General features: G+C 68.2%; 48 protein-coding genes and 7 pseudogenes (1 of these 55 running past the window's edge). 28 read left to right on the top strand and 27 right to left on the bottom strand.

The window, feature by feature from the left end; all coding sequences use genetic code 11:
* Together ABZS71_RS28430 and ABZS71_RS28425 are read right to left on the bottom strand one after the other, a co-directional pair.
* Positions 1-4,116: the 5' portion of a tetratricopeptide repeat protein gene (locus ABZS71_RS28430; protein ID WP_356214672.1), read on the bottom strand. 45 nt of this gene lie to the left of the window's left edge; 4,116 of the gene's 4,161 nt are visible here — the first part of the coding sequence; its start codon is at positions 4,114-4,116; the stop codon falls past the left edge of the window.
* Positions 4,113-4,556 carry a hypothetical protein gene (locus ABZS71_RS28425; protein WP_356214670.1) on the bottom strand — a complete coding sequence of 148 codons (444 nt, stop codon included), beginning with the start codon at positions 4,554-4,556 and terminating at the stop codon, positions 4,113-4,115. Before ABZS71_RS28425 ends, ABZS71_RS28430 begins: the two co-directional genes overlap by 4 nt.
* 762 nt (positions 4,557-5,318) lie before the next feature.
* On the opposite strand from ABZS71_RS28425, the pseudogene ABZS71_RS28420 reads away from it, so the two are divergent.
* The 6 genes and pseudogenes from ABZS71_RS28420 to ABZS71_RS28395 all read left to right on the top strand — a co-directional run bounded on the left by ABZS71_RS28420 (position 5,319) and on the right by ABZS71_RS28395 (position 10,793).
* Positions 5,319-6,511: pseudogene (locus ABZS71_RS28420) on the top strand (IS3 family transposase).
* A 64-nt stretch (positions 6,512-6,575) separates the two neighbouring features.
* A pseudogene (locus ABZS71_RS28415) lies at positions 6,576-6,908 on the top strand (integrase core domain-containing protein); the annotation flags it as partial.
* 315 nt (positions 6,909-7,223) lie between these two features.
* Positions 7,224-8,492 (top strand): hypothetical protein, encoded by a 1,269-nt coding sequence (locus ABZS71_RS28410; RefSeq protein WP_356214668.1) that lies wholly within the window; start codon positions 7,224-7,226, stop codon positions 8,490-8,492.
* Positions 8,493-8,839: 347 nt separating this feature from the next.
* The gene (locus ABZS71_RS28405; protein ID WP_356214666.1) at positions 8,840-9,604 is read left to right on the top strand and encodes an AraC family transcriptional regulator; all 765 of its coding nucleotides are present in this window, start codon (positions 8,840-8,842) and stop codon (positions 9,602-9,604) included.
* Positions 9,519-9,836, top strand: a complete 318-nt coding sequence (locus ABZS71_RS28400) for a helix-turn-helix domain-containing protein (protein WP_356214679.1) — start codon at positions 9,519-9,521, stop codon at positions 9,834-9,836. The genes ABZS71_RS28405 and ABZS71_RS28400 overlap by 86 nt, the downstream gene beginning before the upstream one ends.
* Positions 9,837-10,628: 792 nt before the next feature.
* Entirely contained in the window at positions 10,629-10,793 is a 165-nt protein-coding gene (locus tag ABZS71_RS28395) for a hypothetical protein (protein ID WP_356214664.1), read from the top strand.
* A 12-nt stretch (positions 10,794-10,805) separates the two neighbouring features.
* Here the strand turns inward: ABZS71_RS28395 and ABZS71_RS28390 are convergent.
* The 6 genes and pseudogenes from ABZS71_RS28390 to ABZS71_RS28365 form a co-directional block, all read right to left on the bottom strand.
* Positions 10,806-11,285: pseudogene (locus tag ABZS71_RS28390) on the bottom strand (ISAs1 family transposase); the annotation flags it as partial.
* Between the two features lie 117 nt (positions 11,286-11,402).
* Complete coding sequence (locus ABZS71_RS28385) at positions 11,403-13,175, bottom strand: reverse transcriptase/maturase family protein (RefSeq protein ID WP_356214662.1); 1,773 nt, start codon at positions 13,173-13,175, stop codon at positions 11,403-11,405.
* The gene (locus tag ABZS71_RS28380; protein ID WP_356214660.1) at positions 13,142-14,242 is read right to left on the bottom strand and encodes an ISAs1 family transposase; all 1,101 of its coding nucleotides are present in this window, start codon (positions 14,240-14,242) and stop codon (positions 13,142-13,144) included. Before ABZS71_RS28380 ends, ABZS71_RS28385 begins: the two co-directional genes overlap by 34 nt.
* 158 nt (positions 14,243-14,400) lie before the next feature.
* Complete coding sequence (locus ABZS71_RS28375; RefSeq protein ID WP_054237256.1) at positions 14,401-14,622, bottom strand: helix-turn-helix transcriptional regulator; 222 nt, start codon at positions 14,620-14,622, stop codon at positions 14,401-14,403.
* Positions 14,622-15,113 carry a DUF2975 domain-containing protein gene (locus ABZS71_RS28370; RefSeq protein WP_356214658.1) on the bottom strand — a complete coding sequence of 164 codons (492 nt, stop codon included), beginning with the start codon at positions 15,111-15,113 and terminating at the stop codon, positions 14,622-14,624. The genes ABZS71_RS28375 and ABZS71_RS28370 overlap by 1 nt, the downstream gene beginning before the upstream one ends.
* A gap of 265 nt (positions 15,114-15,378) precedes the next feature.
* Positions 15,379-15,748, bottom strand: a pseudogene (locus ABZS71_RS28365) (transposase); the annotation flags it as partial.
* 81 nt (positions 15,749-15,829) lie between these two features.
* Between ABZS71_RS28365 and ABZS71_RS28360 the strand changes: the two are divergent.
* A pseudogene (locus tag ABZS71_RS28360) lies at positions 15,830-16,439 on the top strand (HNH endonuclease family protein).
* A 275-nt stretch (positions 16,440-16,714) separates the two neighbouring features.
* Here the strand turns inward: ABZS71_RS28360 and ABZS71_RS28355 are convergent.
* The 3 genes from ABZS71_RS28355 to ABZS71_RS28345 all read right to left on the bottom strand — a co-directional run bounded on the left by ABZS71_RS28355 (position 16,715) and on the right by ABZS71_RS28345 (position 18,666).
* Complete coding sequence (locus ABZS71_RS28355) at positions 16,715-17,221, bottom strand: hypothetical protein (RefSeq protein WP_356214656.1); 507 nt, start codon at positions 17,219-17,221, stop codon at positions 16,715-16,717.
* Positions 17,222-17,419: 198 nt separating this feature from the next.
* Positions 17,420-17,968, bottom strand: a complete 549-nt coding sequence (locus ABZS71_RS28350) for a hypothetical protein (protein ID WP_356214654.1) — start codon at positions 17,966-17,968, stop codon at positions 17,420-17,422.
* Between the two features lie 38 nt (positions 17,969-18,006).
* Positions 18,007-18,666, bottom strand: coding sequence for a hypothetical protein (locus ABZS71_RS28345; RefSeq protein WP_356214652.1), 660 nt, complete (start codon positions 18,664-18,666; stop codon positions 18,007-18,009).
* 360 nt (positions 18,667-19,026) lie between these two features.
* On the opposite strand from ABZS71_RS28345, the gene ABZS71_RS28340 reads away from it, so the two are divergent.
* From ABZS71_RS28340 to ABZS71_RS28325, 4 genes are all read left to right on the top strand, one after another.
* Complete coding sequence (locus tag ABZS71_RS28340) at positions 19,027-19,644, top strand: helix-turn-helix domain-containing protein (RefSeq protein WP_356214650.1); 618 nt, start codon at positions 19,027-19,029, stop codon at positions 19,642-19,644.
* Positions 19,644-21,755 (top strand): hypothetical protein, encoded by a 2,112-nt coding sequence (locus ABZS71_RS28335; RefSeq protein ID WP_356214648.1) that lies wholly within the window; start codon positions 19,644-19,646, stop codon positions 21,753-21,755. The genes ABZS71_RS28340 and ABZS71_RS28335 overlap by 1 nt, the downstream gene beginning before the upstream one ends.
* Complete coding sequence (locus ABZS71_RS28330; RefSeq protein ID WP_356214646.1) at positions 21,755-22,468, top strand: helix-turn-helix domain containing protein; 714 nt, start codon at positions 21,755-21,757, stop codon at positions 22,466-22,468. The genes ABZS71_RS28335 and ABZS71_RS28330 overlap by 1 nt, the downstream gene beginning before the upstream one ends.
* A gap of 293 nt (positions 22,469-22,761) precedes the next feature.
* The gene (locus ABZS71_RS28325) at positions 22,762-23,256 is read left to right on the top strand and encodes a hypothetical protein (protein WP_356214644.1); all 495 of its coding nucleotides are present in this window, start codon (positions 22,762-22,764) and stop codon (positions 23,254-23,256) included.
* On the opposite strand, the pseudogene ABZS71_RS28320 reads toward ABZS71_RS28325, so the two are convergent.
* Positions 23,231-23,461: pseudogene (locus tag ABZS71_RS28320) on the bottom strand (transposase); the annotation flags it as partial. The gene ABZS71_RS28325 and the pseudogene ABZS71_RS28320 sit on opposite strands and share 26 nt — an antisense overlap.
* A gap of 102 nt (positions 23,462-23,563) precedes the next feature.
* Between ABZS71_RS28320 and ABZS71_RS28315 the strand changes: the two are divergent.
* On the top strand, positions 23,564-24,394 hold the full coding sequence (locus ABZS71_RS28315) for an IS5 family transposase (protein ID WP_356214642.1): 831 nt from the start codon (positions 23,564-23,566) through the stop codon (positions 24,392-24,394).
* Entirely contained in the window at positions 24,391-24,825 is a 435-nt protein-coding gene (locus ABZS71_RS28310; protein WP_356214640.1) for a hypothetical protein, read from the top strand. Before ABZS71_RS28315 ends, ABZS71_RS28310 begins: the two co-directional genes overlap by 4 nt.
* A gap of 80 nt (positions 24,826-24,905) precedes the next feature.
* Here ABZS71_RS28310 and ABZS71_RS28305 read toward each other — a convergent pair.
* A pseudogene (locus ABZS71_RS28305) lies at positions 24,906-25,079 on the bottom strand (transposase); the annotation flags it as partial.
* A gap of 252 nt (positions 25,080-25,331) precedes the next feature.
* Here ABZS71_RS28305 and ABZS71_RS28300 point away from each other — a divergent pair.
* Entirely contained in the window at positions 25,332-26,768 is a 1,437-nt protein-coding gene (locus ABZS71_RS28300) for an MFS transporter (RefSeq protein WP_356214638.1), read from the top strand.
* Positions 26,769-26,899: 131 nt separating this feature from the next.
* Entirely contained in the window at positions 26,900-27,763 is an 864-nt protein-coding gene (locus ABZS71_RS28295; RefSeq protein WP_356214636.1) for a helix-turn-helix transcriptional regulator, read from the top strand.
* Between the two features lie 66 nt (positions 27,764-27,829).
* Here the strand turns inward: ABZS71_RS28295 and ABZS71_RS28290 are convergent, their stop codons facing one another.
* The 10 genes from ABZS71_RS28290 to ABZS71_RS28245 form a co-directional block, all read right to left on the bottom strand.
* The gene (locus ABZS71_RS28290) at positions 27,830-28,777 is read right to left on the bottom strand and encodes a 3-oxoacyl-[acyl-carrier-protein] synthase III C-terminal domain-containing protein (protein WP_356214634.1); all 948 of its coding nucleotides are present in this window, start codon (positions 28,775-28,777) and stop codon (positions 27,830-27,832) included.
* Between the two features lie 22 nt (positions 28,778-28,799).
* Positions 28,800-29,780, bottom strand: a complete 981-nt coding sequence (locus tag ABZS71_RS28285; RefSeq protein WP_356214632.1) for an aldo/keto reductase — start codon at positions 29,778-29,780, stop codon at positions 28,800-28,802.
* Positions 29,781-29,876: 96 nt separating this feature from the next.
* Positions 29,877-30,440 carry a carboxymuconolactone decarboxylase family protein gene (locus tag ABZS71_RS28280; protein ID WP_356214630.1) on the bottom strand — a complete coding sequence of 188 codons (564 nt, stop codon included), beginning with the start codon at positions 30,438-30,440 and terminating at the stop codon, positions 29,877-29,879.
* Between the two features lie 51 nt (positions 30,441-30,491).
* Positions 30,492-32,072 carry an FAD-dependent monooxygenase gene (locus ABZS71_RS28275; RefSeq protein WP_356214628.1) on the bottom strand — a complete coding sequence of 527 codons (1,581 nt, stop codon included), beginning with the start codon at positions 32,070-32,072 and terminating at the stop codon, positions 30,492-30,494.
* Positions 32,073-32,095: 23 nt separating this feature from the next.
* Entirely contained in the window at positions 32,096-32,389 is a 294-nt protein-coding gene (locus tag ABZS71_RS28270) for a putative quinol monooxygenase (protein WP_356214626.1), read from the bottom strand.
* Positions 32,386-33,096 carry a histidine phosphatase family protein gene (locus ABZS71_RS28265; RefSeq protein ID WP_356214624.1) on the bottom strand — a complete coding sequence of 237 codons (711 nt, stop codon included), beginning with the start codon at positions 33,094-33,096 and terminating at the stop codon, positions 32,386-32,388. The genes ABZS71_RS28270 and ABZS71_RS28265 overlap by 4 nt, the downstream gene beginning before the upstream one ends.
* Positions 33,097-33,118: 22 nt before the next feature.
* Positions 33,119-33,382 (bottom strand): acyl carrier protein, encoded by a 264-nt coding sequence (locus ABZS71_RS28260; RefSeq protein ID WP_356214622.1) that lies wholly within the window; start codon positions 33,380-33,382, stop codon positions 33,119-33,121.
* Between the two features lie 68 nt (positions 33,383-33,450).
* Positions 33,451-34,452, bottom strand: a complete 1,002-nt coding sequence (locus tag ABZS71_RS28255) for a beta-ketoacyl-ACP synthase III (RefSeq protein WP_356214620.1) — start codon at positions 34,450-34,452, stop codon at positions 33,451-33,453.
* Positions 34,449-35,465 carry an AvrD family protein gene (locus ABZS71_RS28250; protein ID WP_356214618.1) on the bottom strand — a complete coding sequence of 339 codons (1,017 nt, stop codon included), beginning with the start codon at positions 35,463-35,465 and terminating at the stop codon, positions 34,449-34,451. The genes ABZS71_RS28255 and ABZS71_RS28250 overlap by 4 nt, the downstream gene beginning before the upstream one ends.
* On the bottom strand, positions 35,462-35,941 hold the full coding sequence (locus ABZS71_RS28245; RefSeq protein ID WP_356214677.1) for a hotdog fold thioesterase: 480 nt from the start codon (positions 35,939-35,941) through the stop codon (positions 35,462-35,464). The genes ABZS71_RS28250 and ABZS71_RS28245 overlap by 4 nt, the downstream gene beginning before the upstream one ends.
* Positions 35,942-36,182: 241 nt before the next feature.
* On the opposite strand from ABZS71_RS28245, the gene ABZS71_RS28240 reads away from it, so the two are divergent.
* Positions 36,183-37,160, top strand: coding sequence for an aldo/keto reductase (locus ABZS71_RS28240; RefSeq protein WP_356214616.1), 978 nt, complete (start codon positions 36,183-36,185; stop codon positions 37,158-37,160).
* 57 nt (positions 37,161-37,217) lie between these two features.
* On the opposite strand, the gene ABZS71_RS28235 is transcribed toward ABZS71_RS28240, so the two are convergent.
* Positions 37,218-38,654 (bottom strand): IS66 family transposase, encoded by a 1,437-nt coding sequence (locus tag ABZS71_RS28235; RefSeq protein WP_356214614.1) that lies wholly within the window; start codon positions 38,652-38,654, stop codon positions 37,218-37,220.
* A 394-nt stretch (positions 38,655-39,048) separates the two neighbouring features.
* On the bottom strand, positions 39,049-39,735 hold the full coding sequence (locus ABZS71_RS28230) for a helix-turn-helix transcriptional regulator (protein WP_356214612.1): 687 nt from the start codon (positions 39,733-39,735) through the stop codon (positions 39,049-39,051).
* Positions 39,736-39,925: 190 nt separating this feature from the next.
* Here ABZS71_RS28230 and ABZS71_RS28225 point away from each other — a divergent pair, with 190 nt between their 5' ends.
* The 5 genes from ABZS71_RS28225 to ABZS71_RS28205 all read left to right on the top strand — a co-directional run bounded on the left by ABZS71_RS28225 (position 39,926) and on the right by ABZS71_RS28205 (position 43,917).
* Positions 39,926-40,432 carry a helix-turn-helix domain-containing protein gene (locus ABZS71_RS28225; protein WP_356214610.1) on the top strand — a complete coding sequence of 169 codons (507 nt, stop codon included), beginning with the start codon at positions 39,926-39,928 and terminating at the stop codon, positions 40,430-40,432.
* A 226-nt stretch (positions 40,433-40,658) separates the two neighbouring features.
* Positions 40,659-41,159, top strand: a complete 501-nt coding sequence (locus tag ABZS71_RS28220) for a hypothetical protein (protein ID WP_356214608.1) — start codon at positions 40,659-40,661, stop codon at positions 41,157-41,159.
* A gap of 6 nt (positions 41,160-41,165) precedes the next feature.
* Positions 41,166-42,383 (top strand): MAB_1171c family putative transporter, encoded by a 1,218-nt coding sequence (locus ABZS71_RS28215; RefSeq protein ID WP_356214606.1) that lies wholly within the window; start codon positions 41,166-41,168, stop codon positions 42,381-42,383.
* A gap of 6 nt (positions 42,384-42,389) precedes the next feature.
* Positions 42,390-43,226, top strand: coding sequence for a class I SAM-dependent methyltransferase (locus ABZS71_RS28210; protein ID WP_356214604.1), 837 nt, complete (start codon positions 42,390-42,392; stop codon positions 43,224-43,226).
* Between the two features lie 274 nt (positions 43,227-43,500).
* A complete protein-coding gene (locus ABZS71_RS28205) occupies positions 43,501-43,917 on the top strand; it encodes a VOC family protein (protein WP_356214602.1) in 417 nt (138 codons plus the stop codon).
* A gap of 126 nt (positions 43,918-44,043) precedes the next feature.
* Here the strand turns inward: ABZS71_RS28205 and ABZS71_RS28200 are convergent, their stop codons facing one another.
* A complete protein-coding gene (locus tag ABZS71_RS28200) occupies positions 44,044-44,922 on the bottom strand; it encodes a hypothetical protein (RefSeq protein ID WP_356214600.1) in 879 nt (292 codons plus the stop codon).
* Between the two features lie 77 nt (positions 44,923-44,999).
* Here ABZS71_RS28200 and ABZS71_RS28195 point away from each other — a divergent pair, with 77 nt between their 5' ends.
* The 7 genes from ABZS71_RS28195 (at position 45,000) to ABZS71_RS28165 (ending at position 56,527) form a co-directional block, all read left to right on the top strand.
* Positions 45,000-45,488, top strand: a complete 489-nt coding sequence (locus ABZS71_RS28195; protein ID WP_356214598.1) for a hypothetical protein — start codon at positions 45,000-45,002, stop codon at positions 45,486-45,488.
* A 549-nt stretch (positions 45,489-46,037) separates the two neighbouring features.
* Positions 46,038-47,864, top strand: coding sequence for a hypothetical protein (locus ABZS71_RS28190; RefSeq protein ID WP_356214597.1), 1,827 nt, complete (start codon positions 46,038-46,040; stop codon positions 47,862-47,864).
* A 382-nt stretch (positions 47,865-48,246) separates the two neighbouring features.
* On the top strand, positions 48,247-49,410 hold the full coding sequence (locus tag ABZS71_RS28185; protein ID WP_356214596.1) for an exonuclease SbcCD subunit D: 1,164 nt from the start codon (positions 48,247-48,249) through the stop codon (positions 49,408-49,410).
* Positions 49,411-52,416: an SMC family ATPase gene (locus tag ABZS71_RS28180; RefSeq protein ID WP_356214594.1), complete on the top strand. Its 3,006-nt coding sequence runs from the start codon at positions 49,411-49,413 to the stop codon at positions 52,414-52,416.
* A 21-nt stretch (positions 52,417-52,437) separates the two neighbouring features.
* Positions 52,438-54,801, top strand: a complete 2,364-nt coding sequence (locus tag ABZS71_RS28175; RefSeq protein WP_356214592.1) for a Helicase associated domain protein — start codon at positions 52,438-52,440, stop codon at positions 54,799-54,801.
* A 200-nt stretch (positions 54,802-55,001) separates the two neighbouring features.
* A complete protein-coding gene (locus ABZS71_RS28170; protein WP_356214590.1) occupies positions 55,002-55,520 on the top strand; it encodes a GntR family transcriptional regulator in 519 nt (172 codons plus the stop codon).
* Positions 55,442-56,527, top strand: coding sequence for a PLP-dependent aminotransferase family protein (locus ABZS71_RS28165; RefSeq protein WP_356214675.1), 1,086 nt, complete (start codon positions 55,442-55,444; stop codon positions 56,525-56,527). The genes ABZS71_RS28170 and ABZS71_RS28165 overlap by 79 nt, the downstream gene beginning before the upstream one ends.
* Here the strand turns inward: ABZS71_RS28165 and ABZS71_RS28160 are convergent.
* Positions 56,460-57,617 (bottom strand): UbiD family decarboxylase, encoded by a 1,158-nt coding sequence (locus tag ABZS71_RS28160; RefSeq protein ID WP_356214674.1) that lies wholly within the window; start codon positions 57,615-57,617, stop codon positions 56,460-56,462. The two genes, ABZS71_RS28165 and ABZS71_RS28160, sit on opposite strands and share 68 nt — an antisense overlap.
* Positions 57,618-57,671: the final 54 nt, after the last annotated feature.

Raw genomic sequence — 57,671 nt, 5'->3', positions numbered from 1 at the left:
TTCCGCGTCTTTGAGGTAAGCGGTGACCAGACCGGGGGTCTGCTCGGCCAGGGCGCGCAGGATGGTGAGGGCCTCGGTGATGTGCTCCCGGGCTTGCGCCTCCGCCCTCCCGGCCTGCCAGTGGGTTCGGGCCTGTGCGTACAGCGAGACGGCGAGGCGCAGTCGGTGTGCGGTGGAGTCGGAGGACACAAGCCGGCGGCTCAGGATGACCGCCTGGTCGGTGGCCTGTGCGGCTTCTTCGTGTCGCCCGGTCTCCGTCAGACGCAGGCCGAGGTGGGCCAGTGCCCAGGGCACCTCGCGCTGGTGGACCTCCGGGTTCTGCGCGGCGATCTCGTCATAGACGCGCACGGCGTCTCGGGTCATCGCGAGGGCCGCTTCATGGTTGGCGGCGTCGGTAGCGAGGTGGTGGCCATAGACGATCAGCAGGCTCGCTCGAGCGGCCTGTGCCTCCTCATCCGTTCCCAGGGGCAGGTCTGCGGCCCGTGCGAGGAGGGGCAGGCCCTGCTCCGGTCGGTTACTCTCTGCCAGGTGCGTGCCGAGGCTGGCCAGCGCCGCGCTCTGCAGGCGCTGGCGCACCGGGCCCAGCGTGTCGTCGGGCAGGTCTGCGGCCATGTCTGCGGCCGTGCGCAGTATGTCCTCGGCCTCGGGCTGGCCGTGGACGTGCCGCTGGATGCCGAGCGCGCACATGGCCCATACAAGCAGGGACCGGTGGGCCGCATCTGCAGGAGGGGAGTCGCCCCAGACCTTGACCGCCTCTTCGGCAACCGGCAACGCCTCGCCGTGGCGGCCCGCCTGCGTCAGCGCATACATCAGGGCCAACAGGTTCTGGGCTAGCACCGGCCGGTGCTGCGAATCCTCGGCCACCAGCTCCCGGTAGATGGCCGCCGCCTTGCCCAGTGGACCCGCCGCCTCGCCGTATCGTCCCCGACCGGCGAACGTGACTCCGAGCAGGGTCAATTCTTCGCCGTAGCACGTCAGGTGGGCCGCGGGGTCACGCCGCACCAGGGTTGCCCGGACCCGCAGCGTCTCCTGTACTGCCTCTGGCACCTCGTCGGTACGTCCCAGGACAACGAGGAGCAAGTGGCGGATGGACAGGGCCGTGACGAGCTTCGGCTCGTAGGCTTGCGGTTCCTTGGGTATCAGCTCCCGGTAGACGTTCACCGACTCCTCGACGGTGTGCAGCGCCTCCTGTGGCCGGTGCAGGTCGGACAGGCACACCGCCCGGTTCGCCAGCGCTGTGGCTAGTGTTCGTAGAGCTGCGTCGGCCCGGGGCGTGGCCGTCGCGCGGCGGCTGATTCCGATGGCTTCGTCGAACATCTCAAGGGCCTCGGCACGGTGGCCGAGGGCCTTGAGATGCAGGCCGAAGGTGTTCAACGCCGTACTCAGGGCGGCGAGATGGGGTCGCGGGTGCTGGTCGGCCAGGGTTCGGTAAAGGTTCACGGCCTCCTGGGCGGCCTCGAGTGCCTCGTCGCCGCGGCCCGCCTGTGCCAACTCGTTGGCGAGCGTGTTCAGCGCCATGGCGAGGTCGGCCCGGTGCGCACTGGGGGTCCTCGCCGCGATGGGTCGGTACAGGTCCACGGACTCCTGAGCGGCCGCCAGGGCCTGTGGGGCCCGGCCCGCCTTCTCCAGCTGGCATGCCAGGGTGTTCAGACTCATGGCCAACGGCTCCGCGTAGGCGCTTTGATCGCGTTGGGCGAGGTCCCGGTAGAGGTCGACGGCTTCCTCGGCCGTGGCCAGGGCCCTGTTCTGGTGTCCCATCTCCTCCAAGTCGATCGCGAGGGCGTTCAGGCTGCAGGCCAGGGCGGGCTGGAAGGCGGCGGGGCGCTCGCGCGCCAGCTCGCGCCGGATGTCCGTGGACTCTTCAGCGCACCGCAGTGCCTCGGTATGCCGAGCGGCGTCGCCCAGACATGAGGACAGGGTGCCCAGGCTCATGGCCAAACCGGCACGGTGGGCGTCCGGACGGTCCTGTGCCAGGGTGCGGTACAGCTCGGCGGCCTTGCGCGCTTCACCGAGCGCCTCGTGTAGGCGGCCGGTCTGCTGCAGACGGACGGCCTGATTGTTCAGTGCGGTCGCCAGGTCGGGCCGGAACGCGTCGCCGTGCCGGTCGACCAGATGCCGGCGTACCGCGATGGCGTCCCGGCTCGCGGCCAGGGCCGCGGGCAGCCGACCCAGTTCCCCTTCAGTATTGGAGACGGCGTTCAGGGCGTGCGCCAGTTCGGGCAGGGACGCTCCACCGTCCCACTGGCCGATCCGCCGGTAGAGCCGGACGGCCTGGTGAGCGGGGAATACCGCCGCCTCGCGCCGCCCCGATGCTCCCAGCGCCACGGAGATGTTCAGCAGGCATGCGGCGAGCTGCACCTCGTAGGTGCGCGGATCCTGGCGGGCGAGGGGTCTGAGCAGCCGTAGCACTTCACGGGCCACCTGGTACGCCTCCGCCCAGAGCCCCGCGTCACCGAGTCGGCAGCACAGCAGACGCAGTTGCCCAGCAAGGTCGGGCAGACGCGCGGGGTCCTGTGCGGCCCACTCCCGGTGCAGCCGCACCAACCGCCGCGCCAGGTGCAGTGCGAAGTCCGCCAGCCGGTGGGTGGGGCGCGGAAGGTGTCCGGCGAGCCGGAGCAGTTGCATGGAATCCGGGTCAGGGGCATCGGCCAGTTGGTGCAGGGCTGCCAGCAGTGGGTCCGGCCGTTCCACATGGACGGCCACGTCGATGGCCGCCGTGGCCAGCATGTCCGCGTGCCGGACACACAGCTGTGTGAGGCCTGCGTCCAGATGGCCGCGGTGAGCGGGATGGCCGGCGGCGCGTGCGGAGACGGTCAGCAGGCGAGTGGCCTGGGCCTCGCTGGCGCCGTCCAGCAGCCGTTCGGGCAGTCCGGGGTCGCTGGCCAGACATCCTCCGACGAAGAACTCGGCGAGCCGGTCCGGGTGGAGGCTGCCCCAGACCTGCGTCCGGTCGGGCGGGGGATACAGCTGGGCGATCCATTCGCTGAGGGTGCCGAGGGTGTCCGGACTGTGGTGTTCCAGGCCCAGCACCCGGGCGAGAAGGGCGCGGGCCTCCTTCTGATCGTGCGCGCCGCAGAGGAGCGCAGCGGCCAGCGCAGTCTCGACGGTCTTGGTCCGGCTCACGCCCGACGCCTCACCAACGGCTCGCCAGTAGGCTCGTTCGTGGCTCAGCAATCGCTCCTCCGCCGACCCGGTCGCGGCGGGGGATGGCGGCGGGCGGTCATGGCTCTCGTCGTCGGCTTCCACGCCTGCGTCCAGCAGGTCGGCGAGGGCGGTCATATGCAGGGTGAGTGCGCACTCCATACCCGGGCGTTGTAACCGCTCCGCGGGGAGGGCCAGCACGCGCGCCGTCAGCGCCGACCAGTCGCAGCCCTCTTGCTCCGGCACCTGCGACAGGGCGCCGGCCAGTGCGTCGATGGCCTGACGATAGGCGTCGATGCGGTCGGCGACGCGCGGCTCCAGCGGCGGCAAGAGCGTGCCCGCCACCGAGTACAGGTCCTCGATGCGGGCGCGGTCCTGAAACTCCGGCCACCAGTCGTTGGCGGTCCGGGCCAGCAGCAACACCTTGAACGGTGTCGTGTCCGGGCTGCGCAGGGCCGCACGCAGCAGGGCGAGCAACTGGTCCGGACGCGTTTCCGCGTAGTCGACGACCACGACTATCGGGCCGGGCGGGCTGCTGAGCACCGCCAGATCGGCGACCGCAGCGTGACGGCCGAGCCAGAGGACGTTCCAGTCTTCCTGAAGCAGCTCGTCGGTGAAACGGCGGGCGAGCCGGGTCTTGCCCTGCCCACCTGGCCCGTACACCAGGTGCACGCCGAAGCCCGGTTCGGCACTCCAGGCCGCCAACTCTTCCAGCACTTCCACGCGGCCGCGGAAGGGGACCACCGCACGGTGTGCCTCCAGCAGTGCCGACGGGGACCGGGGCGTTCGGGTCCTGCCGACCAGATCGTCCCATTCCAGCCACCTCTGCTGCAGGTTCGGACCCGGGGGATGGAAGGTCAGCGTGTTGTTGTGACCGGTAACGACGGCAAAGGCGTCACCGCCTACCGCCACGGAACCCTCTCCGATCGCCTGCACGGCGGTGGGCCGCAGCAGGTTCCTCCACCATGAGGTCACGCTGAGCCTCCCTCGTCGCCGGTGTCGGCGAAGCCGACGTTTCCACCGATGGCGATGCTGCGCTCGCCCAGCGACCGCACAGGCCCGGCCGGCTCTCCGCCTGTGCCGCCCGACGGGACGGGCGGCACGACGGCGGGATCCACAGGCCGCGCGCCTTGGCGTCGATTACCGGTGACGGCGCAACCGGCGCTGCCCCTGACCGCGATCGAGTGGGCTCCGCTCGCCTCCACCGGGCTGCCGCCAGACGGCGCAGCTTCAGCGCGGTGCAGGCTGAAGAGTGACACCACCAACCCGGCGAGCCCGACGACCGCCCCGATGACGCTTGCAGCCTGGTCGGCGGTGTCCAGGTCCGCCATCAGCGCCAGGACTGTCAGCCCCACCGCAGTCAGGCCGCATAGCACCGCCACCGCCGTAACAACCACTTTCACCCTATCCGTCATGTCATCATCTTTCCGGCTTCTCGCCCGGCAGAGAAGTAATACGGCCAAGTGCCCATCACAAGGAACCCACCGGTTATTGCTCAGTCGCAAGCTCAATGACCGCATACACGCAATCCGGGCAACTAGTGCAAATCGCCGAACACCGCGAGGCCGCACTCTGGGGCCTGGTCCCACTCATGGCGTCACGAACCCGACGCTGCCCGTACCCGCCTGGAGCACGCCCCGGCCCTCTACCAGCAGCACGGCCCCTACGACCGGACCGGCCCGAGCCTGTGCAACAACAGGCCGCCCACTGCGCCCGCCAAGCCCTGGCCGTGTACCGCGAGACAGCAGCCGATCAATACCTCCCAATCGACGCCCTAACCCTTCTCGCCCGCCTTAACCGGGAAGCCAGCCACCACGCCAGGGTCGAGAGCCACCTCGCCGACGCCACGGCCCTGCTGGGACACACCACCCCTCCCTCAGCCAAAGCAGCCATTCACTTCGAACAGACCACCCTGCTGCGAGAACAGAACAGCCACGACCAGGCCTTGAACGTATTGGGCGTGCGAGGCACTCCAGCACTCCACCAGCAACCGTCTCGGCCAGGCCCTGGCCTACGACGGCATCGGCCAGACCCTGCACGCTCTCGGACACATGACCGAGGCCATCGACTTCCACACCACATGGCCGCCCGCATCCTCCGCGACTTGAGCTGACCCCGGTTTCGTGGAGTCCCTGAAGCCAGGCTTATGATCCTGGCCCGAAGGAGAACCACGAGCAGTGCCAGCACCACGTAAATACCCTGACGAACTCCGCGAGCGGGCCGTCCGCGAGGTCCGCGCCACCGGCCGCCCGATCGCGCACGTCGCCAAGGACCTGGGCATTCACAAGGAGGCCCTGCGCGGCTGGGTCCGCCAAGCCGAGGCGGACGCCGGCGAGCGGGATGACCGGCTGACCACAGCCGAGCGTGAGGAGCTGAGGCAGCTCCGCCAGGAGAATGCCGAGTTGAGGCGGGCGAACGAGATCCTCAAAGCGGCGAGTGCGCTTTTTGCCCAGGAGCTCGACTGTCCCCGGACGAGGCCGACCAGGTGATCGACAGCCTGAAAGAAGACGGCTTCGGGGTCGGGCCCGTATGCCGGGTGCTCGGCTGGTCCGAGTCCGCCTACTACGCCCGCAGGAAACGGCCGAAGTCGGCCCGCCGACTCCGCGACGAGCAGCTGATGCCGCTGATCGAAGAGATCCACGCCGAGTCGGGCGGCACCTACGGGACCCGCCGGATCACCCGCGCCCTGCGGCGCAAGGGCGTCGACGCGGCCCGCTGCACCGTCGAGCGGCTGATGCGCGAGCTGGGCCTGCAGGGCGTGATCCGCGGGCAGCGGCGGCGGACCACCGTGCCGGAGCCGTCGGCGCCCCGCCCGCCGGACCTGGTCGACCGCGACTTCACCGCCACCCGCCCCGATCAACTCTGGGTGGCAGACATGACATACGTGCGAACGTGGTCGGGCTGAGCCTATGTGGCGTTCGTCCTGGACGTGTACTCACGGATGATCGTCGGCTGGCAGGTCGCAAACCACATGCGGACCAAACTCCCGCTAGATGCACTGGAGATGGCGCTGTGGAGACGGAGGATCAAGAAGGACTCCGGTCTCATTCATCACAGCGACCGCGGGTCGCAATACGTATCGATTCGGTACACCGACCGGCTCGCCGATGTCGGCGCCTCCGCGTCGGTCGGTTCCGTCGCGGACTCGTACGACAACGCCATGGCCGAGGCGCTGAACGGCACCTTCAAGGCCGAGCTGATCGAGATGCAGGGGCCCTGGCGAGACGTCGACCAGGTCGAGCGGGCGATCTTCCAGTGGGTGACGTGGTACAACGAAGAGCGTCTCCACTCCGCGCTCGACTACGTACCGCCGGCCGAGTACGAACGGGACTTCTGGCGGAGCCAGGAGCAAGTCCCGCAGTCCGCCTGAAACAAGATCACCGGACTCTACGAAACTCGGGGCAGCTCAGTGGAGACGCCAGATCAAGAAAGACTCCGGCCTCATCCATCACAGCGACCGCGGCTCGCAATACGTATCCATTCGGTATACCGAGAGGCTGTCCGAGATCGGCGCCGCCGCCTCGGTCGGCTCGGTCGCGGACAGCTACGACAACGCGATGGCCGAGGCCCTGAACGGCACTTTCAAGGCCGAGCTGATCGAGAGGCAAGGGCCCTGGCGGGACTTCGACCAGGTCGAGCGGGCGATCTTCCAATGGGTCAGGTGGTACAACGAAGAACGGCTCCACTCCGCCCTCGACTACGTACCTCCCGCCGAGTACGAACGCGACTGGTGGCGACAACAGGAAGCCACCCCGCAGTCCGCCTAAAACAAGATCACCGGACTCCACGAAACTCGGGACAGCTCACATTCTCACGCCGACCACCACTAGGAGCCACGGGGGACGACCCCCGGGGGGCTGCGCCGGTCAGGAACGCGCGAGGCCGGAAATCCGGCCTGCCGCGCGGGCACTCGCCCAGTCAACCCGTCGGCTCGAATGGGTGATAAGCCCATGCTGGGTGCCCACGATGGGCATCCGTCGTGACCTAACTGGCCGTCACATCATCATGAGCCGGGGGACCACCGTGGATTTCCCTCCGTCATCAGCACAGCTTCACGCCAGCTGCTGGTCGACCCGGACTTCGTGCAGGCCGTGCTCCGCCGCAACTTCTCAGCGGTCTTCGCCATGGCCAACCGGGCGGGCATCGGTTCCTACCGCATCGGTGAAGCCTGCGGGATGAAACCCGGCCGCGTCAGCCAGATCGCTCGCGGCGACGGAGCGGTGGCCGCCCTGGAGACCATCGAGCGGATCGCCGACGGTTTGCGCATTCCCGGTGCCCTGATCGGGCTTGCTGAGCGACCCTGGGAAGACACCGCCCACATGCCCAGCACGGGATTCGACGATGGAGAAGACCCCATGAAGCGCCGTGAGCTGCTTCGCGGCGCTCTCGCCGCAGGACTGACCGGCACCGCTCTGGCCGTCCTGACCGACACCCGCGAGTCATTCGACCACGCCCTGGCCGCCCACACCCCGGCCGATCTGCCCGACCTGGAGGCCGCGGCAGAGGCCTACGGCTACGGCTACCACGGCCAGGCCCCGGCCCGCCTCCTGACGGACCTCGTCAGCGACTTCGCCACCCTGCGGCCCCTGCTCGCCACCCCGCAGCCCGCCGGAATCCGGGTCCGGCTGTGCCGGACAGCCGGCCAAATGGCAGGCATGACCGCAATCGTGCTCCACGACCTCGGCAACAGGCGCGAGGCCCGCAGCTGGTTCACCACCGCCGCCCGCGCCGCCACCGAATCCGGCGACCCGCAGCTGCACGCCTGGGTCCTGGCACGCACGGCGATGGTGCCGCTGAACTACGGCGCCCCGAAAACGGCGGCCGACCTCGCCGAGCAGGCCCGCCACACCGCCGGCACCGCCACGACCACCGCCGCGACCCTGGCAGCCGCCGTCGCCGCCCGCGCCTACGCCCTGTCCCACCAGGACGAGCAGGCCCGCGACGCGCTCGCCGAGGCCGACCGACTCATGAACCGGCTCGACAGCGGCCAGCGGGCCGACACCTGGCTGACCTACGGCGAGCAGAAACACCACGTCCACCGGTCCCACGCGCTGACCACGCTCGGCGACAACCAGCGGGCCCACGAGAGTCAGGCCCGGGCCCTGGAGCTGTCCGCGCCGACCAGCAGCATGACCCGCACCCTGGACAACCTCGACGCCGCCGCGTGTGCCCACCACGATGGCGACACCGAGCAAGCGTGCCAGCGCGCGACTGCCGCCCTGACCGCCCTCCCCGCCGACTACCGCGAAGGGCTGGTCCGCACCCGCGCCACGGACCTATACCGGTCGATCCCCGCCCAGCACCACCACCAGCCCGCCGTGCCCGAGCTGCGCGACGTCCTAGCTGCCTGAACGTCACCGCCATGCAGCCCACCCCCGGCCGGAGCCCGTACAAGGTCGCGGCCGGGCCTCGCCGCAGCTCCTGGTATCGGCCGCTGACACCCGGGCCGGAGGGCCTCAGCCCGCCCCGAGGCTCGCCCCGCGGACCGGGGCGGTCGAACTGGGCAACTGCACTCGTCCTTACCCGCAACCTGCGGCGGCACCTGGACGCCGCCGTCGCCGCAGCCCTCCAGCCCGGGAAGGTGAGGCAAGGCCGGATACGCCTGGTGGCTGCGTGAGGTGATGGCCGAGCACCGGATCTTCACGACGACCGAGGTGGAAACGACCGCACAGACCAGGCAAAGAGGGGGATGGGCTCAATGCTGGAGAACGTGTTCGACAGTCAGGATCTGCCGGTGCTGGACCGGGTGGATGCCTGGCGTGACATCACGGCAAGCTCGCTGATACCCAATGAGTTCACCATCGACCGCGCAGCTGAATTCCGGGCCTCGCTGAAAGCCAGCCACCTGGGCGGGGCACAGGTGACTGCCCTGACCTACGCGTCCATGATGTCACGACGGACACCGCAGCTGATCCGCCAGTCCGACCCCGAAATGTACGCTGTGGGGCTCATCCTCCGCGGACAGCAAGCCATCATCCAAAACCAGTGCGAAGCGCCGCTCGGAGCAGGCGATCTCGTGGTGTACTCCACCTCCCGCCCCTACGCAGCGGTCGTGGAGGCCGGGCGGGACACAGCGGCCTCCGTAGTGGTACAGATCCCCCGAGCCATGGTCCCGCTGTCGTCGAACCGCGTGGACCGCATACTTGCCGCCCGGGTGCCAGGACGCGAAGGTGTCAGCGGCCTGCTCGCCGGCTTCCTCACCCACGTGGCCACCGACACGGGCCCCTACCGGCCGGCCGACGGCCAAAGGCTGGGCAGCGTCCTTATCGACCTGGTCACCGCATGGCTGGCCCACCACATCGATGCCGCAGACCAGACACCCGCCGAGACCCGCCAGCACATGCAGTTCCTGGAGATCCAGGACTTCATCCGCCGGCATCTGGGCGACGCGGAACTCTCCCCTGCCACCGTCGCTGCCGCTCACCACATCTCGCTACGGACCCTGCACCGCCTCTTCCGGTAACCACACCCACGGCGCCACGGTCGCCTCCTACATCCGCCGGCAGCGCCTCGCACGCGCGCGACGCGACCTCGCCGACCCGTGCCTGGCCACGCGACCTGTCCACGCGATCGCTGCCCGCTGGGGCTTTCTCCGCCCTGCCGACTTCACCCGAGCCTTCCGCACCATCTACGGCTCCACCCCCACCGAATACCGCCATGGAATCTTGCGCGCAGATGCTGGCGTCCATCGCTAAGCATCTGGCACGCACTGCTATCCACATGTCAGCAGCACCCGGGAATGATCTGGGCAAGAAGAGATGCGCCCGTGCATGAACCGACCGGCGTTTCCGCGTACTCGCGTGGTCCGGTGACGGTCGGCGGAGCGCAACGGAAGAAAAATCGCCACCTGTGCGCCAGCCGCGTCAGGTGCCGCCCTACGACCCGAAGGGGGAACGAATGCAACCGAATGTCTTGACGAGGACACTCGTCAGTGTCACTGCCGTCGCCGGGATTGCCGCCGGGACCCTGGCGGTGGCTCCGGCCACCGCACAGACCCTGTCGTCCCGCAGCACCACTGTCCAAGCAGCGCAGCAGTGCCGAAACGCATACGTCTCGACCACCGGTGCCTGGGGCAGCGCACGGATTTGCTGGACCAACCTGGGCCACAACTACTACAAAGCCAGCGCCACGGGCACGGTGAAGGACACCAAAGGTGACGGGAAGCGCGCGGCCTTGTACGTCCACACCTGGGACTCCCACGGACATTCCTACACACCTCGTCTGGCCTTGGCCACGAAGCATGGCCAGGTCAGGTACGGGTCCTGGTCGAGCTCAAAAGTGAAGTGGGGCGTCTAGATCCACGTCTGCCGGGTCGACCGCTTCAACACCAGCTACAACTGCAGCAGGGACGGCTGACGACGGGCTCACCAGACTCGCGTTACTCGTACTTCCCTCCGCTCGCGCTGCATCCTCGAAGGACTCGGCCACCGTCAACCGCAACGCCAGGTGATCCAGCGGCAGCCGGGCGGGGCGGGATGATGTCCGCCATGACCGAGGCAGCCACCACTCCCGTCACCGCCCGCCGGGCCTACGGCACCAGGGCCCGGCTCGCCGCGCTGCGGCCGCTGTTCAAGGCCGAGCGGCAGCGGGCGAGGGCATTGTCGGCGGCGCCGGAGTGGGACTGGGACCAGGGCTTCGGCGTAGTCGCGTGACGGCCGTTTTGATCATGTGAGTCCGAGGAGGGCGAGAGGTCGGCTGGCGTCGCGGGCGTTGTGCCGGAGGCTGGCGGCGATACTGCTCTTCCCGGCGAGGCGAAGGGCGCCGATGGCGAGGTTGCGCCAGGTCGCCATGGCGCGGGGTGCGGAGCCGGTTCGCAGCTGGGAGGCGTCCTCGGCGAACGTCACGTCTCGGACGTGGTGCAGGGCTTCGATCTTCCAGTGGCTGCGGATCAGCCGAGCGAGCTCGGCGGGTGTGGCCTGTTCCGCAGTGAGGCTGGTGGCCGCGTAGACGGTCTTGATGCTGACCTTGCCGGTCTTGCGGTCCATTCGGCGGCGTTTGAGCTGGATGGCCTGGCGGGCGCCGGGAAAGAGCAGGCTGTTCGCCGTGCACACCTTCATGCGGCGGATCTCACCGCGGCCGTGGCCGGTGTCGTGGGTGCGGCCCTGCAGCGGGATCTGCTTCCAGGGAAGGGATTTGAGCTGCTTGTGGAGCTTCTTCGTAGAGTCAGCCGCGCGGCGCGGTGCCCTCGGTGGGGTCGTTTCCGCGCGGCTGCTCCCCGAACCGGACGTGCGAGTTTCCCCGCATCCGGCTCTCCAGTGGTGCTACTGAGCGATCGGCTGCTCATGAATCTCGGCGTGGCAGCGGTCGCAGACGATCAGGGTCTTCCGTCGTCTGGTCCGCATGGCCTCGACCCATCGGGGTGCGGCCGTGGAGCTGTATCGGTTGAGGCCGGAGAATCGCCTGACGTGGTGGACGGTGATCCCGTCGTGCGACTCGCACAATTCACAGATGCCGGCGGTCAGCCGGGCGATGAGCTGGCGTCCCTTTCTGGTCGGCCACGCTCCGTCGATGATCGGGCGGGCGTGTGTGCGCCGACGCAGAGGAATGCCGCCGAACCTGGCGGTGAACACCGCGCCCGAGGGTGCGCGTTGGACCGCTTCGAAGCATCGGCGTTTCCCGAACGGGGTGTCGACGGTGCTCTTGAGACGGTTTCGCATGACCCAGGGTGGGCGGCGGTGCTTGGCAGCCAGGGTCGAGAACATCGACCGTTCCATGTACTGGCGGAGCTTGTTCAGCCAGTTGATGTTCCCTGCCATCTGGAAATACTGGACGTAGCCGCGGTATTCCATCCCGAACGTGGCGACGATGTTGTGGTCGCTGGTGCGGATCAGGTCGTTGCGGATCAGAGGTTTGCCCTGTCCGCGCTGGTAGGCCCGGCATCTGGTGTTGACGGTCTCCGGCGGGATGCCGAGGGCGATGGATCCGTTGAGGACTCGTCGTCCCTTCGTCCGCCAGGTGTCGTTGTGCTTGGTCCAGATGTCGTAGCCGAGGAACCGCGCCTTGTGGGTGCGGGCGTGTGTGATCAAGGTTTTCTCGGTGGAGAGCCGGAGTTTTAACTCGTCGTGCAGGAACACGGCGAGCTTGTCCTTGATCTCTTCGGCTTCGGCCTTCGGACCGACGAACCCCAGCAGGTGATCGTCGGCGTATCGGACATACCTCAGCCGCCGGTAGCCGGGGTCGTTCACGTCGATGCTCGGAATCGACTGCTGGATCTTGCGCAGCGACCGCACCTTGGCGCGGTCGCCTTTGCGTCTCCAGTAGCCGATCGTCGCAGTGACATTCGCGTGCTCCCGGTTTCTGCGGCGCGTGGCGCCCCGAGTGAAGGCCGGTACCAGTTCCTCTTCCATGAACCTGTCGAGACGGTCGAGGTAGATGTTGGACAGGATCGGCGAGACCACTCCTCCTTGTGGTGCACCGGAGTAGGTAGCGTGCCAGATCCAGTCCTCCATATATCCCGCCCGCAGCATGTCCGAGACCAGGGCCAGGAAGCGTCCGTCATGGATGCGTTCGGCCAGGATCGCGAGCATGACCTCGTGGTCGAGACTGCCGAAGCAGTCGGCGATGTCGCCCTCGATGAACCAGGTGGTGCCCGTCCATGTCGAAGCGATCTCGTCGAGCGCGGTGTGGCAGCCCCGGCCGGGGCGGAAACCGTGCGACCTGGACGAGAACTGCGGTTCGTAGTACGCCTCCAGCAGGAGACGCACCACCTCCCCGACCAGTTTGTCCGACCAGGTCGGCAGCCCCAGGGGCCGCAGACTTCCGTTCTTCTTCGGGATGTGCACCCTCCGAACCGGGGAGAACCGGTAACGCTCGGCCTTCAACAGGCCGATGATTTCCCGAATTCTTCCCAGGCTCATCCCGTCGGGTGTCTCCCCGTCGACCCCGGGCGTCATCGCTCCGCCGTTGGCGTAGATGCGCCCGTAGGCCATCAGGAACAGCTGTTCGCTGAACAGCTGCCGATACAACCGTTCCAGAGACAGACCGCGTCTGCCCCTGTCGCTCAGGACACCGAGCACTGTGTCAGCGCTCTGCATTTCGCATACCTCCCCGGTGTCGCCGGTGTCCGTACCACCTGTGCCCCTTCGCCCTGCGAGCGGCTTTCCCGCTCTCCTCGGCCGGGCGTGACTCCGGCGACTACTACGGGCACTCCGTCACCGCCAGCCGTACTGGGACGGTGATCCCACGTTCGTCTCTGACACACGATCAGCGCGGCCCAGGCGCCCCATTCATCTCCTTCAATGCCCTCGTTGGGCATCGCTCCCGCCGCGAAGGTTGACCAGGGCGAACCAGTACGTCCCCGGTCACGACGGGCACCGGTTTCAGGTGCCGTTCCGGTCGCAGTAAATTGCTGCCGCCGGAGATTGGGGTTCAGGCAGTCAAGCTTTCGCCATACCGCGCGGGTCCCCCGGCGCACCGCCCCAGGCACCTGGGCCCGGTCGCCGGTTTCCTGGCATGCTGTGGTCCCCTTCACCTTTCGGATCCAGGTCAGCCATCGGACCCAGCAGACCTCCCTTCGAGTCTGTCCCGCCTTCGGCGGGGATGTGTCAAAGCGCCTCGTGGCGCACTGGTTCCCTTTCGCGATCACGATGTACTGCGCGCCTCGGCCGAGCAGGTAGCTGGCGTGCTCGCGCTGGGTGTGCATGGCGTCGCTGGTCACGACCACGCCCGCCAGATCGGCGAGGGTCTCCAGCAGAGGCTGGAAGCAGGTGATCTCGTTGGTCTTCTCGCCAACGTCGAGTTGGGCCAGGACCAGGCCGGAGAGATGGTCGCAGGCGGCTAGTAGATGAATCTTGCGGCCCGTGGCCCTGGCCGCTCCGCGCAGGGTCTTGCCGTCGACCGCCACTGCGTGCAGCCGGCCGTCGGCCCCAGCGCGCCGGTCGGCCAGCCAGCGGCCCACCGCCCGGTCCAACGCGTCGCCGTCGATGCGGCCCAGCAGCCGACGCACCGTCGCCTCCGCCGGCAGGCACCGCTTCGGGGACAGCGGATCGGGCTGTACGCCGAGACGCTCTAGGACGGACGGCGGGGCGTCGGTGATCCACTCACCCACCGCCAGCAGGGAGGTCGCCCCGGCCAGAACCGCGCACGCGGTCAGCGCAAGCATGACGACCAGAGCGTGCCGTACGCCGCGCGGATCGCGAGGGTCGGGCACCTCGGCCAGAGCTCCAGCAGGCCCGGGATCTCCCCGGGCACGGCCCCGAGATGCTCACGGAGCTGGTCAAAGGCAAGCGGGATCGGCGATGACGCGTCGGCAGGCACGGTTCATTCGCCCGCGGTGTCCTCGGCCTCCCAGCGAAGCAGGTCGCCTGGCTGGCACTTGAGCACCTCGCACAGCGCGGCGAGCGTCGCAAAGCGCACCGCCTTGGCGCGGCCGTTCTTGAGTACCGCCAGGTTGGCGGGCGTGATCCCTACGCGGTCTGCGAGTTCGCCCACGGACATCTTCCGCCTGGCCAGCATCACGTCGATGTCGACGGCGATCGGCATCAGATCACCTCGTCCAACTCGGCCTGCATCTGCGCCGCTTCGACGTCGCGGGCGACGGCCTGGGCGAGCAGCATCCGCAGCACGAGCACGATGAGCGCGACTCCCAGGATGGCCACGCCAATCCCGCCCATGATGAGGGTGACGCCCGGGTCGTCCCGTTGGCCGGGCGCATTCAGGGCCGTGACCGCGAACCACACGAGAGCAGCCGCAACGATCGCGCCGATGATGACGTCCACGTACCGGAAGGCGGCGTGGGAGAACACGGTTCCGCGTCGCACCATCGTTACCAGTCGCCATACACAGACCAGGGCGACCTGGGCCGTCCCGATGCCCAGGATCGTGATCATGCGCAGCGGGGTCAGCGGGAGCGACCCGTCCTCCGGGTCACTCCCGCTGACCAACGCCCACACCATCAATGCCTGCACGAACACGGTGCCGGTGAGCACCACCACGAGCACGGCGCGCAGCGCGCGCACTGTCAGCTTTCCCATGACCCATCCTTCCATCGAGTTACGATGGAAATCTATCGAATCTCGATAGGTTAAGCAAGGGCTGGGTCGGAGGGCGGGCGGCGGTTTCGCACCACGGCGGGATGCCGGCGCCCCCTCCCGCGGCATGGCGCGATGCGAAGGTTTTCGATCTTGCCGAAGTCGACCTCGCTTAGCCACAAATCGGACGCCATACGACTACGCCGAAGCCTTGGTCAACTGACGCAGTGGGCCCGAGCTCTGCTCAAGCAAACCGTTAGCTTGATGTTTAACCTCGCTGCTGTTTCAGGCGGACGTGTTCTGTGAGGGTTTCGGTTCGTTTCACGGTCTTGCCGGGCTCGTGTCGTGAGGCTGGCCTGCGGTTCTTCGAGCCAGGTGGGCGGCCTGGCCCGGGCCGGGAGGGTTTCGGCACGCAGGCGGGACAGGTGGTCTTCACGCGGAGGTGCCGGAACCCCCGGCGAACCCGGGCAGGGGTGAGCCGACGGGGGCTCGGCGGGCCGCTCCCAAGGCCGACGGAAGTCCTCGGCGAGGGGTCGGGCGAGGCGGAGCTGGGTGTGGGCGGCGATGATCAGCCAGGTCCACAGGTCGGCGGTCGCGGGGTCGCGGAACTTCGGGACGGCCCAGCCCAGAGTCTGCTTGAGTCATCTTCCTGTTGTCCTCCATCAGCCTCCTCGCGGTCCCCGATACGACTGTGCCAACCCCGAACGAGGAGGCACGGCATGGGAAAGCTCAGGTCGCTGGTGGTGGGCGTCGCAGCAGTGGCGGCTCTGGCCGGCTCAACCCCCGCAGCGTCGGCAGAGCCAGACGCTGTGACCACGACGCTGCGGCAGGCAATCGATGATCTGCCGATCGCCGACGAGTCCCGGGACGGCTACGAACGTGACAAGTTCAAGCACTGGGTGGACGCGGATGGCGACGGGTGTAATACGAGGGCCGAAGTGCTGATCGACGAAGCTGTCGTTGCCCCGACACTCGGCCCACGGTGCACCATCAGCGGCGGCCTGTGGTACAGCTACTACGACGACACCGACCAGGCGAACGCCCGCAGCCTGGACATCGACCACATGGTGCCGCTCGCCGAGGCCTGGGACAGCGGCGCGTTCGCATGGTCGGCGGGGGAGCGACAGGCATACGCCAATGACCTCGACGACCCCGGCGCCCTGGCCGCCGTGACCGTGAGGGAGAACCGCCAGAAGGCGGACCAGGACCCGCGCGGAATGGCTGCCCTCCAACCCGGAGGCACGCTGCCGATACATCACCGAATGGACCGCGGTGAAGACCCGCTGGCGTCTATCCGCGGACGACAGGGAGGCCACAGCCCTCGAGTAGCTCGCTACCGCATGCCCGGACCAGGAGCTCACCGTCGTCCTCGCACGCTGACTGCGACACACCGTGCGCCCCAGCCTCACCCGGCGGGGGCGCACGGTGTGGACTGCCCCTTGCTCCTGACCACCGCCATCGGCTGCCACATCAACTGGCGGCATCCGGGGCCGCCCGCTCCAACAGACACCCCCTGTGGGCGGCGGGGGATCTGGTCAACCCGCCGCCAGCCGCAACCTGCTGTGACGATTCGAATCGTCGAGCCCCCGCGGGTCAGGGGCGCTCTACGAGATCGCCGACGGTGTGTTGCCACCGATCCAGTACAGCGCGGTCTCGAGGTCGCGGGCTGTGCAGCCATCAGCCTGTTGACCACCCTGGCTCAGGAGCGTGTCCAGGAGATTCATGTAGCGGCCGTACCGCCCGGGGGCACGGGACAGCGTGAAGCCCAGGGTCTGCAGGGCCTGCTGGACTCGACGATCGTAGACGGTCATCCGCTGAGGTGCTGCCGCGGTCAGGACTGCGGATGCCGGCGCGTCACCGGTGCGGAAGCCGGGCAGCTCCCACACAATGCCTCGCCCCGCCTGGGCCGCTTCTGCGCGTGACACACCCGTGTCGCGGGCCGCCTGCACTGCGCGAGCGGTAATACAACGGACGTCCATGTCCGGCAGGGACATGAGCTTCGACACCCAGGGAGTCTGCGCAGACAGCCGCTTCCACACGACGAGTGCCCCGATGTCGGTCTTGCCGAGGCAGCCCGTGGCCTTTGCTCGTTCAGCGACCTCCCGGATCACCTCGTCCTAGTGCGGCGAGGTCTCGGACAGGTAGGACGCACGTGCCCTGGAAAGCACTTCCCATATCCAGCCGAAGTCTGCTGCACATTCTGCCACCGGGTCCATGATGTCTCTGAGCTCCTTTTCGTTCCCTTCCAACTGGCTCAGCCACCCCCCGACTACGTGCCGGCCTCAGCGAGGGCCCGGGCGGGTCCGGAGTTAGCCGAGAGAGGCGCCGAACTCTCCGCCTTCAGCTTCCGTCTGGGTCAGTTGGACCTTTCCGCGGTGGGAGACTTCCACCTGGTAGAACTTCTCGCCCCGCGGGACGCCGTCGACCGATACGTCGAACAGGCAGATCCCGCTCTCATCCGTGGATGTGCCGAGATGACCTGTGGCCGCGACGTCACCGGCTGCGTCGTAGACCGTGACGGAGGTGCCTTCGGCGATGTCGTCGTAGCCGCTGCCGCCGCGGCAGCCGTCCCCGGCGCTGACGACCTCGTCAGTCAGACTGAAAGTGCCGGTAAGCGTGAATGTTCCGGGCCCACTGTGGCTGAAGGCGGTGCCGGCCCATACGGCGCCGACGGCTGATGCGCCGATGACTGTGCCCAGGATGCCTGCGGCGAGTGGAGTGAGGCGGGCCCGGGCGGGAGGCTGGCCGGGCACGGGGGGTTCGGCGGGTCGGGGCGGCAGGGGTGTGGCGGGTTGGGCGGGTTGGGCAGGTTGGGCAGGTTGGGCAGGTTGGGCGGGTTCGGGCGTGCCCTCGATCATGGTCCTTCCCTTGCTGGGTGTGGTTGGCGGGCTGGCGGTTACTGGATGGGGCCGGTCCAGTGGGGATCTTCAGCGAGGAGGTCTGTGTCCTCATTCATGCGGGTGACGGTCACGAGCACCTGGGTCCCGTACTGCTTGTCGAGGACGCCGTCGCTGTTCTTGGTGTCGGAGACGCCGGGTGCCAGGCGGCCGGTGATTTCCTTGGAGCCGATCTCCCAGGTGGTCAGTTCCGCGTCGCCGCCCTTCGTGGCACCTTGCGCGTTGACGCTGAAGTCGTCGAGGTCGATCGGCTTCTTGCTCTGGTTGTCGAACTTGATGTTGATGCGGAAGGCGGTCTGGGCGCTGTCGGGCCGGGTGTCGTACTCCGCGAACGTGGTCACTTTCTCGATGCGGGTGACGGTGACCTTGAGGCCGTCGTGGTAGCGGAAGGTGTCGCCGATCTTGAGTTCGGTGTTGGGGGCGTTGTCCTCACCGGCGTCGTCGGCGCAGTTCTCCATCCACTCGGCCTGGGAGAGGCCGGAGTCGGGCCCGCAGTCGGCGTCGCTGGTGTCCTTGTCCTCTGGGGCCTTGGTGGTCTTCCCTTCTGGTCTGCTGTCTTCGGCGCGTTGAACGGTGCCCTGCTCGTGGCTGCTGCAGGCTGCGGTGAGCGGCAGCAGCACGGCGGTGAGGACTGCGGCGGTTCTGATGCGGACGTTCATTGGACCCCTTGGGTTGAGTCTGGCATGTGAAGGACTTGTGAGGGGTCTGTATGGTTGCGCGCTCAACCGAATTGAGACAACGTCATGGGTGCAGTACTCGCTGGACCGTGCTGCTGCGTGAGTGAAGCGAACAGCGGGAGCGCCACCCCTCGGGTGAGCCGGCGATCTGGGGACAGCTTCGGCCCGGGCCTTCCCGCCCCCTCGGTCCGCCACCGGTTGCCGATCACCGTTCTGCGACGGACCGCCTCTCGCCACCGCGACCTCACTGGCAGCCGGTTTGACGTTGGCCTCGATCACCAATAACGTTAATGCCCGATCAGATATCAGAGTTCGCTCGACGAGAGATTGGGCGCTGCGACCGTGCTGCTGACGACCGGCCAGGCGGCAGAAGAACTCGGCTGTGCCATCACCACCTTCCGGCGGCTCATCCGCGCAGGCATCCTGCCCGGCCTCTCGCAGCGAGGCGTTCGCGTAATGGTGCCCTTGGAGGCTGTCCAGGCGCTGCGGGATCGGCAGACAGCACCGTTGAAACACCTTGCCGCGACCGAAGTCGCAGTGCTACGCGTCGACGCCGCACAGCCTGTACAAGAACCGGACCGGCAGTGGATCGGCTTCTCCGCTCAGCTGCCGCCCGGCGACCTCCTCAGAGCACTGCGTGGCTGGTGGCGCTGCGACGCCGCGAGCGTGGCAGCCGGGGAAGTGCTGCCCGTGACGCTCTCCGGCTACGTCATCGCCGTCCTCACCCGCCTCGACCGCTGGGAGAAGAACGCCCAGGGCTGGCACGCGTTTCCCAGCGCTGTCCTGGCCGGTTACGTCACCGACCTCGTCACTCCCACCACCGAACTGACCGCTCCAACGGCAGCGGAACGCCACTTGGCCGACCATCTCCTGGGCACGCGCCTGGACTCCCACTCCGGCGGCGCCCTCGCCTACGTCACCACCCGCACAACCCACCCCGCACCGCCCAAGGGAACGTGATGGACGCCAAGACCTACAACGCCGCCCTCAGCGAGCTGCGCGCACTGCGGGACGAGATCAAACGGGCACGGACCGCCCTGGCCAAACTCGAAACCGAACGCGACAAGCACATCGCCGCCATGGCCACCTACGCCAAGGCCAAGGCAGAACGCATCGGCCCCGCCGCCGGACTGAGCCTTCTCGAAGTCGTCGCGATCGCCCCCACCCTCGCACCGGAAAGCCTCACCGCCCCCCCGGAACAGACTGAACCAACCACCACCGCATCCGGCACATCCGACAGCAGCCCCGCCCCGGCAGAACCGGCCGCCGAAGCGCCGGGGACGCCAGCACCCGCCATGACCAGCCACCCCCAGCAGGCAGCCACCACGCCAACCGCACCCAAGCCAGCCGACCCCGCCACCCCGCCGCCTCCGCCAACGGGAGCCGGCACCCTGCCGGCCATCCCCGAAGGGGCACAAGGAGACGCCTGGTTCGCCCACACCGCGAACCTGGCCTCCATGCGGCCGAACTTCACCCAGCAGGCACGCTCCACCGTCTTCCTCGACGCCGCCACCGGCACCCTGGTCTACCGCGACCGGACCCTGCGCCTGGACCTCACCACAGCCTCTGCCGGGGAGATCCTCACCGCCGTCTTCCACGCGATCCCCGAGGGGTTGGAGCGGATCTACATCACCGCCGGCGACCCCTGGCACCGCCAGGCCGAGCACTACCCCTACCTCAAGGATGCGGTCGCAGCCTGGCTCAACGCCCCCACCCCCGGCTGGCGTACCGACACCGGCCGCGGCCGTGACCGCATGGCCGGCCACTTCGTCCACCCGCGCAACCCCGTCGGCCGCTACCAGCGCGAAGGCGGCGAGCAGCACGTGGAGATCCGCTCCGTGGGGGAGTGGTTCGACGTCGACGGAGCCGACCCCGCCATTGTCCGGGATGCCTTCGTTCTGCTGTGGAAGACCTTGCGCTCCCACTGGCCCGACGCTGTCATCATGGGCTCCCCCTCCCAGACCGGCCGGGATCTATGGACCCGCACCATCCCCGCCCGCGGCCAATTCGCTGACGGCTACCCCGTCCTGTCCGAAGAACTCCGCGGCCTGCTCCACGCCACTGCCGGACAGGGCCGCACCGAACTGGTCACCCCACCCGACGTACCCGACCAGCTCCCCGCCCTCATCGAATACGACCGAACCTTCGCCTACGCCAAGCACACCTGGAAGTCCGCTGTCGGCATCCCCCGCCGCATCACCGCGGCCGCCTTCGCCTCCTGGAGCGAGAAAGAACAGACCAAAGCCCTCTTCGGCTGCGGCCACTGGCACGTCCGCGTCACCGTCCCCCAGGACTGGAACCACGTCGGCATCCTGCCCGCACCAGCCCCCGGCGACCGCGCCTGGCACTACCCCAAAACCCCCGGCACCACCTTCACCACCTGGGCCGGCGGCCCCGAGATCTACACCGCCCTCACCAACCCGCTCACACCCTGGAAGATCGAAATCCTCGACGGCATCCTGTGGGACGACGGCAAACCCCTGGACGACTGGTCGAAAAAACTCAAAGACTGCTGGGCCCGCCTCACCGCCCAAGCCGCCATCCACGGCCATGAAAACCAGCGCACCGCAGCTCACCTGGCCTCCCGCGCGGTACGCGCCATCCTCCTCTACGGCATCGGCTCCTTCGCCCAGCGCCCCCGCATCGTCACCGGCACCACCCCCCGCACCCTGGAACGCGACGTCCCCGCGGACGCCGAAATCATCGGCTTCGACGACCAGACCATCACCTGGCAACGCCCCACCGGCTTCGCCCGCGACCCCCACGCCCACCCCGAATGGGCCGCCGGAATCTGGTCCGCCGCCCGCGCCGCCCTCCTCTCCCAGCGCATGCGCGAGGACAACACCTACGTCGGCGCCCTCCACACTCCACCCGGAACAGTCGTCGCCTTCCGCACCGACGCCCTCTACCTCACCGCACCCCAGAACTGGCCCTACCACGGCCAGCCCGGCGACTACCTGCACAAAGGCCACCTCACCGGCCCCATCCCCGCCCCCACAACCGAGGAAGACCTGCTCGCCCTGCGCGACGCGGGCCGCACCGCCCTCGCCCAGACCCGCAGCGAGGCCTGATGCCACCCCGCAACCGCCGCCCAACAGCACGCGAGCTGAACGAAGCCGCCCGCCTGACCGAACAGCTCCGCGCCGCCGGCTACACCAAACGCGACGTCGCCCGCATCATCGGCCGCGACCCCTCCCTCGTCTCCCAGTTCTACACACGCGGCAAAGGCGCCGCCTTCGTCCCCGCCCTCCAGCACATCCTCCAAGCCGTCCAGACCGCCGGCATTACCGACATCGACGAACTCGCCGCCCTCGCCGCCCCCCGCATCACCCGCCGCACCACCGCCGCCGGCACCCGCGCCCGCGTCCGCACCAAAGCCGTCCTCATCACCCCTACCGGCACCGGCACCGGCCGCGTCGCCGCCGCCGCCATCGCCTCCGGCTCCACCCGCCTGCGCCCCCTGATCGCCGAAGCCGCCCGCCGCGGCCTGCGCCTGGCCTTCACCGTCCGCATGCCGAAAACCGGGTACGTCCACCCATCCGGCAGCCGCATCGACTCCCCGGGCATCCGCCGCGGCGTCATCCAGCGCGCCGACCACACCGAGGAACGCTCCTACGGCTTGGCAACGACCGGTGGTTTCGACGCCGCCGACTTCGCCCGCCGAGTGGACGCCGCCGCCGGCGACGTCACCGCCGCCGTCCAGCAGTGGCTCGTGGAAACCGGCCGCATCCATGAAGGCGCTCACATCTCTCACCTGGAGATCCGTACCTGGCGCCCTCGCTGATGGACCGCACGACGACGAAATTGCCGCTCAGCGCTGGCTGCCTTGGTAGGCGTGGCCAGCCATGCCCAACGTTCGGCCAGGAGGAGCATCATCGACCGAGTCCACAACTCCTCGCTCGTCGGTCGGTGGCCAAGGGTCGGTTATCGATGGCATTGCCATGCCAGTCGAAACGGTGTCAGTAGCTGTTGTCTTTCCGGTCGTGATCGGTTGGTTTCTGCTGTCAGGCGTGAACTCCGTGGTGTCGAGGAAGAGTCGGGCCGTCGCGTTCGTCCGGGATGACACGGAGGTGCTCGGTGGCGTCGGTCATGGGCTTGCTGGAAGCACGCGAGGCGGCTGCGCGGGTGCGGGTCGAAGAGCTGCGCGGGGAGGCGGAGCGGGTGCTGGCCGAGCTGGCGGAGGCCGAGGCGGTGCTGGAGCGGCGGGCCGTCGCCCTCGCGGAGCTGACGGAGGCCCTGGCCGCGCCGGAGCCGGAGGCCGAACAGTCGCCGCAGCCAGTGCCGGTTCCGGTCGTGGTGAAGGTCCCGGTGGCGGGGTCGGTCGTGCCCGTCTGGCGGGAGGGCCTGACCGTGGACGTGCTCGCGCCGGACTATCAGCGGCTCGTGGGCGTGCTGGAGGCGGACGTGGGCGGGGCGGGGCTGCGGGCCGGGGAGTTGGCTGGTCGGCTGGGACTGGATGTGGTGCCGGCGAAGGTTGAGGGGGTGCGGTCGAAGGCGAAGCGGCTGGTGGAGCGGGGCTGGCTGGCCGAGGAGCGTCCCGGGGTGTTCATGCCGCAGCGGTCGGCGCGGTGACCTTCCGGGCCTGGTGGCGGCCGAGGCGACGGCCCATGAGCATGGTCATCGACCACAGGACGACGGCCTGACTGCTTTCGGGCCGGGTCTCGTAGTCCCGGGCCAGCCGCCGGGAGTGCATCAGCCAGCTCAGGGTTCTCTCCACTACCCAACGTCTCGGCAGCACCACGAACCCGTTCTGGTCGTCGCTGCGTTTGACGATCTGAGAGTGCGGTACGCGATCTTATGCCCGGCTTGTCATCGCTCGATGGGGTGACGTTGGGGCATCATTGTCGGTCAAGCGTTCGTGATTCGCTTGGGTGGCGGGATGGGTGATCGCAAGCCGTACTCGAGTGACGTCTCCGACGAGCAGTGGGCCCTGGTCGAGCCCGTGATCACGGCGTGGAAGGCCGGACACCCCTCGGTCAGCGGCCATCAGGGCAGATACGCGATGCGGGAGATCGTGAACGCGATCCTGTACCAGAACCGCAGCGGCTGCCAGTGGGACCTGCTCCCCCATGACCTGCCGCCCGCCGGCGCGGTGAAGTACTACTTCTACACGTGGCGTGACGACGGCACCGACCAGACCATCCAAGATCTGTTGCGGTGGCAACTGCGGGAGAAGAGACGGCGATTAGCCGACCCGAGCCTGGTCATCCTGGACACGCAGAGTATTCATGCCGCCGTCGGCGTTCCGGCCACCACGACGGGCAAGGATGCGGCGAAGAGGGTGCCGGGGCGCAAGAGATGCCTGGCCGTGGACGTGTTGGGCCTGGTCGTCGCGGTCGCCGTCCTGCCGGCCAGTGCCCACGACAACGCCGCTGGTATCGCGCTGCTGGACGGCGTGGCCGCCCAGACCGGCACGGTGAGTAAAGCCCTGGTCGACCAGGGATTCAAGAAGAGCGTCGTCGACCACGGCAAGCAGTACGGCATCGACGTCGAGATCGTCGAACGCAACCCGGCCAACAAGGGCTTTGTCCCGCAGGCCAAGCGGTGGGTCGTGGAGCAGACGAACGGGATCTTAATGTTCTACCGGCGTCTGGTCCGCGACTACGAGCACAGGCCCGCCACCTCCCGCTCGCGCGTCTTTTGGGCGATGACCTCCGTCATGGCCCGCCGGCTCACCGGCGCCACCATCCCTGCCTGGAGGACGCCGTGAGCGACAACCCGCAGATCAGCGCCGTCCTGGCCTACGTCGAGGCCCGCGAGCGCGAACTGGGCGAACAGGCCGGACAGCTCCGCTCCCGCATCGAGGACCTCACCGCCCACCTCGGCGAACCCGACGCGGAGAGCGAGAACCTGCGCATCACCCGCAAGACTCTCCTTGCCATCCCCCGACCCGATCCCGTCGAGGGGACACCCCGCCCCGACGTGCCGGACCACCCGGCCTACCAGCAGATACTCACGGCCCTCGCCGACGCCGGTCGTCCGATGCGGGCCCGCGACCTGTGCGAGGCACTCGACCTGCCGATCCTCCCGAAGAACACCGAAGGCATCCGGTCCAAGCTGAAACGCCTGGTCACACGAGGCATCCTCGCCGAACCCGAACCCGAACCCGAACCCGGCCTGTTCACTCAGCCCCGCACCTGACCGCCGCCCCACCCCACCGACCAGGGACCCTCACCCAACTCCAAGCCCGAAACGGGCATTACCTCACGTACTGCACTCTGAGACGGGTCCCACGGGCTGGTGGTGACGAAATGGGCCAGGGCTTGCCGGTTTCCGTCTTCCCCGAGCCTGACGGCCATCGGTTCGACCGACTTGCGCTTGCCGTCGGTGAGCAGCCCACGCAGATAGACCTGGCCCCAGCGACGTTGATCATTTCTGGCGAACGGATCGAACATCTCCGCCGCGAAGTCCTCCAACTCACCACGCACAGCAGCAATCTCGTCCGGAGTCACACCCCCTCAACGACACACCGAACCCGAAAGACACGCACACCACAACCGACCTGACCAAGCCCTACTAGGTGTACATGAGTGGTGATCTTGGTGGGCAGTCTGGCCGTGAGGGTGACACTTCCAGTGACAGTCTCCGCAGGAGTGCCGTCAAGAGGGATCTGGCTGGTCGGGGCCGTGCACCGGAGTCTGGGGTGCATGACAAACGCTGATACCACCACGACCGCAGCAGCCGCGCAGTCAACCACCGTCCGCATGACCGGACGCCAGGTCGCCGCCCTGGTGGTGCTCCTGGCGTCGCAGTTCATGATGGCTGCCGACTTCTCCGTGCTGAACGTCGCGCTGCCCGAGGTTGGCACGGCCCTCGGGTTCTCCACGGGGAACCTGCAGTGGATTACCACGACGTTTGCCCTGTGCGCCGCCGGGTGCACTCTGGTCTTCGGCCGCGTCGGGGACTACGTGGGGCGTCGGCGCATCTTCACCACTGGAATGGTTGTCCTGGCCGTTTCCTCGCTGATCGGGGGTATCGCCGAGTCACCCGCCGTGCTAATGGTCGCCCGCACGCTCCAGGGTCTGGCCACCGCCGCCGTCACCCCTGCCGCGCTCGCCCTGCTCACCACCGCCTTCAGTGAGCCGTCATTGCGCAACCGGGCGCTCGGCCTGAACGGCGTCATGATGAGCTCCGGCTTCAGCGTCGGCGCCATCCTCGGCGGTGTGCTGACGGATCTGCTGTCCTGGCGCTGGGCGTTCTTCATCAACATCCCCGTGGCCATCGCCGCGATCGTCGTCGTGCCCATCGTCGTCGAAGAGAGCAGGGCCGAGCGGCGCAGCCGCATCGACCTGCCCGGCGCGGTACTGATCACCGGGGGCCTCTTCGCCGGGATCTACGGCGTCACGCGCGCCGGCGAGGACGGCCTTGACCTTGTGTCCGTCGTCGCGCTGATCGCAGCCGCCATCCTGCTGGGCGCCTTCTGGGCGGTGGAGAGCCGTACAGCCGACGCTCTCGTTCCGGTGCGGATTCTGAAGAAGCCGGACATCGCCCTCGGAAACTTGGCTGCCCTGTTCATCTTCGGCGGCGAGACCGCGCTGATCTTCTTCACCGCCCTGTACGTCCAGAACGTGCTCGGCCTCTCCTCCCTGGTCGCCGGCCTGGTCCTGCTCGGCATCGGCGTGGGTCAGGTCATCGCCGGTACGGTCGGGCCGCGCATCCTCCAGCGGGTCTCGCCGCGCACGATGCTCGGCGTCTCCCTGGTCCTCCAGGGCGTGTTCATGCTGCCGGCCCTGTGGGCGACCTCGGACTCGCGCTGGCTGATCCCGCTGATCGCTACCCAGTTCGTGAACGCCTTCTTCTCCATGATGGCAGCGCTGTGCTTCATGGTCATCGCCACCTCGTCGGTCGAGTCCGACATGCAGGGCATGGCGACCGGAATGGCCACCCAGAGCCAGCAGGTCGGCATCGCGATCGGCATTCCGCTGGTGAGCGCGGTCTTCGCCGCCTCCATCGGGCACGGCACAGTGACCACCGCCGAGGAACTCACCGGCATTCACCTGGCGATCGGCATGGCCGCCGTCTCCCAGATCGCCGTCGGTCTTCTCCTCTGGCTGGCGCTGCGCCGCAAGGCTGCGCAGCAGTAACCGCAGAGAACCGGATTCGGTGGCAGCCACGGCCGGGAATGCGGACCTCACCGCCTTCCCGGCCGCAGTGGCATTGGTCACCACGATCGAGGCGACATTGCCGATGCCGTACGGGACTTCATAATGGGAAGGTGGAACACATCGTGAACACGGACCTCGGCAGCTATCTGCGGCAGATGCGTGAGCGCGTCCGGCCGGAGCAGATGGGGCTGCAGACCCGCGGCTCGCGGCGGGTTCCGGGATTACGCCGCGAGGAAGTGGCCGCGCTGGCGGGTGTGAGCCAGACCTATTACACCCGGCTCGAACAGTCACAGACCGCGCACGCCTCGCCTCAGGTCCTGCTCTCCATCGCCCGCGCACTGGATCTGAGCCCCGACGAGCAGGACTACCTGCTCAAGATCGGTACACCGATCCAGAATCCGCAGCAGTCAGCGCCGCGCGGCGACCAACTGAGCCCCTACACCAGTATGCTGGTGGGTTCGCTCGGCAACGTAGCGGCGGCAGTGCTGAATTACCGGTGCGACATCCTCGCCTGGAATTCCCTCTACCGCAAACTGTTCGCGTCGCACCTCGACTTCGATGTTCCCGAGAACGCCGAACAGCGCCCGAATCTGATCAAGATGAACTTCCTCGACGAGAGCATCCGGTCGCTGTACGCGGACTGGACCGCGGAGTCGGAGTCGAACGTGACGTATCTGAGGTTCATCTCCGGAAGCCACCGGCACGATCCGCAGCTGGCCGAGCTGATCGGCGAACTGACCATACAAAGCGAGGAGTTCGCCGAACTCTGGTGCCGCCAGCGGGTCGCCAATTGCATCGAGGGCACCAAGCTCTTCGTCCACCCGGTCGTCGGTGAGCTGGAGTTGATGTACCAATCCGCGGACCTTCAGGACGGGAACATCCTGAAGTTCTACCACGCGGAGCCCGACTCTCCGCACGAGGCGGCCCTGCAGCTACTCACGGTGGATCTGGACTCCGTGCACCTCCACCGCTGACGTACGACAGAGCGGCACCCCGGGGGACCCGGGGTGCCGCTCGGCTGTGGTGAACGGCGTACGCGGTCACGTCCGCCGGACCGCCGTCACCCCCCAGGTGAAGCCCGATCCGGCCGTCGCCACGATCACCAGGTCGCCGGGGACGATCCGACCGGCGCGCTCCAGTTCCTCCAGGGCCAGCAGTGGGTCCGCGCCGCCCAGGTGCCCGTCGAACTCGTATTGGAATACGCTGCGGGACGCGTCTACACCCATCGCGTCCAGGTACTTGCGGTGAGTGTCTTGGTTGCCGTGCGTGACGAGGAAGTATGCCACGTCAGCCACCCCCCGTCCGATGTCCGCGAGGACCTTGCGGGTCAGCGTGGTGAAGTTGTCGATGAATGCCTCGCCGAGCCCTTCGAGCTTTTCACCCCGCTCAACCTTGATCTGACCTTCCTTGATTTCGCCGTAGTACGAGTCCACCCATTGCGGATCGGTGTGGTGGGCGGCGCCGAGTACCTCGTACTTGGCGTCGGCGGAGACCAGGACGGCGGCCGCGCCGTCCGCGAAGTTGAACAGCTCGATGTAGCCGGTTCCGTACTCGACAAGCTGGCTCAGCCGGTCCGCGATGATCACTAGCGCGTAATTGTGCGTGCCCGCCCGCACCTGGTCATCCGCCATCTTCACGGCAACCATGCCCGCGTTGCAGAAGTTGGAGACCTCGAAGCAGTGCGCGTGCGCGATCCCCAGCTCCAGGGCGATCTTGGCAGCGGGTGACCAAAAGGGCGTTCCCCACTCGCTGGAGCCCGCGTAGAGGACGAGACCGATCTCGTCGAGCGGCACCGGGTTCCTGGCCAGGAGCCTTGCCGCGGCGTCCCGGCCCAGCCCCCAGGAGGTCTCGCCCTCGGCCAGCACCGAGAACTTCCCGGACGGCAGGATCTGCTCCAGCTTCTCGACGCTGTGCCCGGACTCCCGGCTGACGTCATTAATGCTCAGCTTCCCGCTCGGCGTCGCCAGGGCGAAGTCAGCTATTCCCACGGTTTTTCCACCTGCCTGTCGGCTAGACGTATTCCACGACGGCGTGCGGCACATAGGGGGCCTGCAGTCGGGCCAGTTCGTTGTCGTCGAGCACCACGTCGAGGGCCGCCACCGCGTCCTGGAGGTGGTGCGGCTTGGTCGCACCGACGACGGGTGCGGTGACCGCCGGCTGCTGCAGCACCCAGGCGAGAGCCACCTGGGCCATGGGGATGCCGCGTTCGGCGGCGATGCCGGCGACCATTCGCGCGACTGCGCGGTCCGCGCGCTCGGTCGGGCCGTAGAACCGCTCCTGGATCGGATCGCCCGCGGTACGGGCCGATTCCGCGTCCCAGTCCCGGGCGAGCTTCCCGCGGGCCAGCGGGCTCCACGGGGTGACGCCGATGCCTTCCGCGAGGCAGTACGGCAGCATCTCGCGCTCTTCCTCGCGGTTGATGAGGTTGTAGTGGTTCTGCATGCTCACGAACCGCGTCCACCCGTGCAGGTCGGCGACGTACTGGGCCTTCACGAACTGCCAGGTGTACATCGACGACGCGCCGATGTAGCGGACCTTGCCCGCCCGCACCACGTCGTGGAGTGCTTCCATCGTCTCCTCGACGGGGGTTTCGTAGTCCCAGCGGTGAACGATGTAGAGGTCCACGTAATCGGTGTCCAGCCGCCGCAGACTGACGTCGAGTTCCCGCATGATCGACGAACGCGAAAGGCCACCCGAGAGCGGGTTGTCGGTTAGCTTCTCGTACACCTTGGTGGCGATGACGACGTCCTCGCGGCGCGTCAGCTTCTTCACAGCGCGACCCAGGAACTCCTCGCTGGTACCCAGCGAGTAGATGTTCGCGGTGTCGAAGAAGTTGATGCCCAGATCGAGCGCCTGGGCGATGAACGGGAGGCACTCCTCCTCGGGCAGCGACCAAGGGTGGGTGCCGAATCCGGGCTCGCCATAACTCATGCATCCCAGCACCAGCTGCGACACCTTCAGGCCGGACGAACCCAGCCGCACATACTGCACGTTCTTCCCTCTTCCGTAGGGCGGTGACCGGTGGGGGCGCCGGGGCGGCCGGGCGCGCGGGCTGATCGCGGCCGGCCGCCCCCGTTGGCGGTAGGGTCAGGAAGCGGAGCTCTTGACCGCGTTCTGGACCTCGGTCAGTCGGCCCCAGGAGGTGACGCCCTCGTCGAGCGGGATGTTCAGGCTGGCCAGGTACATGGCGGTCATGGCGCAGTGTCCCGCGAGGTGGGTGATCTCGGCGATCTCGTTCTGCGAGTAGTGCGCGCGCAGCGCCCAGAACGCCTCGTCGCTCGCCCGGTGCAGCTCCATGCAATCGGTGACGTAGCGGACCAGCGCCGCGCGGGAGGCCGGCATCTCGTCGTAAAGACCGCCCTCGATCGCCTTGACCTCGGTGTCGTTAAGGCCGGCCTTCTTGGCGAGCGGATAGTGCAGCATGCGCTCGAAGTCGCTGTCGCGCAGCTTGGCTACGCGCAGCACGATCACTTCGCGGTCGAGCAGGCTCAGCAGGCCGACGGTGAAGGTGGCGCCGAGTGCGAGGTGGGCTGCGGCCGAGTTCTTGGTCAGCAGCAGCGCGCGGGTCAGGTTGGACTGGAACTTCTCGTAGACCGCGAGCTGCTCGCTCGTCATGTCGGTGACGTCGGTGAGGGTGACGCGGTGGGCCATGGCAGGGCTCCTTCGGGTTGCTCGTGGAAGGGAGATACGGGGAAACGGGTGCTACGCAGACAGGCCGGCGAGTGCCGGGGCGGCGGAGGGTGCGGTCACCACATGCCGGGCGAGCGCCTGTCGGACCCCGCGTGCCGCGGTGCCGGGCGCATGGCCGTCGAGGGGGACGAGTGCGTCGAGGTGCCCGTCGGGCCGCACGACCAAGGCCTGCGCCTTGTGGCCGAGCTTCTTCAACAGCGGGCCCGGCGGACGGCCGCTCAGGTCCGTGACGTCCGCCGCGGTCACCTTCTCGCGTAGCTCGGCGACGAGCCCGGTCCACCGTTCGTACCGGTACTCAAGGCCGGGCCAGAGCAGCACGGTGTAGCGGTCGACGGCGAGCGCCGGCGCCGTGCTCGACTCGCGCCAGCCCAGCGGCAGCCGCTCACCCGGTACCAGGGCACGCCGCTTCGGCCGCGGACCGTAGTGGGTGTCGATCTGGGCGAGCTTCGGTGCCAACACCTTCTCCAGCGTCTGGGTCGCGGTGCCCAGCCGGTAGACGGCGTCGCGTGCGAGGGTCTCGTGCCGGGTCGAGTACAGCCCGATCCGGGCCAGGCGGGTCGAGAGGGCGGCGACCGCGTCGACGGCCGGCCTGCGCTCGACGTCGTAACTGTCCAGTAGGTCCGGGCGGTAGTCGCCGCGCACCACGCCGGCCAGCTTCCAGCCCAGGTTGACCGCGTCCTGGATGCCAGTGTTCAGGCCCTGCGCGCCGGACGGGCTCATCGCGTGCGCCGAGTCGCCGACGAGGAAGACGCGGCCGCTGCCGTACGTGCTCGCCGAGCGGACGTGCGCGGTGAAGACGCCGCTGAACTTCATCTCGCCGAGCCTGCGCACCCCGGGGACGCGCTCGGCGAGCAGCGTCTCGAAGAAGGCGCGGTCGGGGGCGCCGTCCGTGTAGTCGTCTGGCACGCTTGCTCCGACCCGGAAGATACCGTCGCCCAGCGGCGCCAGCACCATGTTCCCGGACCGGGTCAGGTAGTACGCCGCCTCGCTGCTGGTGGTCTCGCCCAGGATCTCGGCGTCGGTGATGGCCAGCCGGGTCCGCAGGGTCCGGCCGGCGAACCGGAAGCCGAACACCTCGCGAACCGTGCTGCTGTAACCGTCGGCGCCGACCACGTAGTCATACGTGCAGGTCTCCGTCGAACCACTGGGCAGGCGCAGTCGGCACTCCACCCCGTGCGGGTGCTGCGTACCGTCGACGAAAGTATGGTCATAGTCGATCGTCCCGCCGAGCGCGGTCAGGTGCGCTTCGAGGATCGCCTCGGTACGCCACTGCGGGATGGTGATGGCGAACGGATAGCCGACGCCCCACAGCCGATCAAACCTGATCAGGCCAATCCTCTTCTTATTGGAGTAGTAGTTCATCTGGTCGAAGTAGTGACCGTTCTCGACCAGTTCCCGGCTCACGCCCACGCGGTCGAGCAGCTCCAGGACACGGGGCCACAGGATCGTCGCGCGGGAGTGCGGGCTCTCCCGGCGGGTCTTGGAGATGACGTCGGCCCGCACGCCGTGTCTGAGCAGTTCGCAGGCGAGGACCATTCCGACGGGCCCGGCGCCCACGACGAGGACGCGCGGCCGCTGCGTGTCGCTGTTCACTCGACGACCTCCCTCGGCCCCGCTCATGCGTCGAGCGGACGCAGGCGGTGGACCTGCGGCGCAGTGCGGTAGGCACCGTCCACCCGGGCCAGGAAGGCCGCGGTGTGCTCCTCCTTCATGTGCAGGTCGATGGCCTCCTGATCGGCCCACTCCTCGACGAGGACGACGGCGCTGCCGTGCTCCTGTGACAGGAAGGCGTCGAAGCGCAGGGCGCCCTCCTCCTTCCGGGTCGCGGCGCAGAGGTCCTTGAAGGCGTCCACGACGTCCTCCAGCCGGTCCGGTACGACGTCGAAGACAACGGTGATCTCGATGCTCATGCGCGGGTCACTTCCTTGGCGGTGAGGTCGTCGGTGATGAGGTCGTCGAAGTCGACGAACGGGAAGGGGTGAGCGGGGTCGGGCGGCTTCTCGCACTCCTGCGGTGCGACGTTCCACCAGCGCAGGGCGGCACGCGGGCGGCCCTCGGCCGCCCACTCGGTGTCCAGACAGACGGCCCCGCAGGTACCGACCAGGACGTCGGGCGCCGCGACGGAGGGAGTGAGGGCCCGCGTCAGCAGGTTCAGCACTCCGCCGTGCGTCACCACCAGGGCCGGCGGCGCCCCCCGGTCGCAGCCGGCCTCGGTGATGTCGCGCAGCGCGGCGCAGAAGCGGGACCGCGCGGCGCGGCCGCTCTCGCCGCCGGGCGGGGCATAGTCGGGGTCGGTGAGCAGCCGCCGCAGGGTGCCCGGGTGGCGCCGGGCGAACTCCGCGCGGTCCTGGCCGTCGAGCGTGCCCAGGTGCCGCTCACGCAGTCCGTCGACGCGCAGGTGGGGGACGCCGAGCCGGCCCGCGGCGTACGCGGCGGTCTGAGCGGCCCGGGCCAGGGGCGAGGAGTACACCGCCGCCCACTTGGCCAGCCGCAGGGACCGGGCGACCTCCTGCGCCTGCCGCACCCCGGTCTCGTTCAGGGGGATGTCGGCCTGCGCCTGGAACCGGTCCTCGGCGTTGCGGTCGGTCTCTCCGTGGCGGAGCAGGACGATACGCACGGCGGGGGCCTGCGCCGCGCGCTCAGGCGGCGGCCGGCGGAGTGACCGCCGCGGCGCCGAGGACCTCGACCGCCTGGGCGGCCTCGTCGATGGTCTGCTGGGCGGTCAGCACGCCCTCCACGATGGAGACGCCGAGCCGCTTCTCCAGGATCAGCGATATCTCCAGCAGAGCCAGCGAGTCCACCGCAAGGTCTTCGAAGACGACGCCCTGGGACACCTCCTCCGCAGGTATCTCGAACTTGCCGGTGAGAATGTCGATGATCACCGTCGTCACAGAACCGTTCATGGGTCACCTCAACTGGTTGTGGGTATGCGTGAGTGGGTGGTGGTTGGGTGAGGGGTGCGGGCCGGGCCTCAGCCGATCGGCAGGTCGGGCCAGGTCAGGGTGGCCGAGCCCCAGGTGGCGCCGCCGCCGAAGGCCGTCAGCAGCACCCGGTCGCCTGCCTTCAGCACGCCGTCGGCCATGCCGTCGACGAGAGCGAGAGGGATGGAGGCGGCGGAGGTGTTGCCGACGCGGTCGATGTTCAGCACGGCGCGCTCCGGCGGCAGTCCGAGCTGCTCGGCGACGGTGTGGATGATGCGCGTGTTCGCCTGGTGGCCCACGAGCCGGTCGACGTCGGCGACCTCCCAGCCCGTGCGGGCCAGCACCGTGCGCGAGGACTCGGTCATGCGGCGCACCGCGGCGAAGAAGACGGACTTGCCCTCCATGCGGAAGTACCGGTCCTCCGGGCGCGGAGCCTCGCCCCGGGACCGCTCCTCGGCGCCGCCGCTGCGGACCGTGATCAGGTCGACCATCGAACCGTCGCTGCCAAGGTGTATGTCCAGCATGGCGCCGGGCTCGTCGGGTTCGCCGTCCCGCAACAGCACAGCACCTGCTCCGTCGCCGAAGATGACGGAGGTGGTGCGGTCCTCGGGGTCCAGGATGGTGCTGAACGACTCGGCGCCGATCACCAGGACCCGCTCGGCGAACCCCGCGGTCACGGCGGCTGTGCCGGCCTGGAGGGCGTAGAGGAAGCCGGAGCACACGGCCGCCACGTCGTACGCCGGTACGTCGGTCAGGCCGATGCGGCTGGCGACGGTGGGCGCGGTGGCCGGGCAGGGCCGGTCGGGTGTGGTGGTGGCGACGATCACCAGGTCGGCGCCGTCCGCACTGGCGTTCTTCAGTGCGCGCTGTCCGGCCTCCACGGCCAGGTCGCTGGTGGTCGCGCCGGGGTCGATGACATGGCGCTGTGCGATGCCGGTCCGGGTGCGGATCCAGGCGTCGGAGGTGTCGAGGCGCTGGGCGAGTTCGTCGTTCCTCACCACACGCGGGGGTACGAAGCCGCCTACGCCGGCGATCACTGCCGATCGGGTCATGCTGCCGCGTGTCCTTCCGAGAGCTGGTGGGCCACCGCGGACCGCACGTGGATGCCGGCTAGTTCGGCCACAACGTTCAGCGTGCGCCAGGTGCTGCCGCCCATGCGTAGCAGACCGGGGTCGTCCAGTCGGGTCATCACCGGGATTCCCTCCGCGGGGCGGTCCGGACGGGAGGCGGTCAACGTGGTCTGCCGCATCCACAGGGTGTTGCTGTCCTGGCGCCGCATGCCGTCGAGGTCGTACAGCATGATCTGGGCTAGCTGAAGGGCCGTCACGAAGGCGTCAACCATTGAGGCCGAAGGCTGGTACGCGCCCTCGAGGCCCGCGGTGGGCAGCGGCGCCCCGTTCTCGTGGACGACGGTCAACCCGGCGTCGGCCCGCAGCGCCACGTGGTCCACATCCACGTCGCGGATGTACTGCTGCCGCGTGGTGAACCCCTCGCCGAAGTAGCGGTCCGCCGCCGGGCCGAGGAGCGCGTCGAGCCCGCCGTAGGTCCGCTCCCCCTCGGTGGGCCGGACCGATGTGTGCGCGTGTTCCACCTCACACCGCACCCGCATGGTGCCGACCGCGCAGTCCACGACTGAGACCACTCGCGCAGGGTCCTCGGCGATCGGGTGGGTGCGGCGCAGCGTCGCCTCGGCCGGTAGCCGGGCGAGGTCTTCCTGCGGGCTGGTGCCAACTGTCATCCGGACCTTGCCCAGCCAGGCATCGCGCAGGTCCGCACCGGGGCCGCTCAGGCACGCCTCGGCTAGCTGGGCGGCGATGACGATTCCGTCGATGGTGCTGAAGTGCGGGCGCAGATCGGTGCCAGCGGCCTTCTTCGACCAGTCGGCGGGATAGCGCACGCCCACCGAGGAACGCGCCAGGACGGCACCGCCCGAAGTGCGCGCGAGGCGCACCTCGCCGATGTCGTAGTTGACCCGACGGAAGCCACGGCCGAAGAATCGCTGTTCGGCCGGCCCTAGGTGGTCGTCCACGGACGCCAGCACGGTCCGTGCTGAACTCGTTGTCATCGGTGCTCCGTTTGTTGTGGGTGTTCCCGTGGTGTCTTCCGGGCGGATGCTGTGCGCAGACCGGTCCTGCGGCCACCGCGCCGGATGGTGCAGGTGAGCCGCGCCGTGCAGGTTCGGTTTCCGGAGCCGTCGGTGATGACGATCTCGTACGAGGCCACGGCCTGCCGCTCGTTGAGGGGCCGGCACACTCCGGTGACGGTTCCCGAGGAGACCCAGCGGTGGTGCGTGCAGGACAAATCGACGCCCACCGCGTTCCCGCCGGGGCCCGCGTACAGGAAAGCGGCGATGGAACCCAGCGTCTCGGCGAACACCGCGTTCGCGCCGCCGTGCAGAATTCCCACCGGCTGGCGATTCCCGGATACGGGCATGGCGCCCACCACAAGCCCCGGTTCACACGTGAGGATTTCTATGCCCATGCGCCGGGTGAGTTGTTCGCTTTCGTATTCACTGTCGATCCGCATGGGTCCGAGCATCATGTTCGGCATTACGGTCTCCGTCTTTTCTTCGGACCACGCTGGCGGGCCAATGCGAGTCAAACACGGCCGTCCGGCGGTCAACAGGTTCATGGCCTGTTGCTGCCATGGCGGTGCCGGTTTTCCCCGGATACGCGAAACCGCGTTCGCCGGCCGTAACCTGCCAGAACCTTCGAATACTTCGGTGCATTACCGAACTGTGCTTTGCTGTCATGGAACAGGACAGGAAAGGAGCGCAGTCTCTGTGCAGCGCGTTTCGCTCGGTGGGCTCGATGTGTCACGCATCGGCCTGGGTGCCATGACGATGTCCGACTACTACACGGGAGCGGGCAGCGACGAGGAGGAGGCCGTCCGCACCATCCGGCGGGCGCTGGACCTCGGCGTCGACATCATCGACACCGCTGAGATCTACGGGCCGTTCGTCAACGAGGAGCTCGTCGGCCGTGCCGTCGCCGGGCGGCGCGACGAGGTCGTGATCGCCACGAAGTTCGGGCTTGTCTCCCACGCCGGTGCGGGTCCAGGCGTGCTCGACAGCTCACCGGCCAACGTGCGCAAGGCGGTCGAGGGCTCGCTCAGGCGGCTGGACACGGATCGCATCGACCTCATTTACCAGCACCGCGTAGACCCGAACACGCCGATCGAGGACACCGTAGGCGTGCTCGCTGAGCTGGTGCAGGAGGGGAAGGTCCGCCGCATCGGGCTGTCCGAGGCAGGTGCGGACACTATCCGGCGCGCGCACGCGGTCCACCCGGTGACGGCGGTGCAGACCGAGTACTCGCTGTGGTCCCGGCAGCCCGCGGAGTCGCTCCTGCTGGTCTTCCGCGAGCTCGGCATCGGGCTCGTCGCCTACTCGCCGCTCGGCCGCGGGTTCCTCACCGGGGCGATCCGGTCGAAGCAGGAGCTCGACGAGGACGACTTCCGGTTGACGACGCCCCGGTTCGCCGAGGGGAACTTCGAGCGGAATCTGCGGATCGTCGACGAGGTAGAGGCCGTCGCCGCGGACGCCGGCGCCACGCCCGCGCAGGTCGCGCTTGCCTGGCTGCTGGCGCAGGGAGACGACATCGTCCCGATCCCCGGTACCAAGCGCGTGGCCCGCATCGAGGAGAACGTCGCAGCCGACACCGTCGTCCTCACTCCGGAGCAGCTTGCCCGGCTCGACTCCCTCACCCCGCCTATCGGCGAGCGCTACGCCGACCAGGATTTGGCCCGGACAGGGCTGTAGCCGGTCCATGCGATCGCGCGGCTGGCCGTCGGACCAACGTGTCCATTCACGGGGTGGTCAGGCGGTGGCGACTGCGAGCCATGGGGTCCCGATGAGGGCGTCGCGGATGGCGCGCATGGCGGTGAGCCCGTGGGCGCGGGCGGTGGTGAGGTAGGAGCGGATGCGTAGGTAGCGGCGGGCTCCGGCCAGGCCGCGCCAGCAGCCGCTGACTTTCATCTTGACCTTGATGTCCCGCAGGGCCTGTTCCGAGGCGTTGTTGGTCCAGGTGAGCCCGGGGGTGAAGTCCCAGGTGAAGCGGAGGACTTGAGGGGTCTTGTCGATGAGGCGTTCGGCGAGTTGGCGGGCCTTGGACTTCTTCCCGCCGTGGTGCGGGTTGACGCTGATCCCGCACCGTGCCGCCGTCAGGAACTCACCCTCGATCCTGGCCCGTTCATGCTCGGGCACCATGCCCTCTCCGGCGGCGTGCGCCTGCTCGACGCTCTGCCCGGCCTCACGCAGGACCTGCTGGGCCGCCTGTGCCCAGGCGGCATGCTCCTCGTCGGGCGCGTTGTCGATGACGCCCTGCAGGTCCCGCAGCAGGTGCGCGCAGCACAGCTGCACCCCGGCCAGGTGGGCGTTGTACTTGTGGTAGCCGACGTAGTCGTCCCGGATCAGCACGCCGCGGTAGCCGGGCAGGATCCCGAAGCCGTCCAACGCGGCGTGGCCACGGTTGTCCGCCGCTCCGTACCAGGTCAGGCCGGCGGAGCGGATGGTATAGGCGTAGCCGCGCTCACCCGCCAGGCTGATCGGAGTCTCGTCCGCGCCCAGCACCGGCGACCGGCGCAGCTCCTGCTTCAGTCCCGCTTCGAACTGGCCCAGCGGCGCATCCAGCCGCGACAGACAGCGGTCGACGAACCCGGTGGACACCTCCACATCCAGCAGCCCGGCCATCAGCTTCGCGGTCCGCTCGGTACTGATCTGCCCCTCCGCGGCCAGCAGCGTCGCGAAGGCCCGCAGGTTCGGCCCGTAACAGACCGGACCGCTGACCCCCGGCGACGCGTCCCCGCAGGTCACCGCTCCGCACCCACAGCGCCGCCGTATCAAACGCACCTCGGTGACTTCCCGCTCGATCAGCGGGATGTCGAAGACCTGGACCGCCCGGAAACCCTCCTGCACCGCACCGGACAGCGGGCAGCTGCACCGGGCGCACTCGGCAGGCTCGACCCGTTCCACACGGTCAGGCACCGCGACCAGCTGCAACGAGCGGCCCGCCCGCCCCGGCTGTCCACCCGGCTTGCGGTCCTTCGACCGCTCCCGTTGCGACCGCGTCGCCTTCTTCTCCAGCGGATCCGACGACGGCGGTTTGCTGCTGTTGGTGGAGTCCGTCCCCAACCGGCGCTCCAGATCCGCGACCCGAGCGCGCAACTCGGCGTTCTCCACTCGCAGTTCATCGATCACGCGAGCCTGCACAGCGACCAGCGCGGCAAGATCCTCATACGACGGCTGCGGCGACACAACCCGCAACCTACCGGACCGTCAGACAGCCAAGATCAGCAGGTCACACCCACCCGTGAATGGACACGGACCAACGCCCTTACCGGACGAGTGAGGGGCCTCGCGTTTTCGGAAATTGGGACGGCGCAGCCAACACGTAATCCGCGGTTTCGAGCCGCATCATTTCGATGAATCGTGCTTGCTGGCTACTGAGCCCACTGGATTCCCTGCGGCGACGCCCGTTCCGGACGGAAAACAGGGATGAGACCCACCTGACCCAGTGTCAACATTCTCCGCATCCCGGGTGTACTTGCTGCGCGCATTCGTACTTCCTCGTTTCCTTGACAGAACAACCCTACTGGGTACCTGTCCTGAAACTCTGGGCCGTCCCACGAGCATGGAACGCGCCTCGGGGTCAGATCCACTGCCGCCGGGCTGCCTCGACCCCTGCCTGGAAACGGCTCTGGGCCTCCATCCTGGACATGACGCCCGCGATGGTCCGGCGGATCGTGCGGATCGACAGCCCGGTCCGTCGGGAAATGCCCTCGTCGGTCAACCCGTCAGCCAGCAACGTCAGCGCCTCCCGTTCCCGCTCGTTCAGTCCCTCCTGCTCCGCCCTGACCGCCGTGTCGGCGGGGAGGGCGGAGCGCGCCCACACCTGATCGAAGAGTGCGAGATAGGCACCCACCAGTGTCCGTCCCCGCAGCAGTGCAGCCCCGGAACCCACCTGGCCGGGATCCAACGGCACGATCGCCATGTCCCGGTCGGCGACAGCCATCCACATCGGCAGGTGCGGCAGCGCCCGCATCTGCGCGCCCGAGGCGGCGATCCGCTGGATGTCGTCGGCGTAAGCGGGATCGCTGCCGGCATCCGCCACGTGCAGGACGCGCACCTGCGCGCCGCGGCCGACGAGTTGGGCGCTCAGCAGTGCCGCCGGCTCTCTTACCCGTCTGGCGTAGGGACACCAAGGGAGGGCGAGACACAGCTCCTGTACCGTACGCCGGTGCAGCGCGCCCAGCAGGGCCACGAGAGCGTTGGAGTCGGTCAGCGGCTGCAGCGCTGTCCGGGCGGTATCCGGTCCGAGCAGTAACTGATTCTTCATCCTGCCCCCACGATGAAACTGATAGGCGGACTTACCTCTGGGCGATCCCCGCGCCCTTGCGACCCAGTTGGCGCTGCATCAAACATTCGTCACAGCCCCTCCACCTCGCAACGAGGACGATAGGCGCCACTCGCCCTCGCTTGCAACTTGCTGCGCCGATAGTGCAGTATGACGCACCGAGGAGGTGGCTATGAGCGAGCACCACACAACCGGCGCGAACACACAGCGGGCGCTAGACGACCATGTCCACACGACGAAGACCGACATCGCTGTGCGGCTGCGGCACATCCGGCAGCACCACCCCGAGGGACCGTTCAGCCTCGCAAAGCTCGCCAAGCTCGCCGGGGTTTCCAAGCGCACCTTGGCGTCCGCGGAGTCCGCGGAGGGCACCAACCTCACCATCGAGACTCTGGTGAAGCTCGCTCACAGCCTCGGCATCCAGAGCTGCGCCTACTTCCTCGACGAGCAAGTCTTCCAGCAGGTCAACAAGGAGCTGGAGGCGCTCAAAGAGCTGCGCCGGCAAAACCTCCAGGGCGTCGCTCTGCGAACGTCACACCCGACACCCCTTCACACCACCACCGACCAGCTCGAACAGCTCCTCACCGGAATCATCGACGCCGCAGCCCAGGCCCGCGACTCGCTACATGGCACACCATTGCCTGATGACGAGGCGCAGCGCCGTTACGGAGGTCCGTAGGCGCCCACAAATGACAGTCAGATTCCGAAATTCGCGGCACTGGCTGCGCCGCGCGGCCCGTCAGGACCGGATTCCGCCAGCGCCGCGAGAAACCGCGCTGCACTTTCCCATGCCTCACCAGGCACAGAGGATCCGAGCAGCTGCCGGGGCCGACAGAAGGCTAGTCTGCAGCATGCATCGAGCACACGATTTCTACAGGTGTCCAATTGAGGGGCAAGGCGACACCATGACCACACGACAGATCCGTAAACGGTGCCAGGCGCTCATCGACACGCTCAACCTACCAAGACCCTTCTCCGTGGATGCTCTCGTCCAACAGCTATCCGCACGGCGGGGCCGGCCGATCCGGATCCATACCGTGCCGATCGGCTTCGCAACCAACGCCTGCGGCCTGTGGATCTCTACCAACCTCAGCGATGACATCTACGTCGAGGAGAAGGCCACCAAGTTCCATCAGGAGCACATAATTCTCCACGAGATCGGTCACATCTTGTTTGGGCACGGCATCACTGATCAGGAAACCCGGGGCGCACTCACCACGCTCTTACCCGGCCTCAGCTACGATTTGATCAGCCGGGTCCTGGCCCGCACCAACTACACCACTGAGCAAGAACAAGAAGCCGAGCTCGTGGCCAGCCTGATCCACGCCGCGGCAGGGACGCTCGCCCGCTCGCTGTCGACCGGCGTGCGCGGCGAACTCGAAGCCGCCCTCGGGATTTGTGAGTAGGGAGCCATGGACAATCAGTTTCTCTACGGACTGGGCTCCCGTGTGGAGCTCCTCGGCGCTCTTGCCATGTGGCTGGTGATATTCCTGCGATTACCCACAGCCCGCCATTCGCGCCAACAGCAGATGCTGCTCATCGCTGTGATGGGGGTCGCCGGGTCGATCACCGTCTATCTGGATCCCGTGACAGCAGCCCTGAACCGGACTTTCACCTTTGCCCAGAGCTGCGGTCTCTTCATGAATGAGTGGGGAGTCCTCGGTTCAGCTCTCATCCTGGACTTCGTCCTCGCAGCCGTGTCTAGGCGCCGCCCTTGGCTCATCTACGGTTCGATGATCGTCACGATGGCCACCTTGCTCGTGCTCAATTTCACGACGGCCCCACACGCCGGCTGCGTCACCTCGATATCAGTCCCGTGGTATAGCCCCTTTTGGTGGATTCTTATCGCAGCACACCTTGTTGGCACGATCCCCTGCGTCGTCCTGTGCGTGCGCTACGCCCGGCAGGCGAAAGGGGACCGCTCCCTACGGGTCGGCCTGCTGCTGTTTGCCGCCGGCTTCACCTCGTCCTCAGTGTTTTGGTCGGTCGTATTGGCCTTTCTCCTCTACCGACCGGCCTGGCTGGGCGCGTTGTTCCCGCTCAATATCGGCGTCACGGCGTGGCTGATGACCGCCGGCGCCGCCCTGCCACTGGTTCTGAGGGTCCACCAGATGGCCAGAAACATAATCGCACTATGGCGCCTCCGCCTTCTATGGAGCGAACTCACCGAGGCAGTGCCGCACGTCACCTTGAACAGGCCGCGACCAGTGATCCGCGAGGTGCTCGGGAGCCCTCACTCAATCTACCTTCGCCTCTACCGTCGCGTCATCGAGATCCGCGATGCTCTGCTCATCCTGCAGGACTATGTCACTCCCGAAACAGTGGATGTCGCCCGGCGCCACGTGACCGCCCAGGCCCTGCCTGAGAAACAGATTGAGCCGACGATCACTGCATGCTGGCTGGAAATTGCACGCCAGGCCAAGGCGAAAGGGGCTTCGCCTCAACCGAACCCGCTGGCCTCCAAGCACCCGAGCGGGCACGGCCTTCGAAGCGAAACCGACTTCCTGCTCGACGTCGTTCGGGCACGCAAACTTCCCTCACTACGCCTTTTTGCCCTGTCACAGACCGTGCCCCACGCCACCGTTCCAGGCAGATACGATCACAAATCCTCGGCCCCGACCAAGGAATAGGCGACAATGAAGAGAATCGAGCGGCCTAGCACCGCTGACCAGTACAGCGTCGGCATGTTGAGCAAGGACTCACCGTATGAACGTGAACGCCTGGAGTCTATTCAACGGAGCGTGGACGCGTTCACCATCAGTATTATCCAAGGCCTTCCCAGCGAAGCGTCCTGGAACTGCCTTGAGCTGGGCGCGGGCGCCGGCTCAATCGCCTACTGGCTTGCCGGACGCTGCCCGGACGGACGCGTAGTCGCCGCCGACATCGACGCCCGCTATCTCGACGCGGGTCGAGCCGCGAATCTCGAAGTTCAGGAAGCCGATATCACCCACGAGGACTACACTCCTGGCAGCTTCGAGCTCATCCACGCGCGCTACCTGTTCTGCCACCTTCCCATGCGAGACGACATGATCGCGCGGGCTGCCCGCTGGCTCGCCCCCGGAGGTTGGCTCGTCATCGAAGAGCCCTACCACCTACCTGCCGATACCTCTCCGTTCCCCTTGGTCCAGCGCCTCTTGGCTGCCTATCAGCAAAAGTTCAGCGAGCACGGAGCTGACCTGACGTGGGCACGCAGCCTTCCCGCCCAGCTCGCCCGCAGCGGACTGAGCGAGGTGTCCTTCGCCGGGAACCTCGGCTGTATGGGAGGGCTCGGCAAAGACCGCTGGCTCCCCCTCATCACCCAGTCAGGCCCCTCCCTCATTGCTGACGGCCTCATCACCGAGACGGACCTGGCGCGGTTCGCGGACCTACTGAAGGACCCAGCGTTCATCGACATCCCGCAAGTCACCATCTCCGCCTGGGGCCGCCGCCCTCTGGAAAACACCAACGCCGACGCCTCGGTGGGGGCGGTGTAGACGGGCTTGAGTCTCGCCGTACCACCCGGCTCGCCTCCAACACAACAGAAGCAGTGAGCGGCGGGCAGGCCCCACACATCCTCGGGGTGAACAAGTTCCGCAGCCCCGCCACGCCGGCCGGGACAGCCGGGCAAGTGCACTCCTTTCCCCGCGGCTGAGGTCCAGCGTGTCCTGGCCGACTCATCAAGGGCAGGGGAGTGAGAGCCTGTTGCTCCGCTCTGGTCAGCCGACCGCGGCGCGTTCAGCCTGGTGGGCTGACGGGCAGGATCGCGGAGTGCCCCATCTCGGACTGGTGACTGTTGTCGTGCGTGACTACGACGAGGCCATCACCTTCTACGTGGACGCCGTCGGCTTCGAACTCCTGGAAGACACGCGTATCGACGACGGGAAGCGCTGGGTGGTCGTTGCCCCGCCGGGGGCACGGGAGGCGGCTGTGCTCCTCGCCAGAGCCGCGGTCTCTGAGCAGGAGGCCCGCGTCGGGGACCAGACCGGCGGCCGCGTTGGCTGGTTCCTGAACACCGACGCGTTCGACCGTGACTACGAGCGCATGCGGGCGGCTGGGGTCGCGTTCGAAGAAGCACCCCGGCGCGAGCACTATGGCACGGTCGCGGTGTTCCGGGACCTGTACGGAAACCGCTGGGACTTGATCCAGCTGAACCGGAACCGGCGCCGTTGGGGCCGCCGACGGTAGATCGTGACGAATCGGAGCGGCAGGATCGGTCTGCCAACTCGACAGACGCCAGCGACCAAGGCTGTGCACCGCCCAGCAGCTCTACCGTGCTCGAGGGACGGCCGCAGCGGTGCGGGTCTGGCGTTTCTATGTGGGTGGGTTGGTGTGTTTGCGTCGGCGGCGGAGGGCGCGTTGGGCTTGTGCGCGGGCGCATTCGCGGGAGCAGTATTTGACGCCTGAGGTGCGATTTTGGCCGTACTCGGCGCGGCCACGTTGGCGGACGAAGTTCTGGCGGCAGGTTTCGTTGGCGCACCGGCGGACAAGGGCGCCTTCGACGAGGTGGTTGTACAGCTGGAGGAAGGCTACGGAGTAGGCGGTGGGATAGCGATCGGCAAGGTCGCCGATGCCGATGCTGAACGGGCTCAGCGCACTGTTCAGAACGGACTTCAGCGCAACGATGCGGCTTTCGATGAGCAGGGCCTGCAGGTATTCCAGGGAGGGTGGCCAGGGCGGCTCCTTGCCCTCGTTCTGCGCCTGGATGCTGGCCAGGTTCTCTTCGGTGACCTCCGCCTTGACGAGCTCTTCGAGCCCGTTTTCCTCCTGGCAGGCGAGCCACGTGGTGATCGCCTCCTGGGCGGTCTGCACGTAGATCCTGACCAAGTCGCGGTGCACGCCGAACGGGTGCGGCTGTTCTTCGCCGCCGGCCTCGGGGACCGACTGGACTTCCTCGTAGACATCCTCCGAGTCCACATAGAGATCGTTTCGGCCTGCGCCGACGAGGCTTCCGTAGGTCCGGAACATCTCGGTCACGCCGTCGAGGCCGTCTGCGGATAGCTCCATGAGTTCGCGCAGATAGAAGTCCTCCGGCAGTTGAACGAGGGGGCGTTCATCGAAGGGGACGGGTGTCCACAGGATCCAGTCACCCTCGATCCGGACGTCCTTGATGTGCCGTCTGAGGAAAGGCGCTGGGATGGCCGTCCCGGGCCAGAGCGTGGGACGAAAACGTGGGTCAACGTATGCCGCCATGAAGGCATGCTAGCCGCTACGGTGGTAATACAAAATAGCAAGACTTGGTACCACGCCCGGATGAGGGGGAGGGACACGTGGCCAACTGGCCTTTACGCAAGGAGATCGGCGACCAGCACGAACAACGCATCACTCAGGAACTCGAACACCGCGGATGGGCCGTGCACCCGTACGGCCAAGGCACTTACCCCGCCGCGATCCAGAACGCGCTGAGGCGAACCGACTCCCCGCTGCGCCAGTTCCCCGACCTGATCGCAGCCCGCGGCCCGGACCTCATCACCATCGACGCCAAGACTCGGATGCCCAGCACCATGACCAGTCGCTACGCCATATCCCGCAAGTGCCTCCTTGCGGGACTTCAGTTCCTGGGCATGTACGCACCAGTTCCCCTGTACTACGTGTTCGGCGACCTGACGGTCCTTACGCCAGTAGAGGTCATGCACTACCCCTCGAACGCGTCCCGCCACTCCAGCGGCTCTTACTACCTGATCAGTACCCGTCGAGCCCACCGCTTCGACGACGTGTTCGGGAGCATCATCGCGGAACAGGCGGAACAGGCCGCATGACTTCCCAACTCGCCCTGACCCAGTGATCTGCCTGGTCCTCGCTCCGGCGGCCGCGGGTGCCCACGCCCGTCACACGCTGTGCTGCGTTCTCCCTTCACTCCCGGCGTTGGTGGCGCATGTCTGCGAGCCGCAGTCCTGTGGTGTCACGTGGGCGTCGCCCGACGCGGTGGCTTGACGCTCTGCCGGGGCAGTTCACTCCCGGCTGTTCAGGCACGGAAGAGCGTCGCTGACCTGTGTTCACGGCGAGGGCTGTCTGGAAGGGGAACGAGACTAGGCGTCCTGGTGGGTGCCGGTCCCGCTGGCCGCTCCGGAGGCAGCGGTGCGCACCCAGCAGCGTCCGCCCTCCGTGCAGTTCCCCCCGCGTGCGCCCGCTGCATGACCTTGATACTGCCCGGGGCGAGATCGGCGCCGAACACGCCGAAACGGGCGGGCAGTTGAGCTGCGGGCTCTAGGATGACGTTCTCCGCGCTGAGGAACACAAGCCTCTTCGCTCGCACATGCCCCACTCCCGTATCGGGGGTGACAGAGAGATACGGAGCAGCTTGAACAGTGCACCTCGACAGCTTCTCTGCCTCCGGATTCCGCTCGCTGACACAGGTGGCTGGCATTCCCGTCAGCTGCCCGACCATCCTCGCCGGACGTAACGACGGAGGGAAAAGCGCCGTTCTGACGGCCCTTTCCTTCCTCCTCGGCGCCCACCGCCTCACGGACGAGGACCGCACCTACCTGCAGGGCGACGGATCCGTCGGCCGCCGCTGCGAGGAAACGTGGGTAGAGGGCACCTTCACCCTCGATGCGGCAGAACGCGCTTTGGGAGATCTTCCCGCCCCGGCCAGGATCCGCCGCATCGCACGAGCGGGAGAAACGCCCTGCTGGGAGTACTACGGTCGGCAGCCTGCCGACAGCCGTCTGCGCGGCCTGGACCGGCTGCTGAAGCAGCCGCTTGCCGACCTCGTCGCGGAGTTCGGACTCTCCCCGGCCAGCCCGCTCAAAGATGACTTGCTCGCTGCCGTGGCGGCCTACGCCCGCAGCGCACCCCAGGTCGAGCGGTGGCAGCCGCTGCCCAAGCAGCTCGAGGCCCGTCTGCCCCGCCTCCTGCTGTTCGGGGGTAAGGACGAGAGCCCTGATGACGCCGTGCGCACCGCACTGAGCAGCTGCTACGAAACCCATCTCGAGGACGAGACTCTCCAGAAGCAGGTGCGGCGGATCGAAGCGGAGATCACCCAGCGCCTGGAGAAGGAAGCAGACTCGCTGTGCCAGCACATCCGCCGGCACTGTGACGAGTTCGTCGGTGTCCAGGTCAGACCTGAAGTTTCCTTCAAGGGCGGTTTCAAGAGGGCACCGCTGGAGGTCTCCCGGGCCGACGGCGAACCCGTCGACCTGACTCGCTCCGGCCAGGGCAGTACCCGCCGTATCGCGCTCGCGGTATGGGAATGGACCAGCAATCTCCTGGAAGACGCTGAGCTGGCGGCCGCGGGCGAGCCTGACGGCGAGGAACCGACCCAGACGATCGTCGTCTACGACGAGCCCGACACCCACCTCGACTACCGGCACCAGCGCACTGTCATGGACATCATCCGCAAGCAGTGCGCCCTGCCGCACGTCAGCGTCATGGTGGCCACCCATTCCATGAATCTCATCGACGGTGTCGACATCGCCGACGTCGTCCATCTCAAGCTCAACGACCGTGGCCGTACCGTCGTCGAACGCCTCATCGACGACTGCCACGACGGCATCGACTTCCACCTCGGACAGATCGCCGCAGCCCTGGGACTGCGCAACTCCGTCCTGCTCCACCAACGCTGCTTCCTCGCCGTGGAAGGAGAAACCGAGCAGCAGAGCATCCCCCTGCTGTTCCGCCTCTCCCAGAACCTGTCCCTGCAAGCGGCCGGCATCGCCCTGTGGGCCTGCGACAACAACGAGGGGGCGCTGCACCTCGCCCGCTACCTCGTCAAACACCAGCGCACCGTCATGCTCATGATCGACGCCGACAGCCGCAACAACAAACTCCTCAAAGACGAGAGACTGCGCCGAGCCGGCCTCGACCTCGCAACCCAGGTCTCCTACGTCGGCGAGGCCCAGGGGCGCAATGAACTGGAAGAACTCTTCACCAACGAACAGTGGGCCACGGCAGCCGACAAACTCTGGCCCCGCCCCGCTCCACAAACCTGGAGTGCCGACGACTTCGAGGCCCACCGCGGCGGCAAGAAGTTCAGCGAGAACATCCTGCGCATGATCAAGAGCGAAGCGGGGGAGCGGAGCCCCGGCGGCAAACCCGCCATGGTCTACGGCCTCACCACCACGCTCCACAGGCCGCAGGACGTACCGCAGCAACTACGGGACGTTTTCCAGCAGCTGCAGAAGCTGGCTCACTGACCTGTGCCCCGGCGGCTCCGTCGCCGCTCGCGCATGCGTTCCTTGCGTTGCTCGGCCGTGGGCGCCGTCCACGCATGCCAGCCTGCCTCCGGAACCCACTGCCGGGCATGCCCGCGCGCTTCGATGCCGCACCACCGGCAGCCGCCAGGCGCCAGCTCACGCACGGGCTGAGCAGAACGCGGTGATGACATGTCCTTCTCCCTTCCCCCACTGCTCATCTTCCCTCCTGCCACTGACAATCGCCTGGTACCGCTCCGCCGCCGTAGGGGCTGCCGCCCAAGAGGAGAAACCTTCCCTCACCTGCTGCCATACCCGCGTGGAGGAATCCGTTTATCCGGAAAACCATCCGTAACACCTGCACGGATGATTACGGTCTGTGCTTATGAGGTTCCTGCACACTTCGGACTGGCACCTGGGCCGCCGGTTCCACGAGGCAGACTTGATCGATGCCCAGCGCGCCTTCCTCACCCATGTGCACGACACCGCACGCGATCAGCAGGTCGACGCGATCTTGGTGGCAGGAGACATCTACGACCGCGCGATCCCCAGCCTGGACGCAGTGCGGCTGTTCAACGACGCCCTGAACCAGTTGGCTGATCTCCGCCTGCCGATCATCATGATCAGCGGCAACCACGATTCCGCTCACCGGCTCGGAGTCGGTTCACGGCTCCTTGCCCGCGCCGGTGTCCACCTGCGCACCGACCCGGTCACTGCCTGCACCACTCCGGTTCTGCTGGACGACGAGCACGGCACTGTCGCCATCTACGGCATTCCCTACCTGGAGCCCTCGCTGACCCGCGACGAACTCGAGGCAGACAGGAGCCACCAGGCGGTGCTCACCGCGGCACTGGACCGCATCCGCGCTGACCTCGCCACCTACCCGACCGGGACGCGCTCCGTCGTCCTGGCCCACGCCTTCGTGGCCAACGCCAAGCCCTGCACCAGCGAGCGCGACATCACCGTCGGCGGCATCGACTACGTCTCCGCGAGCGCCTTCGGCGGCATCGACTACGTCGCGCTCGGCCACCTCCACGGAGCCCAGACCATCGGCGACCGCATCCATTACAGCGGATCACCCCTGGCGTACTCCTTCTCCGAAGCCGACCACACCAAGACCCTCACCGTGGTCGACCTGCACGGCGACTCAACCGTCACCCCCACCTGCATACCCACCCCCGTGCCACGCCCCCTCGCCTGCCTGAAGGGCCCCTTCCAGGACCTGCTCACCAACCCCGCCCACGAGCACCTGACCGGATCCTGGCTGCAGGTCACCCTCACCGACCCCGCCCTTCCGTACGAGCCCATGGCCCAACTGCGGCGCCGTTTCCCGCACACCATGCAGCTCCTGCACAAACGCCCAGACACAGCCGAGCCGGCGGACAGACCCACCTACACCCAGCGCCTCGAGGGCCGCACCGACCTCGAGATCGCCTGCGACTTCGTCAAAAAAGTCCGCGGCACCGACCCCACCCCCACCGAGCACGACCTGCTGCGCCAGGCCGTCGAAGTTTCCCGCATCCACGCCACACAAGAGGTGACCGTCTAAATGCGCCTGCACAGCCTGACCCTGCAGGCATTCGGCCCCTTCGCAGGAACCCACACCGTCGACTTCGACTCCCTGTGCACCGACGGCCTCTTCCTCCTCCACGGCGATACCGGCGCCGGCAAGAGCACAGTCTTCGCCGCCATCTGCTACGCCCTGTACGGCAAACCCCCCGGCGACCGGGATCTGTTGCTGCGCAGCGACCACGCCCCCTCGCACCTGCTCACCCAGGTGACCCTGGAGGCCACCCTTGGCGGCCGCCGCCTGGAGATCACCCGAACCCCGCAGCAGACCAGGCCCAAGGCCCGTGGAACAGGAGCCACCCTCCAGAGCGCGCTAACCACCCTGCGCGAGTGGAGGCACGACGCCTCGGGGCAGGGACGGTGGGAGGCATCCAGCAAGTCCCACCAAGAGGCCGGCGACGCGATCCTCACGTTGCTGGGCATGAGCCGCGACCAGTTCTGCCAAGTCGTTCTCCTGCCGCAGAACCAGTTCACCCAGTTCTTACGCGCCAAGGCCCCCGAGCGCAGAGAGCTTCTGGGAAAGCTCTTCCGCACCGGCCGCTTCGCCGACATCGACCGCTGGCTCCTGGAGCACAGCCGGGAGGTGCAGAAGGCACTCACAGCTGCCCGCAGCGAGGTGACCAGCCTGATCGAGCGCATCCACCAGGCCGCGGGCGACCTCGACCACGAACACCCAGCCCCCACCAGCGACGATGCGCACACCCTGACCGGGCCTACCCGCACCTGGGCCACTGCCCTGGCGCACGCCGCAGCATCGGACCTGGAGGAAAAGACCGCGCAGGCAACGAGGACAGCCGCTGACCTGAGCACCCAGCAGGCTCTCGAACTCACCGTCCGCGCACTCCACCAGCAGCAAACCGAGCACCGCAACGCCCAAGAACAGCTCGACCTGCTCCAGCAGCAGGCGCCCCGACAGCAGGAACTGAACAATCAGCTCACGCAGGCCCGCCGAGCCGGCAAACTCGCCGCCTTCGTCCACGCGGCGAACACCGCCAGCACCGAGCACGACCGCGCCGCCCTCCACGAGGCCGACGCCCGCAGCCACCTGGCCTCCGGCCATGCCACGGCCACGGCCGATCAACTCACCGCTGCCGAACAGCAGCTGCGCGCCCAGGCCGCCGTCGCCGAAGCGCTGCTACCGGAAGAAGCAACTGTTCAGCAGCTCGCCACTGACCTCGAACGTCTCGACGCCGAGCGTGTGGAATCCGCCGCCGAGCAGCGCGAGGCCCGCACCTGGCTCGAGCAGGCGCCCGCCCGCCGCACGGTCCTCACCGGCCGCATGGACGCCGCCCGCAGCGCCGAAGCCGACAGCCGCCACCACGCAACCACCCTCGAAGACGTACGCCGGCGCGTGACCGCAGCCGAACAGCGCGACACCCATCTCGCCGCAGTGACCGAGGCCGAGCAGCACCTGGCCACCGCCAGCGCCTTCACCGCCGCGGCCGCCGCGGCCTACATCGACATCCGGCGCCAGCGCACCGAAGGCATGGCGGCCGAGCTCGCCGCCGGCCTCGAAGACGGTGCTCCGTGCCCGGTCTGCGGATCCTGCACCCACCCCGCACCGGCCGCCCCGCATCCCGGCCAGCCGGACCGGGCCGACGAGCAGGATGCCGAAACCCGACACCTTAAGGCCCAGCAGGATGAGCAGGCCGTGAGCGCCACGCTGCAGCAGGCCCGTGAACGAGCAGCGTCAGCAGCCGGAGAGGCGGGCGACTTCCCACTGGCACACATCCAGGCCCAGTGCCGCACCCTCGAGGAGGAACTGGCACAAGCCCTGGGGCAGGCCGCCGACTTCGGCACAGCGTCCGAAGAACTCGCCGCCCTGGAGCGCGAACACGCCGAGATGACCCGCAAGGACACCACAGCCGGCGAACAGCTCTCGGCGCTCAACGCGGACTACGATCACGCCGCTGCACGGCTGAAGGACCTCACCACCAAGCTCGACGCGGCACGTGAGGACGCCCCCTCGGTAGCCGCCCGCGTCACCGAACTCACCCAAAGCGCCGACCAGCTCAAGACCGCAAGCGAAGCCGCCTCCATCACCACCCGCACCGCCCTTGAACGCGACGAACGCCTCGCCCACGCCGCCACCGCTGCCCAAGCCCAGGGCTTCGACACCCTCCAAGCCGTCGAGCAGGCACTGCTCGACGACGACGCGGCCCACGCCGTCGAAGAAGAGATCAAGCAATGGAGCCACCAGCGCGCAGCGCACACCGCCGTCCTGGATAAACCCGAGCTCGTGCAGGCCGCAGCCCAGCCACCCGCCGACCTCGAGGCTGCCCTCGCCCTGCGCGAAACCGCCGCCGAGCAGCACACCCAGGCCGTCGCCGCCGCCACAGGCTCCCGGACCTGCAGTGACAACCTCACCCACCTCACCACAGAACTCGACACCCGCATCCAGCGCCTGGAACCCCTCCAGGGCGCCTACGACACGGTGCACCACCTCCAAGAACTCATCCACGGCACCTCACCCAGCAACAACGACCGCATGGAACTAGAGGCATACGTCCTGGCCGCAAGACTCGAACAAGTCGTCGCCGCCGCCAACACCCGCCTGACCCTTATGTCCGACCACCGCTACGCCCTCTCCCACAGTGACCACCGGGCTGCCCGCGGTGGACGCTCCGGCCTCGGCCTCAAGATCACCGACGCCTGGACCGGCCGCGACCGCGACACCGACACCCTCTCCGGCGGCGAATCCTTCTTCGCCTCCCTCTCCCTCGCCCTCGGCCTCGCCGACGTCGTTACCCACGAGGCAGGCGGCCGCGCCCTGGACACCCTCTTCATCGACGAAGGCTTCGGCACCCTGGACGAAGACACCCTCCACCACGTCCTCGACGTACTGGACTCCCTGCGCGCCCACGACCGCACCGTCGGACTGATCAGCCACGTCCCCGAACTGCGCCGCCGCGTCACCCACCGGCTCCACGTCCGCAAGGCCGCCAGCGGCTCCACCCTGGCCCTCATTACCGAAGCAGCCGAATAACCCCCAAGGTGCGGTGCAACAATGCCACCGCCCCCACCCGCCCAGCTCAGCATCGGAGCGGCGCACACCATGGCCCTCACCGACCTCGAACTGAGGCCCCACCAGGCCGAAGCCGTCACCGCGGCCACGAAGACGCTGCGCGCCCATGCCCGGGCGAGTGTGGTGGCCGCCTGCGGCACCGGCAAAACCCTGATCGCCGCGCGCACCGCCGCGCGCCTCGCCGCCCGCGGCAGGGTTCTGGTGCTGGTACCGACCTTGGACCTGCTCTCCCAGACGGTGCGGTCCTGGCACGTGGCCGGACGCAAAGGCCCGGCGATCGCCGTCTGCTCAGCCCGCCAAGCCATGGACCACCAGCCAGCCGGTGACATCCCGATGACCACCAAGCCCGCCGAACTGGCAGAACTCACCACCCACAGTGGCCCGGTCACCGTCTACGCCACCTACGCCTCCCTGCCCACCCTCCTGACCGCACACCAAAGCCACCAGCTCCCGCCATGGGACCTGGTGGTCGTCGACGAGGCCCACCGCACCGCCGGCCGCCTCGGCAAAGCCTGGGCCGCCATCCACCACGACGATCAGGTCCCTGCCGCGCGGCGCCTCTACCTCACCGCCACCCCCCGCATCTGGGACCCCGAGGCCGACCGCAGCGACGATCCCGTGGCCTCCATGGACGACGAGACGCTCTTCGGGCCCGTCGCCTACCGCCTTACCCTCTCCGACGCCATCGACCTCGGCCTCCTCGCCGACTACCAGATCCTCGTCCCCGTCATCGACAACACCACCCTGCGGGACTGGCTCGCCACCGGCCCCGGCGCCGGAGCCGACGGCCTGCGCCTAGCCGGCCGCCAAGTCGCCGTCCTACGCGCCATCCACGACCACCAGCTGCGCCGCGTCCTGACCTTCCACCACCGCGTCGCCGACGCCCGCGCGTTCGCCACCACACTCACCGACACCGCCGCATCCCTCCCCGCCCACCTCCAGCCCGCCGGCCTGTGGTCGAACTGGATCAGCGGCACCCACCCACCCCGCATCCGCCGCCGCGTCCTGCTGGAATTCGCCCAGCACACCGACAGCCACACCCCCGCCGTCCTGGCCAACGCCCGCGTCCTGGGCGAAGGCATCGACGTCCCCACCATCGACGCCGTCGTCTTCGCCGACCCCAAGAACAGCCCCATCGACACCGTCCAAGCCGTCGGCCGCGCCCTGCGCCAACCACCCGGCGCCGGCAAAAAAGCCACCCTCATCGTCCCCGTCTACCTCACCCCCGACGAAGACCCCGACGACCTCCTGGGCGCCGACGCCTACACCCCCCTATGGCGCACCGTCCAAGCCCTACGCGCCCACGACGAACGCCTCACCGCACGCCTCGCCGACCCCCGCACCAACCGCCCCACCCTCACCTCCGACGACCCGGGCGCCTGGCTGCGCTTCGACCGCCCCACACAAGAAGAAGAAGTCGCCCTCGCCCTCACCCTGCGCGTCCTGGCCCCCAAGAGCGCCGAATGGCGCCGCGGCCTGACCGCCGCCCGCCGCTACCACCGCACCCACCACCACCTCGACGTCCCCCAAACCTTCGAAGACGACGCCCGCTACCCCCTGGGCACCTGGCTCACCTGGCAACGCCACCTACACACCACCGGCGCCCTCGACCCCGCCCGCACCGCAGCGCTCGAACGCCTCGGCATCATCTGGGACCCACACCAACAAGCCTGGGACCGCGGCCTCGCCCACGCCCACGCCTGGGCCGCTCTCCACGGACACCTCGCCGTTCCCGTCGACGAACGACACGACGACTTCCCCCTCGGCCGCTGGCTCGCCACCCAACGCACCCGCGCCGACCACCACACCCCCGCCCGTACCGCAGCGCTCACCGTCCTCGACCCTTGGTGGAACCCGCCCTGGCCACTGACCTGGCAACGCCACTACCACGCAGCCCGCCGCCACACCGAAGCCGGCCACACCCTCGACCTGCCCCGCCACCACACCACCGACGACGGACAACGCCTGGGGGAGTGGCTCCACACCCAACGCACCCACCCCGAACGGCTCCACCCCGAACAACGACGCCTCCTGGCCGGGGTGGGCCTTGTCCTCCACACCCCAGCAGGCCACTGGCCCCAGCCCACGACCCCCCGCAGGTCACCGGCCCGTGAGCGTGCCTTCCAGCGCGCGCTGGCCGCAGCCAGTGCCTTCCACGCCCGCGAAGGACACCTCAACGTTCCCCAGCGGCACATCGAAGACCTGGACGGCGACCCAGTGCGCCTGGGCCAATGGATCAACAACGCCCGCCGCCGCAGGGAACACCTCACCGCCGACCGCATTGCTGCCCTCGACGCGATCGGTATGCAATGGGCGCCAAAGACCAAGGCCACGCACACCCATTAGCCCTCGATCAGTTGCTGCACCTTGGACTCGGGACGGCCAAGGCGTATCGGCGAAAGCCTGGACGCGACTCGGCGGTGATCCCAACTGAGTCGCCCACGCGCGGCGGAGCAGCCGCCGAACGTCGCGTGATCGCCGGAGCCCCGCGGAGCGGATCCGCCGCCATGGCAGACTCGGCCTAGGTAGGGGAAACGGAGGGGGACGTGGGGTCATCGGAGTTGCTCATCGTCCTGGACCGGGACGGCGGCACACCGCTGCAGCAGCAGGTGTGCGACCAGGTCACGGCCCTGGTCCGGTGGGGGCAGCTGCGGCCGGGTGACCCCGTGCCCGCGTCCCGCGAACTCGCCCAGCAGCTCAATGTGTCCAGGACCGTCATCACCCGCGCCTACGAGCTTCTGCGCGCCCATGGCATCCTCACTGCACGGCGCGGCTCGGGTACCAAGGTCGCTGGTCTTGTGGGTGGCGCCGCTCCGCCACGTGCCCCTCACATGGCGCCCCCGGCGCTTGCCCCGCAGCCGCCCAGGGCGACCGATGGCGGCAACGCGCTGTGGCAGCCTTGGGAGCCGCCGCCCACCCACCACCCGGGCACCGCGCTCGACTTCCGGCACGGCACCCCGGCGCTCGCGGACTTCCCCGTGGCCCGCTGGCGGCAGTCCATGCACGACGCGTACGGGCGCGCCGACATCGCCGCGCTCGGCTACGGCCGGCCGAGGGATCGCTGACCCTGCGTATGGAGATCGCCGCTCTCGTCCGGCAGAGCCGAGCCCTCGACGCGTCCCCCGACCACATCATGGTCACCGGCGGTGCCACTCAGGCCTTGGACATCCTCGTCCGGATGCTGGTCGGGTCGGGTGACGTGGTGGTGATCGAGGACCCCAGCCACACCGTGCTGCGCCAGGTCTTCGGCTGCTCCGAGGCCGCCGTGGTGCCCGTCCCCGTGGACGAGGAGGGGCTGCGGGTGGCGGACATCGACGCCTGTGTGCGGGCCCGGGGGCACGATCCGAGGCGGGTGAAGCTGGTATATGTGACGCAGTCGCACCAGTTCCCGACCGGGTTCATCATGTCCGAGGGGCGGCGGCGCGGGCTCCTTGAGTGGGCGTACGCACACGGGGCGACGGTCCTTGAGGACGACTACCACAACGAGTTCACATTCTCCGACGAGCGGCTGCCCGCGCTGGCCGCCGAGCGGCATCGGGACACAGTCGTCTACGTGGGCAGTTTCAGCAAGACGCTCTTCCCCGCCCTGCGGATCGGCTACGCGGTGCTGCCGCCGCACCTCATGCGGCCCTTCCTCGGCATCAAGTGGATCACCGACAGGCTGACGCCCACCGTTGCCCAGGAGGCACTCGCCGACTTCATCTCCACCGGTGCGTACGCCCGCCACATCAGCCGTATGACGCGCCTGTACCGTCAGCGCCGAACCCGCCTCCTGGAGGCGTTGTACGAGCACTTCGGCGCCGAGGTGCGTATCTCCGGCGAGGCGGCGGGCCTGCACGTCCTGGTCACCCTCATCGGGGCGCGCGGCGTCCCGGAGGACAAGATCGCGCGCCTGGCGGCCGCGCGCGGGGTTCGGATGTACCCCGCGTCCGGCTACTTCGTCCAGGACCCGCCGACCGAGCCGTCGTTCCTGATGGGGTACGCCGCCCTGCCCGTCCCCCGTATCACCGAGGGGGTCGCCCTGCTGGCCGCTGCGGTGCGGGAGGCGGCCGGTCTGGTTCCGGCTCCGTGAAGCGCGGGCGGTGGAAGCGGGCGAGGTGGGCGTGGGGCACGGTGCAGTCGAAGTGGGCCTTGGCCGTGCGGCCGTCGGCGGACAGGGCGTCCGAGTACGCGGTGGACTGCGTCGGGTCCAGGGGGAAGCCCTCCCTGTCCGGCAGGACCGAGACGTCCCGGTCCGCCTGCAGCCGTGTGGTCATCGCCCACCACAGGTCCGCGTCCGACTCCAGGTCGACGTCCTCGTCCACCGAGACGACCAGTTTGGCCATTCGGAACTCCTCCAGGACCGATTCCGCGGCCTTGCGCACCGCCTCGTCGTCGGCGGCCGACCGCTTGGCCTGCCACTGGATGACGACCATGAGCTGGCCGCCGCCCGCCGTGTGGCAGTGCACCGCCGTGACCGGCGCGCCCTGCCGCCGCAGTCGGCTGAGCACCGCTGCCTCCATTCCGAAGCCGAGCAGCACTGACTGCTCGTGCCCTGGGCCCGAGACGGTCTGCAGAATCGCTCCCTCGCGTGCTGTGATCCCGGTGATCCGGACAGTTGGCAGTGCGGGGTGCGCCCGGCCCTGGTAGCCGAGGAACTCCGGTGTCGCGGCTGGGCCCTGGGGGTTCTCCGGGGCCAGGCCGGGCAGTAGCTCGCCTTCCAGGACGTACTCGGCGTGCGCGATGCACTCCGCGTCGACCGTCCGGCAGGACGTCAGCTCCACCGGCGTGCCGCCCAGCGCGCCCGCCACCGCCAGTTCGTCGACTCCCCGCGGAACCAGTGAGGCCGGGCAGCAGGAAGAGAGCAGGACGGCAGGGGCCAGGCCCAGGTGGATTGCGACCGTTAGCGGCCGGCCAAGGCGCTGTGCCGCCTGGTGGGCGGCCTCCAGGTCCCGGCCCGGCACCATCCAGATGGACAGCAGGTCGGGGCCCTGCACGCACAACCGGTGGATCGAGAGGTTGCGCACCCCGGTCTCCGGATCGGTCGCCAGGACCGCGCCGAGCGTCAGATAGGGGCCCGCGTCCGTGTCGGTGAGCACCGGGACCGGAAGCGCCGTGAGATCCGGGGCGAGCTCCGTACGACTAGATGAATGAGTCCAAGGGGTGCCGTCGCGGTTAGTGATCGTAGGCGATCAGTGACCGCTTGATGGGTTGCCCTTCCTTGTCGTTGTGCCAGA

Source organism: Streptomyces sp. NPDC005393 (assembly GCF_040606675.1).
Lineage (GTDB): Bacteria > Actinomycetota > Actinomycetes > Streptomycetales > Streptomycetaceae > Streptomyces.
Note: the sequence above shows the minus strand (reverse complement) of the source record. Positions and strands in the feature narration are given on the sequence as shown.

Coding starts and splice junctions, on each gene's coding strand:
- ABZS71_RS28425 (WP_356214670.1), bottom strand. CDS start 4,556: ATGACGGATAGGGTGAAAGTGGTTGTTACGGCGGTGGCGGTGCTATGC.
- ABZS71_RS28405 (WP_356214666.1), top strand. CDS start 8,840: ATGCTGGAGAACGTGTTCGACAGTCAGGATCTGCCGGTGCTGGACCGG.
- ABZS71_RS28395 (WP_356214664.1), top strand. CDS start 10,629: ATGACCGAGGCAGCCACCACTCCCGTCACCGCCCGCCGGGCCTACGGC.
- ABZS71_RS28385 (WP_356214662.1), bottom strand. CDS start 13,175: ATGCAGAGCGCTGACACAGTGCTCGGTGTCCTGAGCGACAGGGGCAGA.
- ABZS71_RS28380 (WP_356214660.1), bottom strand. CDS start 14,242: ATGCTTGCGCTGACCGCGTGCGCGGTTCTGGCCGGGGCGACCTCCCTG.
- ABZS71_RS28375 (WP_054237256.1), bottom strand. CDS start 14,622: ATGCCGATCGCCGTCGACATCGACGTGATGCTGGCCAGGCGGAAGATG.
- ABZS71_RS28370 (WP_356214658.1), bottom strand. CDS start 15,113: ATGGGAAAGCTGACAGTGCGCGCGCTGCGCGCCGTGCTCGTGGTGGTG.
- ABZS71_RS28350 (WP_356214654.1), bottom strand. CDS start 17,968: ATGATCGAGGGCACGCCCGAACCCGCCCAACCTGCCCAACCTGCCCAA.
- ABZS71_RS28345 (WP_356214652.1), bottom strand. CDS start 18,666: ATGAACGTCCGCATCAGAACCGCCGCAGTCCTCACCGCCGTGCTGCTG.
- ABZS71_RS28335 (WP_356214648.1), top strand. CDS start 19,644: ATGGACGCCAAGACCTACAACGCCGCCCTCAGCGAGCTGCGCGCACTG.
- ABZS71_RS28330 (WP_356214646.1), top strand. CDS start 21,755: ATGCCACCCCGCAACCGCCGCCCAACAGCACGCGAGCTGAACGAAGCC.
- ABZS71_RS28315 (WP_356214642.1), top strand. CDS start 23,564: ATGGGTGATCGCAAGCCGTACTCGAGTGACGTCTCCGACGAGCAGTGG.
- ABZS71_RS28300 (WP_356214638.1), top strand. CDS start 25,332: ATGACAAACGCTGATACCACCACGACCGCAGCAGCCGCGCAGTCAACC.
- ABZS71_RS28280 (WP_356214630.1), bottom strand. CDS start 30,440: ATGGCCCACCGCGTCACCCTCACCGACGTCACCGACATGACGAGCGAG.
- ABZS71_RS28270 (WP_356214626.1), bottom strand. CDS start 32,389: ATGAGCATCGAGATCACCGTTGTCTTCGACGTCGTACCGGACCGGCTG.
- ABZS71_RS28260 (WP_356214622.1), bottom strand. CDS start 33,382: ATGAACGGTTCTGTGACGACGGTGATCATCGACATTCTCACCGGCAAG.
- ABZS71_RS28255 (WP_356214620.1), bottom strand. CDS start 34,452: ATGACCCGATCGGCAGTGATCGCCGGCGTAGGCGGCTTCGTACCCCCG.
- ABZS71_RS28250 (WP_356214618.1), bottom strand. CDS start 35,465: ATGACAACGAGTTCAGCACGGACCGTGCTGGCGTCCGTGGACGACCAC.
- ABZS71_RS28245 (WP_356214677.1), bottom strand. CDS start 35,941: ATGATGCTCGGACCCATGCGGATCGACAGTGAATACGAAAGCGAACAA.
- ABZS71_RS28230 (WP_356214612.1), bottom strand. CDS start 39,735: ATGAAGAATCAGTTACTGCTCGGACCGGATACCGCCCGGACAGCGCTG.
- ABZS71_RS28225 (WP_356214610.1), top strand. CDS start 39,926: ATGAGCGAGCACCACACAACCGGCGCGAACACACAGCGGGCGCTAGAC.
- ABZS71_RS28220 (WP_356214608.1), top strand. CDS start 40,659: ATGACCACACGACAGATCCGTAAACGGTGCCAGGCGCTCATCGACACG.
- ABZS71_RS28215 (WP_356214606.1), top strand. CDS start 41,166: ATGGACAATCAGTTTCTCTACGGACTGGGCTCCCGTGTGGAGCTCCTC.
- ABZS71_RS28210 (WP_356214604.1), top strand. CDS start 42,390: ATGAAGAGAATCGAGCGGCCTAGCACCGCTGACCAGTACAGCGTCGGC.
- ABZS71_RS28200 (WP_356214600.1), bottom strand. CDS start 44,922: ATGGCGGCATACGTTGACCCACGTTTTCGTCCCACGCTCTGGCCCGGG.
- ABZS71_RS28185 (WP_356214596.1), top strand. CDS start 48,247: ATGAGGTTCCTGCACACTTCGGACTGGCACCTGGGCCGCCGGTTCCAC.
- ABZS71_RS28180 (WP_356214594.1), top strand. CDS start 49,411: ATGCGCCTGCACAGCCTGACCCTGCAGGCATTCGGCCCCTTCGCAGGA.
- ABZS71_RS28175 (WP_356214592.1), top strand. CDS start 52,438: ATGCCACCGCCCCCACCCGCCCAGCTCAGCATCGGAGCGGCGCACACC.